This window comes from Streptomyces sp. NPDC055025 (genome assembly GCF_053608565.1).
In genome coordinates this window covers 1-56,242 of record NZ_JBSGVS010000048.1, presented here as the reverse complement: position 1 = coordinate 56,242, position 56,242 = coordinate 1, and the positions used below count along the sequence as shown (strand labels likewise).

Annotated in this window: 50 protein-coding genes, 1 tRNA gene and 2 pseudogenes; 33 read left to right on the top strand and 20 right to left on the bottom strand. The window is 71.0% G+C overall.

The window, feature by feature from the left end:
• Positions 1 to 146: 146 nt before the first annotated feature.
• Positions 147 to 842: pseudogene (locus tag ACWGDX_RS27000) on the bottom strand (M24 family metallopeptidase).
• Positions 843 to 1,204: 362 nt separating this feature from the next.
• Between ACWGDX_RS27000 and ACWGDX_RS26995 the strand changes: the two are divergent.
• From ACWGDX_RS26995 to ACWGDX_RS26985, 3 genes are all read left to right on the top strand, one after another.
• A complete protein-coding gene (locus ACWGDX_RS26995) occupies positions 1,205 to 2,029 on the top strand; it encodes an FAD binding domain-containing protein (protein WP_453629602.1) in 825 nt (274 codons plus the stop codon).
• Positions 2,026 to 4,800, top strand: a complete 2,775-nt coding sequence (locus ACWGDX_RS26990; protein ID WP_453629600.1) for a molybdopterin-dependent oxidoreductase — start codon at positions 2,026 to 2,028, stop codon at positions 4,798 to 4,800. The genes ACWGDX_RS26995 and ACWGDX_RS26990 overlap by 4 nt, the downstream gene beginning before the upstream one ends.
• A 316-nt stretch (positions 4,801 to 5,116) precedes the next feature.
• On the top strand, positions 5,117 to 5,896 hold the full coding sequence (locus ACWGDX_RS26985; protein WP_453629599.1) for an SDR family oxidoreductase: 780 nt from the start codon (positions 5,117 to 5,119) through the stop codon (positions 5,894 to 5,896).
• A gap of 225 nt (positions 5,897 to 6,121) precedes the next feature.
• Here the strand turns inward: ACWGDX_RS26985 and ACWGDX_RS26980 are convergent, their stop codons facing one another.
• Positions 6,122 to 6,628 (bottom strand): DUF6624 domain-containing protein, encoded by a 507-nt coding sequence (locus tag ACWGDX_RS26980; RefSeq protein WP_453629597.1) that lies wholly within the window; start codon positions 6,626 to 6,628, stop codon positions 6,122 to 6,124.
• A 123-nt stretch (positions 6,629 to 6,751) separates the two neighbouring features.
• Positions 6,752 to 7,100, bottom strand: a pseudogene (locus tag ACWGDX_RS26975) (IS5/IS1182 family transposase); the annotation flags it as partial.
• 98 nt (positions 7,101 to 7,198) lie between these two features.
• On the opposite strand from ACWGDX_RS26975, the gene ACWGDX_RS26970 reads away from it, so the two are divergent.
• Positions 7,199 to 7,432: a hypothetical protein gene (locus ACWGDX_RS26970; protein WP_453629595.1), complete on the top strand. Its 234-nt coding sequence runs from the start codon at positions 7,199 to 7,201 to the stop codon at positions 7,430 to 7,432.
• A gap of 60 nt (positions 7,433 to 7,492) precedes the next feature.
• Here ACWGDX_RS26970 and ACWGDX_RS26965 read toward each other — a convergent pair whose 3' ends face one another.
• On the bottom strand, positions 7,493 to 7,894 hold the full coding sequence (locus ACWGDX_RS26965) for a hypothetical protein (protein WP_453629593.1): 402 nt from the start codon (positions 7,892 to 7,894) through the stop codon (positions 7,493 to 7,495).
• A gap of 604 nt (positions 7,895 to 8,498) precedes the next feature.
• Between ACWGDX_RS26965 and ACWGDX_RS26960 the strand changes: the two genes are divergently transcribed.
• Both ACWGDX_RS26960 and ACWGDX_RS26955 read left to right on the top strand, forming a co-directional pair.
• A complete protein-coding gene (locus tag ACWGDX_RS26960) occupies positions 8,499 to 9,107 on the top strand; it encodes a CDP-diacylglycerol diphosphatase (protein WP_453629591.1) in 609 nt (202 codons plus the stop codon).
• A gap of 94 nt (positions 9,108 to 9,201) precedes the next feature.
• Entirely contained in the window at positions 9,202 to 9,651 is a 450-nt protein-coding gene (locus tag ACWGDX_RS26955; protein WP_453629589.1) for a hypothetical protein, read from the top strand.
• A 127-nt stretch (positions 9,652 to 9,778) separates the two neighbouring features.
• On the opposite strand, the gene ACWGDX_RS26950 is transcribed toward ACWGDX_RS26955, so the two are convergent.
• Positions 9,779 to 10,981, bottom strand: coding sequence for a hypothetical protein (locus tag ACWGDX_RS26950; protein ID WP_453629587.1), 1,203 nt, complete (start codon positions 10,979 to 10,981; stop codon positions 9,779 to 9,781).
• 164 nt (positions 10,982 to 11,145) lie between these two features.
• Here ACWGDX_RS26950 and ACWGDX_RS26945 point away from each other — a divergent pair, with 164 nt between their 5' ends.
• From ACWGDX_RS26945 to ACWGDX_RS26925, 5 genes are all read left to right on the top strand, one after another.
• A complete protein-coding gene (locus ACWGDX_RS26945) occupies positions 11,146 to 11,667 on the top strand; it encodes a hypothetical protein (protein ID WP_453629586.1) in 522 nt (173 codons plus the stop codon).
• Between the two features lie 333 nt (positions 11,668 to 12,000).
• The gene (locus ACWGDX_RS26940; protein WP_453629584.1) at positions 12,001 to 12,456 is read left to right on the top strand and encodes an HPP family protein; all 456 of its coding nucleotides are present in this window, start codon (positions 12,001 to 12,003) and stop codon (positions 12,454 to 12,456) included.
• 119 nt (positions 12,457 to 12,575) lie between these two features.
• Positions 12,576 to 13,139, top strand: a complete 564-nt coding sequence (locus ACWGDX_RS26935) for a YceI family protein (protein WP_453629582.1) — start codon at positions 12,576 to 12,578, stop codon at positions 13,137 to 13,139.
• Positions 13,140 to 13,174: 35 nt separating this feature from the next.
• The gene (locus ACWGDX_RS26930; protein WP_453629581.1) at positions 13,175 to 13,513 is read left to right on the top strand and encodes a hypothetical protein; all 339 of its coding nucleotides are present in this window, start codon (positions 13,175 to 13,177) and stop codon (positions 13,511 to 13,513) included.
• A gap of 687 nt (positions 13,514 to 14,200) precedes the next feature.
• A tRNA-Leu gene (locus ACWGDX_RS26925) sits at positions 14,201 to 14,273 on the top strand.
• A gap of 166 nt (positions 14,274 to 14,439) precedes the next feature.
• Here the strand turns inward: ACWGDX_RS26925 and ACWGDX_RS26920 are convergent.
• From ACWGDX_RS26920 to ACWGDX_RS26910, 3 genes are all read right to left on the bottom strand, one after another.
• Positions 14,440 to 15,360, bottom strand: a complete 921-nt coding sequence (locus ACWGDX_RS26920) for an NAD(P)H-binding protein (RefSeq protein ID WP_453629580.1) — start codon at positions 15,358 to 15,360, stop codon at positions 14,440 to 14,442.
• Positions 15,361 to 15,595: 235 nt separating this feature from the next.
• A complete protein-coding gene (locus ACWGDX_RS26915; protein WP_453629578.1) occupies positions 15,596 to 16,468 on the bottom strand; it encodes an NAD-dependent epimerase/dehydratase family protein in 873 nt (290 codons plus the stop codon).
• A 136-nt stretch (positions 16,469 to 16,604) separates the two neighbouring features.
• Positions 16,605 to 17,498 (bottom strand): LysR family transcriptional regulator, encoded by an 894-nt coding sequence (locus tag ACWGDX_RS26910; RefSeq protein ID WP_453629576.1) that lies wholly within the window; start codon positions 17,496 to 17,498, stop codon positions 16,605 to 16,607.
• Positions 17,499 to 17,715: 217 nt separating this feature from the next.
• Between ACWGDX_RS26910 and ACWGDX_RS26905 the strand changes: the two genes are divergently transcribed.
• The gene (locus tag ACWGDX_RS26905) at positions 17,716 to 18,561 is read left to right on the top strand and encodes an oxidoreductase (protein WP_453629634.1); all 846 of its coding nucleotides are present in this window, start codon (positions 17,716 to 17,718) and stop codon (positions 18,559 to 18,561) included.
• Between the two features lie 54 nt (positions 18,562 to 18,615).
• Here the strand turns inward: ACWGDX_RS26905 and ACWGDX_RS26900 are convergent, their stop codons facing one another.
• The 5 genes from ACWGDX_RS26900 to ACWGDX_RS26880 all read right to left on the bottom strand — a co-directional run bounded on the left by ACWGDX_RS26900 (position 18,616) and on the right by ACWGDX_RS26880 (position 22,934).
• Positions 18,616 to 19,134: a DUF4396 domain-containing protein gene (locus tag ACWGDX_RS26900; RefSeq protein ID WP_453629574.1), complete on the bottom strand. Its 519-nt coding sequence runs from the start codon at positions 19,132 to 19,134 to the stop codon at positions 18,616 to 18,618.
• 169 nt (positions 19,135 to 19,303) lie between these two features.
• Entirely contained in the window at positions 19,304 to 19,963 is a 660-nt protein-coding gene (locus tag ACWGDX_RS26895; RefSeq protein WP_453629572.1) for a DUF305 domain-containing protein, read from the bottom strand.
• Positions 19,964 to 20,052: 89 nt separating this feature from the next.
• A complete protein-coding gene (locus tag ACWGDX_RS26890) occupies positions 20,053 to 20,454 on the bottom strand; it encodes a DUF6153 family protein (RefSeq protein ID WP_453629570.1) in 402 nt (133 codons plus the stop codon).
• Between the two features lie 90 nt (positions 20,455 to 20,544).
• On the bottom strand, positions 20,545 to 21,729 hold the full coding sequence (locus ACWGDX_RS26885; protein WP_453629568.1) for a FecCD family ABC transporter permease: 1,185 nt from the start codon (positions 21,727 to 21,729) through the stop codon (positions 20,545 to 20,547).
• 5 nt (positions 21,730 to 21,734) lie between these two features.
• On the bottom strand, positions 21,735 to 22,934 hold the full coding sequence (locus tag ACWGDX_RS26880) for a FecCD family ABC transporter permease (protein WP_453629632.1): 1,200 nt from the start codon (positions 22,932 to 22,934) through the stop codon (positions 21,735 to 21,737).
• A 31-nt stretch (positions 22,935 to 22,965) separates the two neighbouring features.
• Here ACWGDX_RS26880 and ACWGDX_RS26875 point away from each other — a divergent pair, with 31 nt between their 5' ends.
• Positions 22,966 to 24,045 (top strand): iron-siderophore ABC transporter substrate-binding protein, encoded by a 1,080-nt coding sequence (locus ACWGDX_RS26875; protein ID WP_453629567.1) that lies wholly within the window; start codon positions 22,966 to 22,968, stop codon positions 24,043 to 24,045.
• Positions 24,046 to 24,206: 161 nt separating this feature from the next.
• Here the strand turns inward: ACWGDX_RS26875 and ACWGDX_RS26870 are convergent, their stop codons facing one another.
• Positions 24,207 to 24,791 (bottom strand): TMEM165/GDT1 family protein, encoded by a 585-nt coding sequence (locus ACWGDX_RS26870; RefSeq protein WP_453629565.1) that lies wholly within the window; start codon positions 24,789 to 24,791, stop codon positions 24,207 to 24,209.
• Positions 24,792 to 25,244: 453 nt separating this feature from the next.
• On the opposite strand from ACWGDX_RS26870, the gene ACWGDX_RS26865 reads away from it, so the two are divergent.
• Entirely contained in the window at positions 25,245 to 25,874 is a 630-nt protein-coding gene (locus ACWGDX_RS26865) for a COG4315 family predicted lipoprotein (protein WP_453629563.1), read from the top strand.
• 526 nt (positions 25,875 to 26,400) lie between these two features.
• On the opposite strand, the gene ACWGDX_RS26860 is transcribed toward ACWGDX_RS26865, so the two are convergent.
• A complete protein-coding gene (locus ACWGDX_RS26860) occupies positions 26,401 to 27,384 on the bottom strand; it encodes a DUF2382 domain-containing protein (RefSeq protein WP_453629562.1) in 984 nt (327 codons plus the stop codon).
• A gap of 420 nt (positions 27,385 to 27,804) precedes the next feature.
• On the opposite strand from ACWGDX_RS26860, the gene ACWGDX_RS26855 reads away from it, so the two are divergent.
• From ACWGDX_RS26855 to ACWGDX_RS26840, 4 genes are all read left to right on the top strand, one after another.
• A complete protein-coding gene (locus ACWGDX_RS26855) occupies positions 27,805 to 28,869 on the top strand; it encodes an NAD(+)/NADH kinase (RefSeq protein WP_453629560.1) in 1,065 nt (354 codons plus the stop codon).
• 98 nt (positions 28,870 to 28,967) lie between these two features.
• On the top strand, positions 28,968 to 29,645 hold the full coding sequence (locus ACWGDX_RS26850; protein ID WP_453629558.1) for an ArsR/SmtB family transcription factor: 678 nt from the start codon (positions 28,968 to 28,970) through the stop codon (positions 29,643 to 29,645).
• A 98-nt stretch (positions 29,646 to 29,743) separates the two neighbouring features.
• Entirely contained in the window at positions 29,744 to 30,484 is a 741-nt protein-coding gene (locus ACWGDX_RS26845) for an SRPBCC family protein (RefSeq protein ID WP_453629556.1), read from the top strand.
• Positions 30,485 to 30,608: 124 nt separating this feature from the next.
• A complete protein-coding gene (locus ACWGDX_RS26840; RefSeq protein WP_453629555.1) occupies positions 30,609 to 31,283 on the top strand; it encodes an HAD family hydrolase in 675 nt (224 codons plus the stop codon).
• Between the two features lie 125 nt (positions 31,284 to 31,408).
• On the opposite strand, the gene ACWGDX_RS26835 is transcribed toward ACWGDX_RS26840, so the two are convergent.
• The 3 genes from ACWGDX_RS26835 to ACWGDX_RS26825 form a co-directional block, all read right to left on the bottom strand.
• On the bottom strand, positions 31,409 to 32,503 hold the full coding sequence (locus ACWGDX_RS26835; protein ID WP_453629553.1) for a PHP domain-containing protein: 1,095 nt from the start codon (positions 32,501 to 32,503) through the stop codon (positions 31,409 to 31,411).
• A 319-nt stretch (positions 32,504 to 32,822) separates the two neighbouring features.
• A complete protein-coding gene (locus tag ACWGDX_RS26830; RefSeq protein ID WP_453629551.1) occupies positions 32,823 to 33,470 on the bottom strand; it encodes an LAETG motif-containing sortase-dependent surface protein in 648 nt (215 codons plus the stop codon).
• Positions 33,471 to 33,953: 483 nt separating this feature from the next.
• Positions 33,954 to 35,186: an aromatic acid exporter family protein gene (locus tag ACWGDX_RS26825; RefSeq protein WP_453629549.1), complete on the bottom strand. Its 1,233-nt coding sequence runs from the start codon at positions 35,184 to 35,186 to the stop codon at positions 33,954 to 33,956.
• A gap of 191 nt (positions 35,187 to 35,377) precedes the next feature.
• Here ACWGDX_RS26825 and fdh point away from each other — a divergent pair, with 191 nt between their 5' ends.
• From fdh to ACWGDX_RS26805, 4 genes are all read left to right on the top strand, one after another.
• On the top strand, positions 35,378 to 38,653 hold the full coding sequence (fdh, locus tag ACWGDX_RS26820) for a formate dehydrogenase (protein ID WP_453629547.1): 3,276 nt from the start codon (positions 35,378 to 35,380) through the stop codon (positions 38,651 to 38,653).
• Positions 38,650 to 39,753: a 4Fe-4S dicluster domain-containing protein gene (locus tag ACWGDX_RS26815; protein WP_453629545.1), complete on the top strand. Its 1,104-nt coding sequence runs from the start codon at positions 38,650 to 38,652 to the stop codon at positions 39,751 to 39,753. Before fdh ends, ACWGDX_RS26815 begins: the two co-directional genes overlap by 4 nt.
• 74 nt (positions 39,754 to 39,827) lie before the next feature.
• Positions 39,828 to 40,760 carry an NrfD/PsrC family molybdoenzyme membrane anchor subunit gene (gene nrfD, locus ACWGDX_RS26810; protein ID WP_453629630.1) on the top strand — a complete coding sequence of 311 codons (933 nt, stop codon included), beginning with the start codon at positions 39,828 to 39,830 and terminating at the stop codon, positions 40,758 to 40,760.
• A gap of 100 nt (positions 40,761 to 40,860) precedes the next feature.
• A complete protein-coding gene (locus tag ACWGDX_RS26805) occupies positions 40,861 to 41,133 on the top strand; it encodes a hypothetical protein (protein ID WP_453629543.1) in 273 nt (90 codons plus the stop codon).
• Positions 41,134 to 41,157: 24 nt separating this feature from the next.
• Here ACWGDX_RS26805 and ACWGDX_RS26800 read toward each other — a convergent pair whose 3' ends face one another.
• Positions 41,158 to 41,667, bottom strand: a complete 510-nt coding sequence (locus tag ACWGDX_RS26800; RefSeq protein WP_453629541.1) for a GNAT family N-acetyltransferase — start codon at positions 41,665 to 41,667, stop codon at positions 41,158 to 41,160.
• A 340-nt stretch (positions 41,668 to 42,007) separates the two neighbouring features.
• Here ACWGDX_RS26800 and ACWGDX_RS26795 point away from each other — a divergent pair, with 340 nt between their 5' ends.
• Positions 42,008 to 42,754 (top strand): DUF4118 domain-containing protein, encoded by a 747-nt coding sequence (locus ACWGDX_RS26795; protein ID WP_453629539.1) that lies wholly within the window; start codon positions 42,008 to 42,010, stop codon positions 42,752 to 42,754.
• A 193-nt stretch (positions 42,755 to 42,947) separates the two neighbouring features.
• Positions 42,948 to 43,436, top strand: coding sequence for a hypothetical protein (locus ACWGDX_RS26790; RefSeq protein ID WP_453629537.1), 489 nt, complete (start codon positions 42,948 to 42,950; stop codon positions 43,434 to 43,436).
• Between the two features lie 61 nt (positions 43,437 to 43,497).
• Here the strand turns inward: ACWGDX_RS26790 and ACWGDX_RS26785 are convergent, their stop codons facing one another.
• Positions 43,498 to 44,850 carry a DUF2252 domain-containing protein gene (locus ACWGDX_RS26785; RefSeq protein ID WP_453629536.1) on the bottom strand — a complete coding sequence of 451 codons (1,353 nt, stop codon included), beginning with the start codon at positions 44,848 to 44,850 and terminating at the stop codon, positions 43,498 to 43,500.
• 261 nt (positions 44,851 to 45,111) lie between these two features.
• On the opposite strand from ACWGDX_RS26785, the gene ACWGDX_RS26780 reads away from it, so the two are divergent.
• The 9 genes from ACWGDX_RS26780 to ACWGDX_RS26740 all read left to right on the top strand — a co-directional run bounded on the left by ACWGDX_RS26780 (position 45,112) and on the right by ACWGDX_RS26740 (position 56,045).
• Positions 45,112 to 45,945 (top strand): TetR/AcrR family transcriptional regulator, encoded by an 834-nt coding sequence (locus ACWGDX_RS26780; RefSeq protein WP_453629534.1) that lies wholly within the window; start codon positions 45,112 to 45,114, stop codon positions 45,943 to 45,945.
• Positions 45,946 to 46,247: 302 nt separating this feature from the next.
• Entirely contained in the window at positions 46,248 to 47,432 is a 1,185-nt protein-coding gene (locus tag ACWGDX_RS26775; protein WP_453629532.1) for a methyltransferase, read from the top strand.
• 71 nt (positions 47,433 to 47,503) lie between these two features.
• Positions 47,504 to 47,899 carry a TOBE domain-containing protein gene (locus ACWGDX_RS26770; protein WP_453629530.1) on the top strand — a complete coding sequence of 132 codons (396 nt, stop codon included), beginning with the start codon at positions 47,504 to 47,506 and terminating at the stop codon, positions 47,897 to 47,899.
• Positions 47,900 to 48,132: 233 nt separating this feature from the next.
• A complete protein-coding gene (modA, locus tag ACWGDX_RS26765) occupies positions 48,133 to 48,951 on the top strand; it encodes a molybdate ABC transporter substrate-binding protein (RefSeq protein WP_453629529.1) in 819 nt (272 codons plus the stop codon).
• A 151-nt stretch (positions 48,952 to 49,102) separates the two neighbouring features.
• Entirely contained in the window at positions 49,103 to 51,091 is a 1,989-nt protein-coding gene (locus tag ACWGDX_RS26760; protein ID WP_453629527.1) for an ABC transporter permease, read from the top strand.
• A gap of 55 nt (positions 51,092 to 51,146) precedes the next feature.
• The gene (locus tag ACWGDX_RS26755; RefSeq protein ID WP_383040492.1) at positions 51,147 to 52,091 is read left to right on the top strand and encodes a LysR family transcriptional regulator; all 945 of its coding nucleotides are present in this window, start codon (positions 51,147 to 51,149) and stop codon (positions 52,089 to 52,091) included.
• Positions 52,092 to 52,192: 101 nt separating this feature from the next.
• Positions 52,193 to 53,356: an NAD-dependent formate dehydrogenase gene (locus ACWGDX_RS26750; protein WP_405987191.1), complete on the top strand. Its 1,164-nt coding sequence runs from the start codon at positions 52,193 to 52,195 to the stop codon at positions 53,354 to 53,356.
• A 461-nt stretch (positions 53,357 to 53,817) separates the two neighbouring features.
• Positions 53,818 to 55,746 (top strand): NAD-binding protein, encoded by a 1,929-nt coding sequence (locus tag ACWGDX_RS26745; RefSeq protein ID WP_453629628.1) that lies wholly within the window; start codon positions 53,818 to 53,820, stop codon positions 55,744 to 55,746.
• A gap of 98 nt (positions 55,747 to 55,844) precedes the next feature.
• A complete protein-coding gene (locus tag ACWGDX_RS26740) occupies positions 55,845 to 56,045 on the top strand; it encodes a hypothetical protein (protein WP_453629524.1) in 201 nt (66 codons plus the stop codon).
• The last annotated feature ends 197 nt before the right edge of the window (positions 56,046 to 56,242 follow it).

The window sequence follows — 56,242 nt, the reverse complement described above, 5'->3', positions numbered from 1 at the left end:
GCTTCAGTGTGCGACGGCCTCTTCGCGGACCGTGACGACCTTGTCCCGCCGTACCGTCGGCGGCAATGCGGGAGGGCCGTTCCGGCACCGGTGAGGGGGCTCTCCGACAGCTCCGGGGATACGGCGCGGTTCGCCCTCGGCGGGCGTCAGAGGTCGAGCAGTTCCTCGTAGAAGCCGCCGAAGCCCCGCTCAGGGTCGATGAGATGGATCTCCAGGATCCAGTGAAGGAGCTGTCCCGCCTCGTCCGTGCGCCGCAGCGGTCTGCCGTTGGCGGGCACGATGTGGGAGTCGACGTCCTCCCAGTCGTTGTACTCGGGCGGGAACTCGCCCACCAGATGGCCGGCGTGCCAGCCGCCGAGCTGCCAGCCCGCCTCGGCCGCCAGCCGCTCGACCTCGGCGTAGAGCTGCTTGCCGGTGATGTCCGGGTCCGCTTCGAAGGCGCGGCGTCCCGCCGCGAAAACGGTCGACAGATCGTCGCGCAGGCGGTGCTTGACGGGGTCGTCGCCGAGCACGAAGGTCCGCCCGAAGTCGGCCTCGAACTCCTAGAATATCGGCCCGAAATCGGCGAATACGATGTCGTCCGCGCCGATGACCCGGTCCGGCGGGTTCTCGCGGTACGGCAGGAGGGTGTTCGGTCCGGACCGCACGATCCGCTTGTGCCAGTAGTGCGTGGTCCCGAACATCTCGTTCGCCAGGTCACGGATCCGGTCGCTGACCGCGCGTTCGCCCTGGCCCGCGGCGACCAGGCGCCGTGTCCCGATCTCGGCGAACAGCGACGCCGCTTTGGCCTGGGCGTCCAGGAGCCGTGCCGCGCGTGTGGATTCGTCCGTCACATCGCTCACCGTAGGAGTACCGGCTTCGTTTCGGCAACCGTACTGATCCTGGGCGGATGTGACCGGCGGCGAGCGCCGCCGCGAGCCGCCGCGCCTCTTCCCCCGCGCTTGAGCCGCGTCCGGCCGGCTCCGTGGAAGGCGGGCCGGGAGGCGCGGAACAGCCGGTTCTCCAGGGTGCGGCCGACGGCCTTGTCCTGGAGAAACCGTCCCGCACGCATGTATCTCGCATATGTGATGCCGGTGCGGGAGATCACACCGCAAATGCCAGCAGGGGCAGGCGAGATGCCTCTCGTTTGATCCTCCAGTCTCCGGCTCCCGTTTCCGTGCCCTGACCCAGTGGTACGGCCGGGTCCCGCTTGTTTGACTGAGCCATGGACCTGAATACGGTGGTGGAGATACGAGATGCGCGACACCCCGCTCCATGGCTCCCGGGTGACGCCTGGCTGGGTGGCGGGACCTATCTCTTCTCCGAGCCGCAGCCCCATCTGCGGCGCCTGGTCGATCTGAGCCGGACAGGCTGGGTGCCGGCACAGGTCCTCGACGACGGTTCGCTGGAGATCGCGGCGACCTGCACGATCGCGCGACTGTCGCGCTTCGGCAGGGCGTCGGGCGCCCGGTCGGCGCCGCTGTTCGAGCAGTGCTGCCGGGCGTTCCTCGCCTCGTTCAAGATCTGGAACATGGCCACGGTCGGCGGGAATCTCTGCAACGCGCTCCCCGCCGGCCCGATGATCTCCCTCACCGCCGCCCTCGACGGGATATGCCTGCTGCGCTCCCAGGACGGCGCGCTGCGCCGGGTCCCTGTCGTGGACTTCGTCACCGGCGCGGGTCGCAAGGACCTCGCCGAGGGGGAGTTACTGCGCTCGGTGACCCTGCCCGCGCGTGCGCTGAACAGCAGGACCGCGTTCCGGCAGGCTTCCCTCCACGGGCTCGGACGCTCGGGCGTACTGGTCATCGGAACGCTGGACCCGCTGGACCATTCGCTGTCGGTCACCGTCACGGCCTCTACGGTACGGCCGGTACGGCTGTGGTTCGCGCTGCCGCCGTCCGCGGCGGAACTCGGGGCTGCCATCGCGTCCGCCGTCGCCGACGACGAGTGGTTCGACGACATCCATGGACTGCCCAGGTGGCGGAGGCACATGACCGCGCGGCTGGCCGAGGAGATCCGCGCCGAGCTGAGCGGGGACGACGAGCGATGAGCTTCTCGGTCCGGGTGAACGGGCAGCCCTCCGACGCCGAGCCGCGCGCCGGCCAGTGCCTGCGCACATATCTGCGCGACCGCGGCTGGTTCGGGGTGAAGAAGGGCTGCGACGCGGGCGACTGCGGCGCCTGCACGGTCCATGTGGACGGCGAACCCGTGCACAGCTGTCTGTATCCGGCCTTCCGCGCCGATGGCCGATCGGTCACCACGGTCGAGGGCCTGGCCCCGGGAATCGGCGAACTCCACCCCGTACAGCGGAAGTTCCTGGACGCGCAGGGCTTCCAGTGCGGATTCTGCACGGCGGGCTTCCTGATGACCACGGCGGCACTCGACGACGAGCGACTGGAGGATCTGCCAAACGCGTTGAAGGGCAACCTGTGCCGCTGCACCGGCTACCGGGCCATCGAGGACGCGATCCGCGGCGTCAGGCACGCCGAGGAGTCCGGAGCAGGCGATGCCGTGGGCCGCAGCCTGCCCGCGCCCGCCGGGCCGCAGGTTGTCACGGGAACCGCCCGCTTCACCTTCGACATCGATGTGCCGGGGCTGCTGCACATGAAGCTGCTGCGCTCCCCGCACGCGCACGCCCGCATCATCGCGATCGACACCTCCGCCGCCCTGCGCGTGCCCGGCGTGCACACCGTCCTCACCCACCACGACGCGCCCGAACGGCACTTCTCCACCGCCCGTCACGAACACCCGGAGGAGGACCCGGACGACACTCGCGTGCTGGACGACACCGTCCGCTACGTGGGCCAGCGCGTCGCGGCCGTCGTCGCGGACAGCGAGGCCGCCGCCGAGGAGGGCTGCCGGCGTATCGAGGTGACGTACGACGTGCTGCCCGCCGTCCTCGACCCGGAAGAGGCGATGCGGCCGGGCGCCCCCGTCGTGCACGCCAAGGACGCCGCGCGGGCCCGGATCTCCCGCCCCCGCGACAACGTGGTGGGCGAGACGCACGGCGAGGTCGGCGACGTAGAGGCGGGCTTCGCCGAGGCCGACGAGATCTACGAGGAGACCTTCCGCACCCAGCGCGTCCAGCACGCCAGCCTGGAAACGCACGGCGCCGTCGCCTGGATCGAGGACGGCCGGCTGACCGTACGCAGCAGCACCCAGACTCCCTTCCTGACCCGGCGCGCGCTGTGCGCCCTGTACGACCTGCCGCCGGAGCGGGTGCGAGTGCTCGCGGGCCGGGTCGGCGGCGGCTTCGGCGGCAAGCAGGAGATGCTGGTCGAGGACATCGTCGCGCTCGCGGTGCTGCGCCTGCGCAGGCCGGTGAAGCTGGAGTACACGCGCGCCGAGCAGTTCTACGGGGCCACCACCCGGCATCCCTTCACCGTCCGGGTCAAGGCGGGCGCGCGCGGGGACGGCACGCTGACCGCCCTTGAGCTGCGGGTGGTGTCCAACACGGGCGCGTACGGCAATCACGGCCCGGCGGTGATGTTCCACGCCTGCGCCGAGTCTCTGGCGGTGTACCGCTGTCCCAACAAGAAGGCCGACGGCTTCGCGGTCTACACCCACACCGTCCCGGCGGGGGCCTTCCGCGGCTACGGCCTCGGACAGGTCATGTTCGCCACGGAGTCGGCGCTGGACGAACTGGCCCGTCGTATCGGCATGGACCCGCTGGAGCTGAAGGCGAAGAACATCATCGGCCCCGGCGAGCCCATGATCACCGCGAGCGGCGAGGAGGAGGACCTGTACATCGCCAGCTACGGGCTCGACCAGTGCCTGGCCGTCGTACGCCGCGCCCAGGCCGAGCCCGCCGCCCCGGCCCCCGAGGGCTGGCTCGTCGGCGAGGGTACGGCCCTGGCCATGATCGCCACCGGCCCGCCGGGCGGCCACTTCGCCGATGCCCGCGCCACCCTGCTGCCCGACGGGACCTTCGGCCTGGCCGTCGGCACCGCCGAGTTCGGCAACGGCACCACCACCGTGCACCGGCAGATCGCGGCGGGCGAACTCGCCACCACCGTCGACCGGATCACCGTCCGCCAGTCCGACACCGATGCCGTCCGGCACGACACCGGCGCCTTCGCCTCCACCGGCGTGGTCGTCGCGGGCAAGGCCACCCTGCGGGCGTCACGCGCCCTCGCCGACCTGGTGCTGGACTTCGCCGCCGCCCATCTGGGCGTGGCCCGCTCGGACTGCCGGCTGACCGTGGAAGCCGTGGAAGCCGTGGAAGCCGAAGCCGTGGCGTACGGCGGCGAGGGCCGGCGGATCCTCCTCAAGGACCTGCACGCGACCGCCCGTACGGCCGGTGTCGAGCTTGCCGCGGACGGTCACTTCGGCGGCACTCCGCGCTCCGTCGCCTTCAACGCGCAGTGGTTCCGTGTCGCCGTGGACCCCGGCACCGGAGAGGTCCGGATCCTGCGCAGCGTGCACGCCGCCGACGCGGGCAAGGTCATGAACCCCATGCAGTGCCGTGGCCAGGTCGAGGGCGGTGTCGCCCAGGCACTGGGGGCCACCCTCTTCGAGAACGTACGCCTCGACGAGCGCGGCGAGGTCAGCACCGCGGCCTTCCGCCGCTACCGCCTGCCCGCCTTCGCGGACGTCCCCCGCACCGAGGTCCACTTCATGGAGACCTCCGACGCGATCGGCCCCCTGGGCGCGAAATCCATGAGCGAAAGCCCCTTCAACCCGGTCGCCCCGGCCTACGCGAACGCCCTGCGCGACGCGACCGGCGTACGGTTCACGGAACTCCCGCTGACCCGCGACCGCGTCTGGCTCGGCCTCGAAACCGACGTAGGTCCGGAACCGGCGACACCTCCGCCGGCCTGACGGGGTTCGTACGTCGCGGCCGAGACGGCGGGGGACCGTGAGCCGCCTGGATGCCGGTCTCCGGCTGGGCTCCGGCGCTTCCCCACGACATCGATCGCGCCGGCGACGGAACAGCCGCGGGAGTCACAGGCGTGTCGATTCGCTTTTCTGACTCACTCTGGCTACTGTGACACTGGTAGTAGATTCGAAAATCGAACCAACCTGGCGGGCGTGTCCGCGGCAGCGGCTCTCATCGCCCCGCCCTTCACGGGAGCCGGGCAAGAGGCCGACGAGGTGCGCCGCCGCTTTCGCCGCACCGCCCAGACAGGAGACCGACATGACGTCCGTGCTCATCACCGGCGCCTCCAGAGGCATCGGCCGGGCCATCGCGATCGAACTCGCCGCCCGCGGCCACCGGGTCGTCGCGACTGCCCGCCGGCCAGAAGACCTCGACGATCTCCCCGTCGACCAGCGTCTGCGCCTCGACGTCACCGATCAGAAGAGTGTCGACGAGGCACTCCGTGACGCCGGAGAGATCGACGTGCTCGTCAGCAACGCGGGTGCGACGGTCCGCGCGCCGCTGGAGAACGTACCCGTCTCCGAGGTCGAAGCCCTCTTCCGGCTCAACACCTTCGGCCCCCTGCGGGTGGTGCAGGGTGTGCTGCCCGCCATGCGCGAACGAGGCGCGGGCCGGCTGGTTTTCGTCTCCAGCGTCCAGGGCCGGCTCGTCGTACCGATCATCGGCCCCTACGCCGCCAGCAAGTGGGCGTTGGAGGCGCTCGCCGAGACGCTGGCCGTCGAGGCGGGCCACTTCGGCGTCAAGGTGAGCATCCTCCAGCCGGGCTCCGTCTCCTCCGGCGGAGCCGAGCGCGCCAAGTCCTTCTTCACGGAGAACGACCCCTACACCCCCCTGTTCGAACAATTCGGCCTGCTGCGCGGCAAGTCCATCTTCGGGACCGTCACCCCCGAAGAAGTGGCCGCCGCGGTCGCCGACACGGTCGAACACCCCGATCCGCCCCTGCGCGTCCCGGTCGGCACGCCCGCCAGAACCGCCCTGGAGGCCCGCAAAGCAGCACCGGAGGACGTACCCTTCCTGCCGGTCACACTCGACTGGTAACACGATCGCCACCCGTGTCCCGCACGGCCCGCAGCACATCCCGTACGGGCCACACACGCTCGTACCGACGTGCGCCGGTACGAGCGGATGCCGCCCGCGACTCGTCACCGACATTCGATGGACTGGGCCGAGCCACCCCGCCTCCAGGGCCTGCCCGACGGACCGTTGCCCCACGGCAGGTGAGCTCTGGGCAGTGATCTGCGGGACGTGACTGGGGGACAGGCCTCAGGTCATCGCGAACTTGGCGACATACCCGCCGAAAGGCTCGATACCGACTTCCGCGCGGAGTTCGTCCATGCGCTCGGGCTCTTCGCAAGGCCACGGAATCGGTGCCCCGTCCTTCACGCCGGCGATCTGGGTGCCGTAGACCTGCTTGCGGCCCTCGTTGACCAGCGTGCGGTCGCGCAGGAAGGCCAGCTCGCGCGGGCCGGCGGAGCCGGCCGACACCGCCTGCTGCATCAAATGGAGGGCACGCCGCTGAACATCGAGCTGCCGGTCGGCGTGCTGGGCGATCAGCCATGCTGCGCGTGCGGCCTCCTCGCCGACCAGGTCTGCCGTCGGCCAGCCGTATTCGTCCATGATCTCGCCCAGCCGGTCGCCGTGCCGGGCGGTGAGCCGCCGCCAGGCCAGCTGTTCGGCAGGGTCATCGCTGTTCGCGCGGGCTGTGGACTGGTGATCGGCCGCAGCCATCTCCGCAAGCTCCACGGCCAGCGCGGCAACGTCGTAGGTCACTCTCAACTCCCAGGCTGGATCGGTGTGTTGTGCCGGTTGACCGCAAGCCTAAAGGTGCGAATCGGATATAAAGATCATTCTGAAGGACGGTGACAGGCACCTCCCCGCATGGGGAGAATGGATCTACCCCTGAAGCCAGAGCCTGATCGCCGCGACAGTCACGGTGCCCTGGAAGACATGGGCACGCTTGTCGAAGCCGACGGGTCGGCTGCCGCGACTGCTGCGGCGCGACGAGTACGCCTTGTCGCCGCCGAGATGCGGGGACGCCCGCCGCTGAGACGGCCAACGCGGATACGTTCCACGACGGGGATGAACCGCGGGGTATCGCCCCACTGGCCCGGAGTGATCGGCAGGGCCGGCGGACGGCGCCCGCCCTCTCCGGCTCTCCGGCGAGATGAACCTTGCGGGGGAGATCGCCCTGGGATCGTCCGTGCCCCTCGTCGGGACGGTGCTGCCGGGGCATGCGTCTTTTTTGCCTGGCGGGCGACGCGTGACGCGCTGATGGTCGGCCGCAACCCGCTCGGACGGGTCCTCCCCGTGCTGGGCGATACAGGGACACCTCCGGAGGCCGTGGATATGGTGGTCGAGGCGCTGAGAGCCTCGGGCGCCCCGGAGGGGTGCGAGCCGCTGGCCAGGCGCCTGCTCGCAGGCCACCCGATGTGGGGTGCCGAGGAGTGGTCATTCGACGCCGACGAGCAGAGCTGGATCTGCGACGGCGAACACAGCCCCCGGAAGACACCTTTGGGCGAGGGCCTGCCCCAGAAAGGCAGAGCCGCTATGCAGACCTGCCTCACCCCCCGTTGAGCAGGCCAGAACACACTCGGACGCCGTTGCTGATGGTCGTGGGGCCGCCGAGACGAGTGCTCATACCTGAACGCAGGACATGCGCAACTGTGCCAAGGCGTCCCACGCCGAGTCGGGAGCGAACAGGCCCGTTGATGTGCTGCGCCCGGGGGAGAACAGCACATAGTGCCTTGCGAGATAGGACAGGCCACCCCACGGCTCCTGGTTGTGCGCACGTGCGAGCACCTGGCCGCAACGCGTGCAGGTGATCCACGGGACAACCAGCAGATCAGCCGGCATCGGGTCCTTCCCGGCGGAGGATCCGGGCAACGGGACGGTGTCGGCGTGCTCGATCAACCTCAGCCCGGTGTCCTCCTGGTGGCCACTGAGGCATTGGCCGAGGCCCGGAGCGAGCGCGGTCCGCGTGCCCCAGACCTCGGCCGCCACAGCGATCTCAGCCCGTACGGTCTTGCTGATCGGCACCTGATGCCACGGGCGGTCCTCCGCCTTGCGATGCTCCCTCGTAGCCTCAACGGCACGGGCGGTACCCCTCCATCAGCCGCCGGGGGAAGCGGCACCCATACCGCAAACGGAATGCCTCTCAATGGCGGAACCGACACACCAATCCGTGCAGTTGACGGGTAATCCGATCCCACATCCCTATTCTGTGAACGGATCGGCGAGGGCGAAGGACCGGGTCGAAAACGCCCTCTCGCTCATGGCCGCCAAATTCAGACAACGGTCATCACTATCGGAGATCACACGCATGAACGACCAGAAGAACGCGAACGAATTTCCCCGGCGTCAATTCGTTACGCTCTCGGGCACCCTTGGTGCCGCGGCGCTGCTGACCGGTGTGGGAGTCATGGCGGGAACGACCGCCACGGCGAGTGCGGCGCACGCAGGACCGTCCCCCGACCCGTCGTGCCCCCCACCCCCTCCTCCCGGTGGGCCCGCGAGTCCCTGTCCGCCTTCTCAGATGCAGTCCCTCTGCGGCCGGCCCACCGACAACGACCCGCTCTGGCACGACGTTCAGTACTGCACGCAGGGCATCGTCCCGCCGGCACCGCAGCCCAGGCCCGACTGCTTGAAGACGACCCAGAATTACGTCGTGCTGCACGGAAAACCTGAGAATACGCACAACTATCTCCTCCTCCCCTCGTGCCGGATCACGGGCATTGAATGCCCGTTCATCCACATGGACTCGGCGGCGAACTACTGGCAGGAAGCATGGGAGAACGCGAGAAGCGGAGGAAGCGTCCCCGTGCAGTATCCGAATATCGGACTGGGGATCAACTCGCAGGGCGCCCGCCAGTTCAATCAGCTGCACATTCACATGGCCGGAATCAGGGCGAGCACACAGAGGCGACTCCAGGAACTCGAATCCCAGGGCCGCATGGCCACCCAGCCCTCCCAATGGGCCGCCCCGGGCAACCAGGCGCCCATTTCGGGGCCCGCGGGTTCAGGCGACCGCGTCTACCGCATCCTCAAGCTCCACGACCTCCAGCAGAACCTCTTCACGCTGCTGTACCGGAACGTGGTGGTCCCGAACTCGCTGAGCATGGCGAACCAGACCATGATCGTGGTCCCGAAGATGACGACCGCCGGATTCGCAGGTTCCTTCTACGTCCTCAACAGCGACACGTCCCTTCACGACGGCACAAGCACGTGCGACTACCTGCTGGTGTATAGATGACGGGCTCGCGGTCAGGGCGGTCGGCGAGGTGCAATGGGCTCTGATCGGTCCGCAGGCCGGAGACCGGAGGTCGGCAGCGGGACAGGGGGCTGGGGTGGGGACGATTCTCAAGGGCATGCGTCGCGTTCGGTGGGACGAGTTGGAGCATGCCTATGGCTCTGCGGCGGATGTTCCCGGCGTGCTGTCGCGGATCGCGTGGGGCGATGTCCGGACGAGTGAGGCGGCGCTGGGCGATCTCGCTCTGTGGATCGGTGAGCTCGCTGTCTTTGACGCGACTGTGGCCGCTGTGCCGTTCCTCTGGGACCTCGCGGTGAGTGACTCCGTGACGTGCAGGGCCGGGGTGATCGAGTTGCTGCGGTCGGTCCTCGAACACGGCAACCCTCCGCAGGCGAAGGTACAACTGGAAGCCCACCAGGCCGTGCTGAGTTGCAGGCAAACGGCGGACCGGCTCGCCCACGACGATGATCCGGTGGTGAGGGGAGCGGCCCAGGACCTGCTGGCCGCGATCGACGACCACAGGTGTGAGCCGTGCCGTCCGGTGTGATGGAAGGGCACGACCGTAAACCGGCTCGCCCACCGCTCGGGACCGCGGGGCAGAAACCGCTCGGTAGGGGACGGGAACCGCTCGGTGGCGGACGGGAACCGCTACGGCACCCACCACACACCCCGGCTCAAAACATCATGGTCTCGATCTGGATCCATCCCTCGACGGGACGGCTCACCCCCAGGGCACACATCGAGAACTGCAGCCGTATATCCGGGATCATGCCCATGTACGCCGCCATGAGCTGCCAGGGAGGGGTGCCCTGGCCCGAGACGTCCCGTAGGAGCGCCACCGCGTCCGCCGGGGAGAGCGGCGGGAGCACTTGTCGCACCGCCGTCCGGTCGGCCCGCGGTGTCAGCGCGCTCATGAAGGAACGGGCGACGTCGAGTGCGAAGGGGTTCGCGCCCCAGGGCGGGCCAACGGCCCAGCTCTCGCGCAGTCGCAGTGTCGCGCGGGCGACGTGGTCACGTTCGTCGCACTTCAGCTCCAGCGTGATCTCGTCCTGGAAGCCGCCGGTGGACAGACGCACGGTGCGGCCGGAGTCGTCCTCGTCCTCGTGGTCCGCACCGGTGACTTCATGGACGCCGAAGAAGGACCAGAACTCGGAATCCCTCAACTCGCCGTAGCGCGGCGGGCCCGGCTCTCCGCCCGCCTCGGCCCAGAGGCCCGGCCAGATGTTGACACCGACCAGGACCAGTGCGAGTTCGTCCTCGGTGACGGACCAGCCGTGCTCGCCGTGCTCCTGGGCGTCGACGCCCGCCGCGTTCTGGTGCCGGCACAGCAGCGAGTCGCCCGGCCAAGGGTCGTGGTAGACGAACCGGTTGCCCTCGTGGCCGGTGAGTGTGACGACGTGACCGGAGCGTCCGTCGTGCACGAACGCGACGACGCCGCTGCCGCCGATCTCGAAGAAGCGGCGCAGCCGGCGCAGCAACCGAGGCCAGGGAAGCGTGGCGACGGTGGGAATGGATTCCGTTCCCTGACGCGGGCGTCCTTCGACGAGTACGCACACCATCGGGATGCCGAACATCGTGTTCGTCAGATGCCAGCTCTGGCCGATCGTACCGCCCCGGTCGCCCGAGCCGTACAACGCCGGGTTTTCCTCGCGCAGTTGGTTTGCGGCCTGTTCCAGCACACGTACCCAGCCGACCCGGTCATCATGACTCTCAGGATCCAGCCGGACGGTCATGGACCGCTGGGACGTGACCGCCGGCCCGGTCCGGTGGTTGAACAGGTCCGGTATTCCGGTGTCCCCGTAGACCTCAGGTGTATCGGTGTCCCCGTCGCGCCGGGAAGCACCCTTGCGATCGCGCCATCGCCGCCATACTCCCATGGTGAGGAACGTACCGGCGTAGCATCGGTCCCACCATGGCCGATCAGGGACAGAGACTCCTGGCTCACCAAGTGCCCGGGTGTCCACACTGCGCGCGCCGCCACCGCTATGCCTTGCTCATAGGCCGACGCGAAGAGCCGTTGCTCTTCGCGGGCACACAGGAGATGACGGTAGAACTCCTCTGCCCCGAGACCCGCCGGAGCTTCGAGAGCCGGATCACCATCGGGTCCAACGAGCGATTCCTGCGGATCGCGGACCCTCACGCCGCCGACCACGTCACGGGAGCCACCCCCGCCGACACGGCGGACACGGAGCCGGCCGAGTGGATGCGCTCCTCGCGCCAGACCGCCACCGAGTACTGCAGGACGATGCTGACCGCTTCCTCCGGCGCCGTTCCGGTGCACTTCGCCCTGCTGCAATATCTCAACGTCCCGGCCCTCAACGGTGGTTGGACAGCACGTTGGGCCGCCGTACCCGCTCTCTTCTTCGTCCTCGCGGCAGCCGCCTTCGCTCTCGCTCAGCGTCCGCGCCTCGTCCAACTCGCCGACAGCTCGGCGGCGGCCTTCGACGTACTGCGCCGCACCACACTGCGCCGTATCGACCGGCTGGCACGGTGGGGCACCACACTCTTTCTCATGGGCACCGCCGGCGCGCTCGTGGCCTTCGTCGCTCTGCTCGGCGAGTAGCCGACGGCATCGCAACTCCCGCCCGCTTTGATCGACGGCGTCGATCGAGCGATCGAAAGGCGGACTTGGACAGTCGGCGGTCGGGGACATCAGGCTGCCCAGTGTGTTCCCCGTCTTCATGGACGACGAGCCGCCGTGGGCCGGAAACGGGGACGGTTCTGGAGTTCCCGTGCTGATTCCGTGTGCCCTGCGGGCGCTTTGCCGCCGCAGGCCCTCCCCCCGGGCAGGAGTACCGCACTCATGACATATGTCCAGGATGCCGGAGGTGAAGACCTTCCAGCCCGCCCGGCGAATCAGCCTCCGGCACGGAGGGAGAAACCCGCTGAGCCGCGTGTGCCCGGTCGTACGGCCGCGTGGGCGGCCGGCACCACGTCGGTCGGGCTGGCCGTCCTGGTGGGCGTCGGAGCGCTCACACACCAGACGGTGCTGATACCGCCGCTCGCGGCCACGACGGCGATCGTCACCGCGACTCCCGACTCGCCACTCGCGCAGCCCCGCCACGTCATCGGCGGCCACATGCTGGCCTGCCTCGTCTGTTTCGGGGTTCTCGCCCTCGGCTGGCACGGTCCCTGGGCCGCCGCCGCGGCCTGCGGTGCGGCCTGCGGACTCACGCTCGTGCTCAAGGCGGCCCATCCTCCGGCCATGGCGACCGCGGTCACGGTGATGCTCACCGACCCGCCTGCCCACCGCTTCGTCCCCCTGCTGGCCGCCGGCACGGTGCTGCTCGTCCTGGTGCAGATGGTCTCCTCCCGTCTGCGGCGAGCGGTCTATCCCACATCCTGGTGGTGAGCGGAGGCCACCCGCGACCCTCCCTGCGCTCCCTCGACGTGTCGCCTCATCAACGTATGGCTGTGACCGTCGGCGGCATCCGCGCCGCCGACCCGGAAAGTCGGATCTAAGCTGAGGGGGTGGCTGTAGCGGCAGGCGAGTACGAGATCGGCCCGGAGACCGGCCGGCTGTTCCTGCGGGTCTTTCGCGAGGGCGTGGCCGCGCGGATCGGGCATGATCTGCTCATCGAGGCCACCCGGTGGGAAGGCCACGTCAGCCTGCCTGCGGACACGGACACGGACACCGCCGCCCAGCCCACGGTCACCGTACGGATAGACCTGGGTACGCTGGAGGTCCGGGAGGGGACCGGCGGCGTGAAACCGCTCAGTGACGGTGACAGGCAACAGATCCGGCGCAACATACGCAAGGTGCTGCGAACAGACCGTCACCCTCACGCGGCCTTCACCTCGACCCGTGTGGAACTCCACGACGGCGGGGCGACCGTCGAGGGTGATCTGACCTTGACCGGGCAGACCCACCCGCAGCGACTGGACATCCAGCAGCGGGACGAGAACACCCTCACCGGCGCCACGACCCTGGTCCAGTCCCGGTGGGGCATCAAGCCCTACTCCGGCTTCTTCGGCGCGCTCAGACTCCGCGACGCGGTCGATATCGAATTCACCGTCGCCCTGTCGGCGGGCTGATCCGGCGGACACCGTGGCGTGTACGGTCGGCCACCGTGACAGTGGATCTGGGGATCATCGGGCAGGCGGCCGGGCATCGGGGTTCGACGCGGCGCATCGTGGCCGGGCAGTACCGCGGCTTCGCCGCGATCCTCGCCTTCGCCGTCGCGGTGGCGTTCGGCGCGACGTTCCTGCCCGGGTCCGCCATCCCTTATCTCGGTCTGCTGCCACTGGTCCTGGGCCTGAAGGCCGCCTGGCAGGCGTGGCCGAGCCACAGGAACGATGGGGACGAAGAGAAGGGCGGCGCCGGGGACGGGGGACCCGGCCCGTGGGAGGTGGCGGCTGTCACCTTCGGACTGCTCATCCTGATCGAGGGCGGCGCATTCGGCCTCTGATCCGCCGGCGTCGCTGAGGTCGATCAATCAGGGCTGTATGAGGGCGCGTTGAGCATTTGAGGTAGACAACCGGGCGTCTCCTGGCCGACGTTACGGCGCATGCCACCCGCCTGTTCGGACACTGAGACGGCGTCTCGTTCAGTCGCAACAACGCCCGGCGATCGACGCGTTGACCATAAGGACGGGGAACCGCTCGGCGGGAATGTAGCGTTCCTTAATTCTGTCTTCAAATCTTTTCGCTTGTCTTAACTCTGGCTTCGGGGCATCGTGCGATCGGGAACACCGAGACGGGGTCCGCGACTTCGCGGGCGGGACCGTGGTGCTCATGGGCGTCGCACCGGAACACAGGCCGGCGCCCGGCGCCGCGGACCCGGCTCCCCGCCCCGGCCGTTCCCGTCAACGGCCCATTGGAGCGCGCGCCCGACCGACAACACGGAGCATCCGCATGATGACCGAAGAAGCTTCCTGTACCTGCCGGACAGAGATCGCCGCCCGTCTGGTCCCGGCAGGGTGACCGCTACGACGAGATCGCCCCCGGTGAGCGGCCGTCGACCGGTCCCGCGGACCCGGACGTGATGGCCGACGGTGTACCTCGTCCGCCCTCGCGTCAACTCGCCAACGCGGTACGGCCGCTGACGTCGGGGCCAGGCCCTGGCTGATGTTCGGTGGTACGGACTCCACCCCCCCGCCCGGGTGGCGCAGCGGCAGACGCAGCCGCCTTAAAAGCGGAATCCCGCGGGTTCGAATCCCGCCCCGGGCACGCACCTCGTGAACCACGCACCTCCCGAACTACGCACTCCCAGAACCACGCACCTCGTGAACCGCGCCCCCACGCGATCGCAAGATGACCCGCGTGGGGGACGCCAACAGCCCGGAACCGACGGGCACATCGCGACACCGACGGACGCCGCCGACCTACCGGCCGGTCACTCGGCCGTCGAGAGGCGGCTGTTGCTGAGCACGGCGTCCTGCCAGCTCAGCGGCGGATGGCCGGTGATCTCCTCCACATCGCGGCTGACCCGGTCGTATCTGTTCGCCGCGTGCAGTCGCGCCATCGTGGCAACGTGATCGTGGAGATGCTCCGGGAGACGCAGGGCTCGCAGCTCGTTGTCCTCCCATTCGTCGAACGGCACATTCGTGTAGGTGATGGTCCGTCCCAGGGCGACGGACCATTCCCCGGCGATCTCTGTCATGTCCCGGGATGTGCCACCGGTGAGTTCGTACACATGCCGTGTCCGGTCCGCGGGCCGGCAGAGGAGCGTGGCCACCGTCTCCGCCACATCCTGGGCGGCCACGGGTGAGGTCCGGCCGTCGCCGAAGGGGAGACGGATGCTGTCGTACTTCGCCACGGAGGCGGCCGCCACGATGCGGAAGAGGGGATTCTCCATCATCACGGTCGGCCTCACATGTGTCACAGGAAGACCCGACCAGTCGAAGACCTGCTCGGTGAGCCAGTGCTGACGTTGCTGGTCGGATTCGCCGGTGCTCGCCGGACCCATCTGAGAGACGGTCATCTGGGACATGTCGAGGAGGAGATCCAGACCGCCGTACGCGCGCGCTGCCGCTGCCGTCGTCGCCGCCGCCTCCAGATATTCCGGCGAGACGCTCAGCGAGAAGAACGCCCGCCCGCAGCCGTCGAGAGCGGCGAGCACATCAGGGGCGCGCGTCAGATCCCCCACGACGACCTCGGCTCCCGTGGTCCGCAACGCGTCGGCCCGCTCATCCTCCCGATGGACCAGCGCGCGAACGGATCTCCCCTGTTCACGGAGGAGCTCCACCACCCGGCGCCCTACCGCGCCCACGGCACCGGCCGCGCCGGTCACCAGGAACTTCGGTTCGCTGTGCATGAGTACCGCCTCTTCGAGGTGTGCGTCGTCCTGACCAGCACATCACGGTGGGGCGGGGCACGCGCGGACGTCATGGCCCGGATGGCACCCCTGGATACCACGGTCCGGGGCGCCTCCCGTGGCACAGCGCCGCAATCCGGATCGGCGTACCCGCGCGAGGTCAGCGCGTCCGCGCAGGGTCAGCGCGTCCGCGCGTTTTCAGTGCGCCGCGCGTCATGAGCGTGCCCGCGCGAGGTCAGTGCGTCCGCGCGAGGTCCGCGAGAGCGTCCAGCCGGGTCGGTGTCCAGCCGAGTTCCTTACGCGCACGGGCGCCCGTGAACTGCTGGTCGAGGGCGAACGCCTCGGCGATCGGGCCCAACCGGGCCTCCGCCTCCTCCAGCGAGAGGGAGGTGATCCGTCCGGCGCGGCCGACACCCCGCGCCACGGCCTGCACGATCCGGGACAGCGGGATGTTCTGGTCGCTCACCCCGGCGTAGACGGATCCGGCGGGCGCGTTCAGGGCCAGGACATACAGTTCCGCGACGTCGTCGACATGGACGAGTGCCCAGTGGTTCCGTCCGTCCCCGATGGACAGGACCGTGTTCCCGTCGTTCCCGGGGTCGACGAGGAACTGCTTGATGAGACCTTCTCCGTGGCCGTAGACCAGTCCCGGCATCACCACCACCGGCCGGTTTCCCTCCGAGGCCCTGGCCAGGACCTGTTCTTCGTTCTTGAGCCGCCAGGAAGTGAGCAGGGGCGGATTCAGCGGCGCGTTCTCGTCCGCGACACCATTCGTATTTCCGTAGACCCATACGCCACCGGTGTGTACGTACGTTCCGCGCGCTCCCAGACCGTCCAGCAGCGCCTGCGACGCCGCGGCGTCGACGGTCGCGGTGTCGTCGCCGTAGTGCTGTCCGAGATGGATGACGCCGTCCGCTCGGCTCGCCGCCGCGCGCAGCGTCCCGGTGTCGGTGAGCCCGCCCATGACCGGGGTGGCACCCAGGGTTTCGACGAAACGCGCGGCCTGATCACTGCGCGCCAGGGCCGTTACCCCGATGCCCTGGCGGATCAGCGCTTTGACGGTGGCTTTGCCCACATAACCGGAGCCGCCCGTGATGAATACCTTCATGGGGATCGGAATCCTTTGCCGGTCGAGTATCGCTCGATTCGAATCTCTTACGTATTCGACTGTGCGGGGATACCGGCGGCGCTGTCCAAGACCTGATCCGACGCCTGTGATACCCCCAGGGCATCGTCGGCTGCTGTCAGCGTCCGTCGGCGTCCGCTCGCCCCGACTCGTCGGCCGGGCCGACGGCGATCCGGACGTACTCCTCGACCAGTCCGTGGTGACGCCCGTTCGCCCAGGCCAGACAGACATGGCTGGGAGGGATGTCGTTCACCGGGACATGGCTGATGTCCGGGCGGGTGTAGAACATCGCGGCGGACAGAGGCAGTACGACGACGCCGCGCCGAGCGGCGACATGTTCGAGTTTCTCCTCGGTCGTGTGGATCAGGGGCTGACTCCACCGCTCCCGGGCGCCCCGGGCCGCGACGATGTCACGCCACTCCGGGACCGCGTCGGGATTCTGGAGCAGACGCTCGTCCGCGAGGTCCGCGATGCCGACACTCTCCTTGCCGGCCAGCCGATGGTTGCCCGGCAGCACGACGACCCGCGGTTCGGTCAGCAGCGGTACGGTCTCCAGCCCGGTCGGATCGACCGGCATCCGGACATGACTGACGTCCACACGCCCGTCGCGTACGACATCGGTCTGGTCCTCCCAGCTGGTGCGCACCACCTCGATGTCGAGGTCGGGATGGCGGGCGGCCAGCGTCCGCACGGCATCGGTCACGATCAAGCCGGGCATGAACCCCACGGTGAACGTATCGGCGACACGCGCGGCCCTGACGGCTCTGCGCCGCATCGCCGCGGCACTCGCCAGCAGCGGGCGGGCATCGGCGAGGAGCTGCTCACCGGCGGGGGTCAGTTCCGTACTCCGCCGGTCGCGACGGAACAACCGGACCTTGAGCTCGCCTTCGAGCGCCTTGATCTGACGCGACAGCACGGGCTGGGCGATATGCAGTTCCTCGGCCGCGCGGCCGAAGTGCAACCGCTCCGCGACGGCGACGAAATAGCGGATCTTCCGCAGGTCGACGTCCATGGGCGCCTCCACTCACCGTGATACCCCCAAGGTATCACCGGGACCTCTCGGCGGCGCGTCCTCACCGGGCTCGACGGCTCCGACGAGCAGCGCGCCGTCCCGCCCGCCATGCTGAAAGTCCCGGCCGCGGAGCGGTCACGGCCACGGTCACGGCGGTGGCCACGGCGGCAGCGGTGGCGGCGGCGGTGCCCAGGACAGACAGGAGGTCGTCATGACCATGAAGGTGTGGTTCATCACCGGTGCTTCCCGAGGATTCGGACTGGAGATCGCACGGAAGGTCCTCGACGGCGGGGACGCGGTCGTCGCGGCCGCCCGCGATCCACGGACCGTCCATCACGCACTGCCGGAAGGCGGGGACCGGTTGCTGGCCGTGCCGCTCGATGTCACGGTCGAGGAGCAGGCGCGGCAGGCCGTCGATACCGCCATGGAGCGTTTCGGCCGGATCGACGTCCTCGTCAACAACGCGGGTCGCGGGCTGCTGGGGGCCGTCGAGGAGGCGTCGGCGGACGAGGTGCGGGCGGTCTTCGAGACCAATGTCTTCGGTCTGCTGGCCGTCACCCGCGCCGTACTGCCGGTGATGCGCCGGCAGCGCGCCGGGCGGGTCATCAACATCAGCTCGGTGGGCGGCTTTTCCGCGGGGACCGGCTGGGGCGTGTACGCCGGGACGAAGTTCGCGGTCGAGGGCCTGAGCGAGTCCCTGCGCGCCGAACTGCTGCCGCTGGGGATCCTCACGACGGTCGTCGAGCCGGGGGTCTTCAGTACAGATTTCCTCGACGCCAGCTCACTGCACCGTGCGGGACAGGCCATCGCCGACTACGCGGAGACCGCGGGCCGTACCCGCCGGTGGGCGGAGGAGAGCAACCACGCCCAGGAGGGCGACCCGGTCAAGGCCGCCGAGGCCATCGTGACCCTCGCCGCCATGGCCGACCCGCCCAGCCGCCTCCAGTTGGGAGCCGACTCCGTGGAGCGGGTCCAGGCCAAACTCGACCTGGTCGCCGAGGAACTCACCCAGTGGCGCGAACTGGCCCTGTCGACGGCCCACGACGGAGGTACGGGATTTTAGTGCCGGGAGAGGCGCCGGGCCCTGTCCGGTCGATCTCCACCGGACGGGATCTGGTTAGTGGTATGCGTGGACGACGGCGTGGCCCTTGCCGCGGGAGATCAGCCATCGGTTGACCGGTACGGTGAGGACGAAGGCGACGGCGAGTGAGAAGCCCAGGGCGCCCCAGAAGAGAGCGCCGCTCAGACCCGCGTGCAGGGCGCCGGGGACGGTGAGCATCACGGTGTTGTCGATGATCTCCATGACGGCGATGGAGACGGTGTCCGCGGCCAGAGCCACCTTGAGAGCCTGACGCACGGGCAGTCCGGCGGCGAGAACTCCCCGTATGGTCAGCGCGTAACCGAAGACGAACGCCAGGGTGATGGCCAGCGCGATGGTCGCGCCGTTGGTCAGACCGGCCGCTGTGCCGATGACCATGCCCAGGACCTCGCCGATGGCGCAGCCGGTGAGGCAGTGGAGCGTGGCCCTGGCGGCGACGCTCCAACTGCCGCCTCCGTGTGTGAGGTGCTCGCCATGTCCGGGACGCTCGCTGGAGTCGGAGTGTGTTCGCGGCTGGCGCGTGTGGTGGTGGTCCATGGCGAAACCCTCCGTCGGATGTGATTTGCCCGTTCTCGTTCTCCCATCCCAACCATATACCCCCAGGGGGTATTCCGAGAGGCTGCCTGTGTCCGAGAACCGGGGGCCGCGCCTCGGGCGCGACCCCCGGCCGGGATGTCGTGTCACCGGTCCCGGGACGGTCTCCCGGCTACCTGTCGAGGAGTCCGTTCATACGGGTGATCTCGGCGCTCTGGGAGGTGACGATACGGCCGGCCATGTCCTTGGCGGCCTGGTTGGCGCCCTGGGACTGCTCGGTCCTGGCCATGGTGACGGCGCCTTCGTGGTGCTTGACCATCAGCTTCAGGAAGGCGGTGTCGAAGGCCGCGCCGGACGCGTCCTCCAGCGTGGACATGTCGTCCTCACCCATCATTCCGGACATGGTGTGCTCGGAGTGGTCCGCGCCGTCGGCCGGCACCTGCTCGCCCCAGCCCTTCAGCCAGCCGGACAGGGTCTGGATCTCCGGGTCCTGCGCCTTCTTGATCTCGGCGGCGAGCGTCATGACCTCTGCTGCGGAGGCTCGGGTGGTGGCCAGCTCGGCCATCTCGATCGCCTGCCGGTGGTGCGGGATCATGCCTTGCGCGAACGCCACGTCCGCGGCGTTGTGCGCCGCGTCCGGAGCCGGAGCCGGTGCCGATGGTGAGACCGACGAGGAGGACGAGCCGTTGCCGTGGCCCGAGTGCCCGGAGCGTGCCGTGGAGCTTTCGTCGTTGCCGCCGCACGCGGCGAGTGCCAGCGCGGTGCCGGCCACAGCCACGGCGGTCGCGGTCCTGCGGGCGAGATGACGGGTGGGACGACGGAATGAGGTCATGGTGGAGCGACTCCTGTGCGAAGAGGGGGGATGAGGGCATGCCAGGGGCGGCCGACGGCCCGAGGAACGGGGTCGGCCGCGGGGCAGGCCTATATGCGCAGGAGTTGCAGTTCGCTCAGGGACGGTGGAGCGCGGTCGTCCGGCGCCGCTCCCGGCGCCTGCCGCGGCGCGGTCGCCGGACCGACGGGCACGGCGGACAGGGATGAGCCGGCCAGGGCGGACAGTGCGGGCCCGGTGCTCGTACCGGCCGCCGCGCAGGTGCCGTCCGCGTGATCGAGGTGGCCCCCGCCGTCATGACCCGGCAGCGCGCAGTCCCGCGCCCCCGCCGGCATGACATGGGCGGACGACGGCGTGGTGTGCGAGGCCGTCGTCGTCATGGCGACCGGTGCCAGACCGTGCATCGCCAGCACTCCGGCCACCATCGCCAGCACCAGCAGCGGAAGACCCCGTACCCGCCGGGGCCGGTTCACACCGCTTGCTGGCCATCTCATGCGCTCATCGTAAACACCGCACGGCTCACCACCTGATCCGGGGAAACCCCGGCGCGTCCCAGGGCGCTCGTGAGGTGAGGTGACGCCCGGTCACCGCGGGCGCGCCTCGCTTCTCTCCCTCGACAGCAGCCACAGCAGATAGACCCCGCCGAGGGCGCCGGTGACCAGTCCCACCGGGATCTGGAACGGGGAGAGAAGACGCTGGGCCAGCAGATCGGCCGTGGCGAGGAGGAGCGCTCCGGTGACCATGGCCGGTCCGATCGGGGCACCGGGCGACCGGGTGAGCCGACGGGCGAGTTGAGGGGCCGCCAGCGCGAGAAAGCCGATGGGGCCCGCGACGGCGATGGCCGTGCCGGCCAGGGCGACCCCGAGCAGCAGGCCGGCCGCGCGGACCCGCGCGACGTTCACCCCGAGCGCGCTGGCGGTGTCGTCCCCCATCTCCATCAGTCGCAGCGGCCTGCCGACGGCCAGGGCCGACGCGGCGAGGACCGGCAGGGCGAGGGCCAGCGGGGTGACCTGCGGCCAGGAGACGGCGTTGAGACTGCCGAACGTCCAGGCCTTGGCACTCTCGGCCGACTCCAGATCGGCACGGGTGATGAGGTAGTCGTTGACCGACGCGAGCATGGCGCCGACGGCGATACCGGCGAGCACCAGCCGGTTGCCGGAGACTCCGCGCGAGGCGGTGAAACCGTACACGGCCGCCGCCGTGACCAGTCCGCCGAGCACCGAGCCCGCGCCGACCCCCACCCCCGCCGTGCCGCCGCCCACCAGGATGACGACGAGCGCGCCGCTGGTGGAGCCGGTGGTGAACCCGATGACGTCCGGGCTGCCGAGCGGATTGCGCGACAGACTCTGGAACAGCGCGCCGGACAGCCCGAGCGCGGCCCCGACCAGGAGCGCGGCACAGACACGCGGCAGCCGCTGGCCGACGACGATGAACCGGTCGGTGCCGGAGCCGCCTCCCGTGAGTACGTCGATGATCTGGCCCGTACCGATCCGGTAGGTACCGGTGAACATGGTGAGTGCCCACACCGCCGCGCAGGCCAGCAGCAGTACGGTCATGACGGCGGCGGCCCGTCCCGAGTAACGGAGCGCGAGCCCGCCCGGGAGCCGTAGCACCCGGGCCGACGCGGAGGCGTGACGCGTGGCGCCGCGGCGAGCGGTGGTGCGGCGAGGGGCGCCGCGGCGGGGAGTCGGACCGTTCTGGCTATCCACGTCCGCGGTTTTCGTGTCCGGGGCGTTCGTGTCCGGGGTGTTCATGTCTGGGGTGTTCATGGCGTTCACGAGGAGACCGCCCTCCGACGGACGACGAGCCACAGCAGCGCGGGCGCACCGATGAACGCGGTGACGATACCGACCTCGATCTCGCCCGGGGGAGCGATCACCCGTCCCGCGATGTCACCGACCAGGAGCAGGATGGCGCCGCCCGGCAGGGAGAAGGCCAGCAGCCGGCGCAGATCGGGTCCCAGGACCAGCCGCAGGACATGGGGAACGACCAGTCCGACGAAGGCGATCGGCCCCGCGGCGGCCGTCGAGGCACCGCACAGCAGCATGATCGAGAGAAATCCGGCCGCGCGGACCCAGGACACCCGGAGCCCGAGTGCCGCGCCGGTCTCGTCGCCCAGCGCGAGGGCGTTCAGGGAGGGGCCGAGCGCGAGCGCGATCAGCGTTCCGACGACGACAAAGGGGACGGCGGCGGTCAGTGCCTCCGTACCGCGGTTCTCCAGCGAGCCCACCACCCAGAACCGGTACGAGTCGAACGCGTCCGTGTCGAACATGGTGAGGATTCCCGTACAGGCGCCCAGACTCGCCGACAGCGCCGCCCCCGCCAGTACCAGCCGGGTGTGATGGTGGCTCCGGGCGGCGCCGGAGGTGAGCGTGTAGACGAGCAGGGCGGCCAGAACTGCCCCGGCGAAGGCGAACCATACATAGCCGGACACGCTGGTGACCTGGAACCCGGCGATCGCGACCACCACCGCGAAGGAGGCGCCGGAGTTGACCCCCACGATCCCCGGCTCGGCGAGCGGGTTACGGGTGATGGCCTGCATGACGACTCCGGCCAGGGCGAGCGCCGCGCCGACCGTGACGGCCAGAACGGTACGGGGCATCCGCAGCCGCCGGACGATGATGGCCTCCGGGCTCCCGTCGTCACGCAGCAGGACGCGCCACACGGTCTCCAGAGGGATGCTCCGGGCGCCGACTCCCAGACTGACCAGGACGAGCAGCAGCACGACACCGAGACAGACCACGAGCGCGACGAACAGCCGCCCGCGCCGGAGCCCGCGTTCGCGCGGACCGATGGCCCCAAGAGAAGTACCAGTGGTCGAGGTGCCAGTGGTCGAGGCATCGGCGGTCGGGGCACCGGCGGTCGGGGCATCGGCCGGAGGCGGGACCGTCGGCTCGCCGTCCGGCGGCTCCCGGTCCGCGGAGCGCGTACCTCCGGATGTGTGATCTATCGCATCACCGTCATACCTACTCATCGACACTTAGGGAAGCCTAAGCTAATCACTCGTGTACCGCTTCCGTGATCTTCATCTCACTGCCCATCTCACCCGCGCGGTCAGCGGGTTCGCCGTGGCCGGCGCCCTGCTGCTCAGCGGCTGCTCCGCCGACTCGGCGGACCCGGCCGCCACCGCCGCGCCGGCCGGCCAGGGCGCCGCCGCGCCCTCGGCCGCCGCCGTCCACACCGCGCCCCGTACCGTGCCCAAGGGCATGGGAAGCGGCGAACCGGACGGCGAATTCCCGCGTACGGTCGGCCACTTCGAGGGCAGGACCACCATCGGGGCCGAGCCGCGCAAGGTCGTGGTCATCTCCACGGGCCAGGCCGACGCGCTGCTCACGCTCGGCACCGTGCCGGTCGGCTCGACCCGGGGCGACGGCGCGGATCTCGTGCCCCGCTATCTGACCGAGGACTTCCCGCAGGACGCCGCCGCGTTGGCGAAGGTCGTCGATGTGGGCTCCCGGGTGGACCCCGATCTGGAGACCATCGCCAATATCAAGCCCGATCTGATCCTGATGAACACCGCGGGCAAGAACGCCAAGGGTCTCTACACCGCGCTGAGCGAGCTGGCGCCCACCATCGCCACCCAGGGCACCGGGCTCTACTGGAAGCAGGACTTCCTGCTCGTCGCCGACGGGCTGGGGAAGACCGAGCGGGCGCGGTCGATCCTCGACGAGTTCCACGCCGACGCCGTCGCACTGGGCAAGGCGCTCGACAAGCCGGTCACGGTGTCCTTCCTGCGGCTCAACGGAGACCGTCTGCGGGTCTTCGGTGTGCCCTCGTTCACGGGCGGCATCGCCGAGGACGCCGGGATCGGACGGCCCGAGAGCCAGCGCTTCGACGAGACGTCGGAGGACATCAGCAACGAGCAGCTCGACCGGGCCGACGCCGACTGGCTGTTCTACGGGGTCCAGGGAGCCGGGTCCAAGTCCTCGGCGCTCACCGGGGCACCGCTGTGGCCGACCCTGTCCGCCGTTGCAGGGAAGACCGCGATACCGGTCGATGACGACGCCTTCTATCTCAACACCGGCCCCACGGCGGCCCGTGACGTGCTCACCGTGCTGAAGGAGCACCTGGCCCCGAAGGGCTGACCCGCCCGGGACAGGCCATGGACCACGGGGCAGGCCGTGGACCAGGATCGGCCCCCGCCCGGGACAGGGCGGGGGCCGACGTGTTCCGGTGCCACGGTGGTACGGGCCGTCAGCCCACCGCGGTGGTACGGGCCGTCGGCCCACCGTGGCGGTACGGGCCGTCAGCCCACGAAGATCTCCACGACGGACCAGACGGCGAGGCCGAGCATGCACAGCCCGCCGATGCGCTGGACGGTCTTGAGGGGGACCCGCGTGGCGATGAAACGGCCCGCGAGCAGCGCCAGCGCGGAGACGGACATCAGCGCCGCGGCCGAACCGATCGCGGTCGACCAGGTGCCGTTGCTCGCGGCGAGATTGGCGGTGGTGATCTGGGTGAGGTCGCCCCACTCGCTGATGAACACGGCCATGAAGGCGGTCGAGTAGATCGGCCAGAACCCGGTGACCGTCTTCGTCCGGGTCTCCTCGTCCTCGTCGTCGCCCCCGCCGCGCAGCAGCATGAAGGCGCCGAAGGCGAACAGCAGCGCGGAGACGAGCTTGACGATCCAGCCGGGGAGCAGTCCGATCAGACTGCCCGCCCCGACGGCGATGGCGACATGGACGATGAACGCCGTCGACGTACCGAACCAGACATAGAGCGGACGCATACGCGTACCCATGGCCAGGGACGCGAACATGGTTTTGTCGGGGAGCTCCGCAAGGAAGATCAGCCCGAAGGCGGTGATGATCGCCAGGGGGTCGAGAGACATTCCGGGTGGCTTTCTCTGAGGGCCGGACCCGGGTCTTCGTGAAGCGCCGTGAGGAGCAGGAGGACCACTCGGCCCGGCACGACGGTGCACCCGTGGGACACGGGTACGTCAATGCCTGACCGAAGGTCTCGCCCGCCCGCCGGATCGACGGGCCCGGCCACCGGGAACCCTGGGGCTCCAGTGTGTCGACGACCGGTTCGCGGGGCTACTCCCCTTCGCGGTCACCCACAGTACCCCACCCCCGGAAGAGTGACGGAAGCCGGTACGGCGGTGGGCCGTCCCGCCCGCCCCGCGCCGCCCGCACCACGGATGTACGGCCGCCTCCACCGCGGCCGTACGCCGGACGGCCCTGTCCGGTGGCCCGTGATCCGGGTCTGTCGTGTAGTGGGTTCAGTGGCCGCGATCTGGCGGTTGGAACGCTGCCCCCTGGGCGGCCGGATCTGAGGAGCCTGGATGAGGACCAACATCAGGACAGCCACCGCGGTGGCAGCCGCCGTGCTCTGTGCCACGGCGCTCGCCGGATGCTCGGACAGCGGCGACAGCGGCTCCGAGTCCCGGGCCGAGGCACCCGCCGATTTCGCGGCCGCCTCGCCCACCCCCTCCGGGTCGGTGAGCCCCTCGGTGAACGCGTCGGACGACGTGGGCACGATCTCCGCCAAGAGCGGGCCACTCGGGACGATCCTGGTGGATGACAAGGGGCGCACGCTCTACCTCTTCGAAGCCGACAAGACCAAGGAGTCCACCTGCAAGGGAGGCTGCGCCAAGGCCTGGCCGCCCGGACTGGAGAGCACCGGCACGCCCAAGGCGGGTACGGGCGGTGTGAAGCAGAACCTGCTCTCCACCACGACCCGCAGCGACGGCACCAAGCAGGTCACGTACAACAACCACCCGCTGTACCGGTTCGAGGGCGACAAGAAGCCCGGCGAGACCAACGGCCAGGGTCTGACGGCCTTCGGCGCCAAGTGGTACGTCCTCGACGCCGCGGGCAAGGCCATCACCACGCCGGTCTCCAGCACGAGTCCGAGCGCGAGCGCGAGTGAGAGCGCCGGCGAGAGCGCCAGCCCCAGCTCCAGCGACTACTGACCGCCGTCGATGGGTCCGACAGCCCGGAGAAGTCATGCCGCGCTCGCACGGCACCGGCCGGGCACCACTGGCCGCGATACTTGCCGCCGTCCGCGTGACCGCCCTGGTCGGCTGTTCGAACAACAGCAGCAGCGGCGGCGGCAAGTCGGCCCGCTCCACCAGGGCCTCCCCAAGCCCGGCCCCCAGGTCCGGCGGTGGACAGGATCAGGTCACCATCGACAGCTCCGCCCTCCTGCCCGACGCCCCCACCGTCGCACCGGGCGCGAGGATCACCGGGACCAGCCGTGACCGGCGAGGACGACACCGCGTGCGCCGACGGGGCTTCAGCCCTTCCGCCGAAGGCCGCCCGCCACCGATGTCCTTCCCAAGCCGCCCGCCACCGATGTCCTTCCTCACCCGACGACCCCCGCCAAGACTCCGAACCCGACGCCTCCGACGACCTCGTCACCGCCCGGACGTACCTGGCCCCCGCCGGCCACACACGTCGTGGGGGCGGGGGCACGCAGGTCCTACGTCTCAGTGCGTCTCAGTGCCGGGATCCGCGCTTGCCGCCGAAGTCCTGGCCGGTCTGGTCGGTGTCGTACTCGATCTGCTCCTTGCGGACGTCGGCCGAGACCTCCTTCTGCTCGGTGACCTTCTCCGTCTCCATGCGCACACGCTCGACGGGAACGGTCTCCTTGCTGATGACCGGCTGCTCGGCGTGGAGAACCACCTCGGTCTGGGCCTCGCTGATGGGGGAGCGGCCCATACGGGGACGGTCCTCCGGCGCGATCGCCTCATGGATGACCCGGACCTCCTCATGGCTGAGCGGCACGGAGGCGGTCACGCTCTCGGTCACGACCACCTTCCGCAGCCGCGCGTGCCCGACCTCGCGCTCCTCGGTGCTGATGTGGAGCTGCTCCTCGGACCGGATGAGTTCCTCGCCCATCTCCTTGGCCTCACCCGACTCGGCTCCGCGCATCCCCGCCATGGGCCGTCCCTGGCCTCCCGCGGCGGCCGAAGCGGGCTCCGTGGGCATCGCGGCGCCGGCGGACATGCCACCGCGCGCTCCCGTGCCCGTACCCGTCCCCGGTCCGGTGCCCATCCCCGTTCCGGTACCCATGCCCGCCGCTGTGCCGGTCCCCGTCCGTGTCCCCGCCGTCGCGGCGGCGGTACCGGTACCCTCGGCCATGCCCAGCCCCGCCCCCGTGGTCGCCAGGCCGTAGTGCTCGTAGAGCTGCTTCTCCTGACCGGGGTCGAGATGCTCGTCGGCCGCCAGCCGCGGTGCGTCCTTGACGGTCTCCTTGGCGTAAGGGACATGGATGTCCTCGCCGGCGCGACGGGCGCCGGTGAGCGGGACGAGGCTCTCGTTCATACCGAACAGACCGGTCTTCACGGTGACCCACTCCGGGCGGCCCGTGCGGTCACCCACATAGACCTGGCCGACGTTGCCGATCTTGTCGCCTTCCTTGTCGTACACGGGCAGCCCCGTGAGCCTGCTGGGGTCGTTGAACACGCCATCGGCTGACATCAGCGATCACTCCTCGCGTGGGGGAAGCGCGTCTGCGGGATTGGCCCCTCACGGTCAGGCGCGCACGACTCCATCGCGCCTCCGTCCTGGTCCGGTGGCAACCGGGGGAGACCCGGGGGCTCACGCGGTTTGGCCCCCGTTTGGCGTACGGGCAGCGTTCACAGGGGGTGGCGTCCTGTTTCGGATATCCGCCATTCGGGTGAATATTAGGTAGTTGATCCGGATTCTTCCGCCGCCGTCCCTGGTAGTCCTTCACCGGCAGCCCTTCACCGCGGGGACGGCCCGGATTACGGACGGACGCGCACAGGACGTGTGCGGGACGAGCGCAGGGCGAGGCCCCGGCGTGGACCGGACGAGGACCCGGCGAGCGTCGGACGAGCGGTACGGATCCGTGAGGTACGGAGTACGGAGAGCGCGAGCATGGCTGTGAAACGTATCGGTCTCGTCGTCCACCACGGCCGCGAAGAGGCCGTCGAGGCGGCCCGTGCCGTCTACACCTGGTGCGGCGCGCACGACATCCCCTACAAGGAGATTGACGTCTGGAAGGCGCACGAACCGCGCCACGACAGCCAGGAGGAGGCGTTCTCGGCGGGCAATCCCGATCTCGTCGTGACCCTCGGCGGCGACGGGACCTTTCTGCGCGGTGCGCGCATCGCGGCGGAGAACGGCGCCGCCGTGCTCGGGGTCGATCTGGGCCGCGTCGGCTTTCTGACGGAGGTCCCCGCCGGCCAGGTCACCCGCGCGCTGGACGCCGTCCACGAGGGGCGGGCCACGATCGAGGAACGGATGACCCTCACCATGCGGGCCTCGCGCGCGCTGGAGATGCCGTCGGGGGTCGAGGCGCTGCTCCGCTACGGACGCGGTCCCGCGCTGCCGCCGCCGCATGTCCGTCCCGACACCACGGAGGGCGGGGGCTGGGGGGTGGCCCTGGACATCATCGCCGTCAACGATGTCGTACTGGAGAAGCTCGCCCGTGACCGGCAGGTCAATCTGGGGATCTATGTCGCGGGCCGGCTCCTGGCCTCGTACTCCGCGGACGGGATCATCGTGGCCACCCCCACCGGCTCGACCGCGTACAGCTTCGCGGCCGGCGGTCCGGTGCTCTCCCCGCACATGGACGCCGTGGTCTTCACACCGGTGGCACCGCACATGACCTTCGACCGCACGGTCGTGGCCGCTCCCGACGAGCCGGTGGCCGTGCGGGTCCTGCCTCATTCGGGGGAGGCGGCGCTCAGCATCGACGGCCAGCTCCGGGGGGTACTGGATCCGGGGGACTGGGTCGGTGTGTACGGGGCCCAGTACCGGCTGCGGCTGGTCCGGCTGGGGCCCACCGACTTCTACACGAGGCTGCGCGAGCGCTTCCGGCTCGCCGACGCGCCCGCGACCGCCGCCGACGGGGAGTCCTCCCCGCTCTTCCGGCCCGACAGCCCTGTCCCCGCCGATCTGGCGCATCTGCGGCTGCCACCCGCTCCGTCGCACTCCTGACCGATCGTCCCTCCTGGTCCATCGTCCCACCGGCAGTCCTCTCGCCGACAGGTGAATCAGTCTGGACAAAAATAGTTGTCGGTGAATAGGGTGAAGCCATGTTGGACGTGACCGTGATCGAGGACGCGGCGGCGGCAGCCGTCTCGCTGGACCCCATGAGGGCCCGGCTGCTCGCCGAGCTGGCCGCCGGACCCGCCTCGGCGACGATGCTCGCCGGACGGGTCGGGCTGCCCCGGCAGAAGGTCAACTACCACCTGAGGGCGCTGGAGCGGCACGGACTGGTCGAGCTGGCCGGTGAGCGCAGGAAGGGCAATGTCACCGAGCGGCTGATGCGGGCCACGGCGGCCTCGTACGTCATCTCGCCGCTCGCCCTGGCCGCGGTGCAGCCCGACCCGGGCCGCTTCCGTGACCAGCTGTCCGCGCGCTGGCTGCTCGCGGTCGCGGCACGGCTCGTCCGGGACGTGGGCGCCCTGATCACCGGGGCGACGAAGGCACGCAAGGGACTGGCGACCTACGCGCTCGACGGCGAGGTGCGCTTCGGCTCGGCGGCCGACCGCGCCGCGTTCGTCGAGGAGCTGACCCGCGGCGTCGGCGCGCTGATCGCCAAGTACCACGACGAGCGGGCGGAGTCCGGCCGTGACCACCGGATCGTCGTCGCGCTCCACCCCACCGTCAAACCCGTCGGCGCCATGACAACGGGCGGCGCAGCGCCGCCGGACGGCGCCGCGCCGACCGCCATCGGCACGGGCCCCGCCCCTGTCGAAGAGGCGTCATGAGCAAGACAAACGTTACGAGTAAGACACGCGTTATGAGTAAGGCACGTAAGGCAAGTACGTCGTCCATGCGCCCCGGCGCGTCTGAGGAGTCACCCATCATGTCCGAGGAATCCCCCAAGGAATTCGAGATCGTCCGTGAGTTCGAGGTCGACGCGAGCCCCGAGCAGGTCTGGGAAGCGGTCACCGCGGGTACCGGGGGCTGGCTGTGGCCCATGGAGTACGAACCCCGCGAGGGCGGCGCGGCCCCGTACGGCGGCACCATCACCGCATGGGACCCGCAGAGGCGGCTGACCGCCCGTACCGAGAGCGCGGAGGGCATCGAGCAGCAGACGCTGAACCAGGTCGACTACCTCATCGAGCCCCGCGAGGGCGGCGGTTCCTGGGTGCGCTACGTACACAGCGGCATCTTCGTCGAGGACTGGGACAACCAGTACGACGGTGCGAGCAAGCACACCGACTTCTACATGCACACCCTGCGCGAGTATCTGCGCTACTTCGCCGGGCGGTCCGTCGTGTTCGCGACGACCGACGGTCCCGCGGCCTCCGTCGCGCCGGGCGCGTTCGAGGTGGCGGGCCGGGGACTCGGACTGCCGGACGACGCGGCCGAGGGAGCCACCGTACGGGTCGAGGTGCCCGCCGAGGGGACCGTGGACGCGGTCGTCGACTACCGCGATCCGTACTTCGTCGGGCTGCGCACGGATGCGGCGATGTACCGGCTCTTCGGCAGGAACCACTTCGGCGCGCCCGTCGGGATCAGCGTGCACGACTTCGCCCCGGGCGCCGACGCCAAGCGGATCGAGGGCGCGTGGCGGAACTGGCTCGACGGGCTCTACGCGTAGCCCGTGGGCCCGGGGACGCGCCGAAGCGGTACGGGAGAGGCCGTCGCGGCCGGGGGAGACGGCATGATCGAGGCGCTGCTCCAGGCCCGGGGCCCTGGGGCCCGACCGGACGGGAGCGACACCCATGGCCACGCGCGCGGCACTGTTCGATGTCGACGGAACGCTTGTCGACACCAATCACCTCCATGTGACGTCCTGGTGGGAGGCGTTCCGCCAGGCCGGGCACAAGGTGCCGATGTCCGGGATCCACCACTCGATCGGGCTGGGCGCCGGTGAACTGATCGCGCGTCTCCTCGGTGATCAGCGCGACCGCGATCAGGACGCCGTGATCAGCGCCGCGCACACCACCCTGTACGCGACCTACTTCGACCGGCTGCCCGCCCTGGAGGGGGCCGCCGATCTGCTGCGGTCACTGGACGACCGCGGCTGGCGGATCGTCCTCGCCTCCTCCGCCGGAGAGGCCGAACTGGCCGCGCTGCGCCGTGCGCTCGACGCCGACGAGGTCATCACGGCCGCGGTCGGCTCGAACGGCGCGGTCGTGGGCAAGCCCGCGCCCGACCCGGTGTACCGGGCGCTGGAACTGGCCGGGGCGTCCGCCGAGCGGGCGGTGTTCGTCGGAGACACCGTCTGGGACGTGGAGGCGGCGACGAGAGCCGGTGTGCGTGCCGTCGCCCTGCTGTCGGGCGGCATTCCGCGTACCGCGCTGGAATCGGCGGGCGCCACGGCGGTCTACGAGGACCCGACCGCGCTGCTGGCCCGTCTCGACACGAGTGTGTTCGCGGAGCTCGACGGCCGCTGATCACCGCCGCTGATCACCGCCGCTGGGCGCCGCCGCGCGGGCCCCGGAAGCCCCGGAAGCGGTCCCGTCGGACGGCCCGGACGGTTCACACCCGACACGGTGCCGGCGTCCGGACCCGCGCCCGCTCACTTCCGGGACCCGGTCCCGGGGGACCCGGTCTTCCCGGGGGACGGGGTCTCGCGGGTCCGGGTCCACTCCCGTAGCCCCTCCGCCGTCCAGGTGTTGACGACCCGGTCCGCCGGTACAGCGCACTCCTCCGCCCGCGCACAGCCGAGGAGCTGCCAGTCGAGCTGCCCCGGCGCGTGGGCGTCCGTGTCGACCGCGAAGAAGACCCCGGCCGCGACCGCCTCGCGCAGCAGCCGGCGGGGCGGGTCGAGCCGTTCCGGGCGGCTGTTGATCTCCACCGCCGTACCGGATTCGGCGCAGGCGGCGAACACCGCCTCCGCGTCGAACTCCGACTCGGGCCTGCCGCCCTCGCGCCGGTCCCGGCGGCCCGTTCCCCGGCGCGCCGTCAGCAGCCGGCCGGTGCAGTGCCCCAGGACGTCGGTGAGCGGATCGCGTACGGCGGTGATCATCCGGGCGGTCATCGGAGCGGCGTCCATCCGCAGCTTCGAGTGCACCGACGCGACCACCAGATCGAGCCGGTCGAGCAGTTCCCGTTCCTGATCGAGCGAACCGTCCGGCAGGATGTCGCACTCGATCCCGGTGAGCAGCCGGAACGGCGCCCACCGCTCGTTCAGCTCCGCGATCACATCGAGCTGTTCGCGCAGCCGCTCGGCCGTCAGACCCCGTGCGACGGTGAGCCTCGGGGAGTGGTCCGTGAGCACGGCCCACTCATGACCGAGCGCCGCGGCCGTCCGCCCCATCGCCTCGATGGAACCGCCGCCGTCCGACCAGTCCGAGTGCAGATGGCAGTCGCCGCGCAGCGCGGCGCGCAGGGTGTGCCCGTGGTCGGCGAGCGGCGCTCCGGCCTCCCGCTCCAGCCGTGCCAGATAGCCGGGGACGGAACCCGCGACCGCCTCCTCGACGACCTCCGCCGTTCTGGGGCCGATGCCCCGGACCCCGCTCAGCGTGCCGGCCGCGGTGCGGCGCGCGATCTCGTCGGGGGACATGCCCGCCACCACCTCGGCGGCGGTACGGAACGCCCGGACCCGGTAGGTCCCGGCCAGTGAGCGTTCCAGCAGAAAGGCGATCCTGTCGAGAGCCTCCACCGGATCCATGGGCGCCCCCAGGGTGTCGGTCGCGTCCCGGCCATTCTCGGCGCGGGTCCGGCGCCGCGCATGGCGAGGCCCCGCAGACGGGGGATGTGCCGCGGGGCCTGCCTGGACCGTTGCTCGTCGTTCACCGTGGCCCGGTGCGACGACGCGCACGCCTCCCGCCGTTACGGAGTCCGGGCGACGCGCCCCAGGCGGGGCCTGGTGGGCTGTCGGCCGGTCCATGCCTCTCGGCCGGATGAGCGCCGTCCAGGCCGCCGAGTGTTGGCGGTGAAGGTGTGGACGGCTGCCGGCGTGGCGACGGGGTGGTGCGTGGAGCGTGAGGTCAGTTCTGTACGGTACGACGCTTGCGCGCGGCCCACATGATGCCCGCTCCGGCGACCACCACGACAGCGGCGGCTCCGGCGATCATCGGCGTGGCGCTCGAAGAACCCGTCTCGGCGAGGTTGTCCCCGGCGGGGCTCGGCTGCGACGAGGGAAGCGCGGCCTCGGAGCTGGTGGGCTCCTCGGTCGGCGTGGCCGGAGCGGTCTCCGCCGGAGCCTCCTCGGAAGGAGTCTCCGCGGGGGTCTCCGACGGCGCGGGAGGCGTCGACTCCGCCGGCGGCGGGGTGGTCCCCTCGCAGACCGGAGCCGTCTTGGTCTCGTCCCGGTTGAACTGGTCGCCGTCGGCCGCCTTCACGATCAGACGGACGGACAGCTCGTTCGTGTGCTCCGGAAGCGTGAGCTTCTTGTGGAAACTGTCCTTGAAGTTCTCCGTGGGCAGCAGGTCCTTGCCGTCCACGGTGACCGTCACGGTGTTCTTGTCGCTGTTGCCGTAGGCGGTCAGGTCGAGGCTGACCTCCGAGCACGTCACCGACCACGTCGGCGTGTGCGCGAACGCCGGAGCGGCCGACAGGCCGACAGCGAGCGCACCTGCCGTCGCGGCTGTTATGAGGGCGCCTCTGCGCCGCCATGATCCGCTGAATAGAGTCACAGATTCCTCCGAATTACCCGCGCCGCCCACGATGACGGCGCGGGCGCACAGTATCGCCATCGGCCATGACCTCATCAACCGCCCCACCCAACTCAGCCTCTCCACGGGCCTCATGTCCCTGGTGGGAGGGGTGATGGCGGGTCGCGCACCGGGCGAAAGGGGCAGGCCGGGAGAGCGTGATCACATCGCGGCCGGCCGATCGGATCGGGGTGTCATCGCTGATGACGCCCATTTCCGCCGGGTTTTGGACGGTGAGCCCGAGCGCCCTTCCCCGAATGTGACCGGGACCATTGCACATTGAGCAAAGTTTGCGTCAATTAATGCGCCAGAGTTTCTCGTTGCGGCGTCGGCGAGTGATTCGCGCCAGTGCGGCGGCCGGATTCCGGAATGCGCGCGCGGGAAATGACGCCGTCCCCGCACCGGTGTCCCGCCCGCTCCCGGGCCTGTTCCCGCACCCGTGTCCCCACCCGTGTCCCCGCCCGTTCACCGACGGCCGCCGCGCCGCGGCCGTCGCCGTACCCACTGCCGTGCCGCGGCCAGCCGCGGATGGCGTTCGCGCTGTTCCCGCGAGGCGCGGTCCAGTTCCTCCATCAGGCGCTGGGAGCGGTTCTCCATGTTCAGCTCGTCCAGCATCCGGTCGATCTCCGCCAGCAGCGCGCCATGGAGCTGCCACTGACGAGGATGCCGCTGGACGCCCACCAGCAGGAGCCGCGCCACCCGCTCCCGGCTCCTCGTCGCCGCGGCGAGATCCGCGGACAACCGTGCCTCCGCCCGCTCCGCGCTCTCGCTCACCTCCGTGGTGACCAGGACGGCGAAGCTCACGACGGCGTCGGCGACCCGCGCGAGCAGATCCTCCAGCGCGTTCCCCACCTCCGGCGGGAACAGCGCCTCCTCCGTACGCTCCTTGGCGAGATCCGCGAGGGTTCTGGCCAGCACACGCAGCACGACCGTACAGATCTCCAGGGTGTCGAGACCGGTACGGAGCACCACCCGGTGCAGCAGCCCCTCCCTCACCCTGGGGTTGAGCCGGAGACTGTCCTCCGCCTGCCGCAGCGCCGCGTCCACCTCGCTGATGTCGTGGTCGAGCCGCCGCGCCTCGTGCAGCCGGGCCACCGCCCGTTCCACCGGGATCGACCCGGTCAGCCCCTCACCGATACGCAGCAGCAGCCGGCGCATCCGGCGGGAGAGGTCCTCGATGGACTCGCCCGCGGTGTCGACCCACACCGGCGGCACGAACAGGAAGTTGAACAGCAGCCCCACCACCGCGCCGATCAGTGTCTCCAGCACCCGGTCCCACGCCGTGGTCGCCACCCGGGTCACCCCGAGGACGAGCATGGCGCTGATCGCGACCTCGGGCACGAACTCACTCACCCGGACGAGCCGGCCGACGACGAGCGAGGCCAGGATGATCAGCCCCAGACTCCACCACGACAGCCCGACCAGCGCGCTGAAGGCGATGGCGACCAGCACCCCGGCCACCACGGAGTTCACCCTGCGGACACTGGTGGTGAGGGTCGAGTAGAGGGTCACCTGCACGACGAGCAGGGCGGTCAGCGGAGCGGTGAGCGGGGCCGTCTCGTCGCTCAGCTGGAGGGCGACCACATAGGCGATGGTCGCGGCGGCGGTGGAGCGCAGCGTCTGGGCGACGGCCGGCTCCCGGAGCCGCTTCAGGGACTCCGCCACCGGCGCGCTCACTGAGGTTCGGACATCGCCCACGACGTCTCCCTTCCCGTGCCGGGACCGGCGGGACCCGCCGGGGTTCCCGATAGGGCCGTGTGGCTGAGTCGGACCCGGCGAAGGGCCATTGGGCGTCCCGACCGGTCGCACACCCCGGCGCGCCGGGTGAGTCTGGAGAGGCGCCTCCCCCGCGAAGCCGGGGTCCGGGGACGCAGACGCTGGAGGAAGCGATGGGTGTCCGCAGACTGATCCACGACTGGCCCGTCCGCCGCCAGCTCACCGGTTCCGACCCGCTCGGGCGCGGCCGGGCCGCGATGTCCGCCCGTACCGAGGCGCTCAGTCCCCGTACCGCGACCGCCGACCGGGTCGTCGGGTCCATCTGCCCGTACTGCGCCGTCGGCTGCGGTCAGCAGGTGTACGTCAAGGACGACCGGGTCGTACAGATCGAGGGGGACCCCGGCTCCCCGGTCAGCCGGGGCCGGCTCTGTCCCAAGGGATCGGCCACGCTCCAGCTCACCACCGGCCCGGCCCGCCGCCACCAGGTCCTCCACCGGCGTCCGTACGCCACGGAGTGGGAGCCGCTCGATCTGGAGACGGCCATGGACATGGTCGCGGAGCGGATGGTCGAGACCCGTCGCCGTACCTGGGAGTGGGAGCACGAGGGGCTGCGCACCGCGCGCACGCTGGGGATCGCCAGCCTCGGCGGGGCCACCCTCGACAACGAGGAGAACTACCTCATCAAGAAGCTGTTCACCGGTCTGGGGGTGGTCCAGGTCGAGAACCAGGCCCGGGTCTGCCACAGCTCCACCGTGGCCGGTCTCGGTGCCTCGTTCGGACGCGGCGGCTCCACCACCTTCATGCAGGACCTCCAGCACGCGGACTGCATCGTCATCCAGGGCTCCAACTACGCGGAAGCGCACCCGGTCGGCTTCCAGTGGGTCATGGAGGCGAAGGCACGCGGCGCCACGATCATTCACGTGGATCCGCGGTTCACCCGTACGAGCGCGGTCGCCGACCTGTTCGTACCGATCCGCGCGGGCAGTGACATCGCCTTCCTCGGGGCGCTCATCAACCATGTGCTCACCGAGGAGAAGGACTTCCGGGAGTACGTGCTCGCGTACACCAACGCGGCCACGCTCGTCAGCGAGGACTTCCGGGACACCGAGGATCTCGGCGGGGTCTTCTCCGGGTTCGACGAGGAGCTGCGCAACTACGACCACACGAGCTGGCAGTACGAGAGCGCGGAGCGGTCCGGACGGCCCGGACGGCAGGACGGGGACAGGCACGGACGGCAGGGCAGGGACAGGCACGCCGAGGCCTGTATCCATGAGGCCGGCCACGCGGAGTCGCACGGCTCCGGCGGCCCCAAGGCCGAAGCCCGGCCCGCGCGCGACGAGACGCTGCGGCATCCGCGCTGTGTCTACCAGATCCTCAAGAGGCACTACGCGCGCTACACCCCCGAACTGGTCGAGGAGACCTGCGGCATCCCCCGTGAGACCTTCCGGCGGGTGTGCGACGCCCTGACCGCCAACTCCGGCCGCGAGCGCACCAGCGCCTTCGTCTACGCCGTCGGCTGGACTCAGCACTCGGTCGGTTCCCAGTACATCCGCGCGGCCAGTGTGCTCCAGCTCCTGCTCGGCAACATCGGCCGCACCGGAGGCGGCATCCAGGCGCTACGCGGCCACGCCTCGATCCAGGGCTCCAGCGACATCCCCACGCTCTTCAATCTCCTTCCGGGCTATCTGCCGATGCCCCACGCGCACGCCCACCCGGACCTGGAGTCCTACATCGACGCGAGCCGTACGGAGAAGGGCTTCTGGGGCAACGCGCGGGCGTACTTCGTCAGTCTGCTGAAGGCGTACTACGGCGACGCGGCCACTGCCGGCAACGACTTCTGCTACGACCACCTGCCCCGGCTGACCGGCTCGCACTCCACCTACGAGACGGTCGTCGCGCAGCTCGACGGCGTCTGCAAGGGCTACTTCCTGATGGGGGAGAACCCGGCCGTGGGCTCGGCCAACACCCGTCTCCAGCGCCTCGCCATGGCCAATCTGGACTGGCTGGTCGTACGGGACTTCTCCCTGATCGAGTCCGCGACCTGGTGGCAGGACGGCCCCGAGATCGAGACCGGCGAGCTGCGTACGGAGTCCATCGGCACGGAGGTCTTCTTCTTCCCGGCCGCCGCGCACACCGAGAAGTCCGGCTCGTTCACCAACACCAACCGCTGGCTCCAGTGGCACCACGCCGCCGTGGAACCCGCGGGCGACGCCCGCAGCGATCTGTGGTTCATGTACCACCTCGGCAGGCGCGTCAAGGCGAAGCTGGCCGCCTCCACCGATCCGATGGACCGGCCCGTACAGGATCTGGCGTGGGACTACCCGGTGGAGGGACCCTACGACGACCCGGTCGCCGAGGCCGTGCTCGCCGAGATCAACGGATACGCCGCCGACGGTTCACCGCTGAGCGCCTACACCGAGCTGAAGGGCGACGGCTCGACCCGGTGCGGCTGCTGGATCTACTGCGGGGTGTACGCGGACGGCGTCAACCGGGCCGCCCGCCGCAAGCCGCACACCGAGCAGGACTGGGTCGCCGCGGAGTGGGCCTGGGCCTGGCCCGCCAACCGCCGCATTCTCTACAACCGGGCGTCCGCCGCCCCCGACGGCACCCCCTGGAGCGAACGCAAGGCGTACGTCTGGTGGGACGGCGCGCACGGACGGTGGACCGGCCGCGACGTCCCGGACTTCATCCTCGACCGCGCTCCGGACCACGTACCGCCGGACGGCGCCACCGGACCCGACGCGCTGCGCGGCGACGATCCCTTCATCATGCAGGCGGACGGCAAGGGCTGGCTGTTCGCGCCCGCCGGGCTGGAGGACGGCCCGCTGCCCACGCACTACGAGCCGCAGGACTCGCCGTTCACCAACGCGCTGTACCCGGCCGTCTCGCGCTCCCCCGTACGGCGGCTGCTCACCCGTGAGGGCAACCGCTTCCACCCCGGCGGCGATGAGCCGGGCGCCGGTGTCTATCCGTACATCGTCACCACCCACCGGCTCACCGAGCACTTCACGGCGGGCGGGATGAGCCGCTGGTCGCCCTATCTCGCCGAACTCCAGCCGGAGTTCTTCTGCGAGATCTCCCCGGGGCTCGCCGCCGAGCGCGGACTCAGACACGGTGGCTGGGCCACGATCGTGACGGCGCGCAACGCCATCGAGGCCCGGGTGATGGTGACCGAGCGGATCAGACCGCTGACGGTGCACGGCCGTACGGTCCACCAGATCGGGCTGCCGTTCCACTGGGGCCCCAACGGGGTCTCCACCGGCGACGCCGCCAACGAACTGGTCGCCATCGCCCTCGACCCCAACGCGCACATCCAGGAGGACAAGGCCCTCACGGCGGACATCATCGAGGGCCGCCGCCCCCGGGGGCCCGATCTGCCCCGGTTCGTCGACGAGTACCGCCGGCGGGCCGGCATCACCGCACAGACCGGAACGGAGACGCGGACGTGACGCACCATCTGCTCAGCGGACCGGAACACGACCCCGCGCGTGACGCGGGCCATGAGGACGCGCCGCCCCGCGTCGGGTTCTTCACCGACACCTCGGTCTGCATCGGCTGCAAGGCGTGCGAGGTGGCCTGCAAGGAGTGGAACACGATCCCCGAGGACGGACTGACCCTCACCGGGATGTCGTACGACAACACCCAGAGCCTCGGCGCCTCCACCTGGCGGCATGTGGCCTTCATCGAGCAGTCCGTGCGGTCCGCGCCGTCCGCGCCGTCCTTGCCGGCCGCCGCGCCGACGAGCGACGGGCGCACGGAACTTCCGCTCGTCTCCGGCGGTGGCGGTGGCGGTGGCGGCGGTGTGAGCGGTGTGAGCGGCGGGGAGGTGCGCTGGCTCATGTCGTCGGACGTCTGCAAACACTGCACACACGCCGCCTGTCTGGACGTCTGTCCCACCGGCTCCCTCTTCCGCACGGAGTTCGGCACGGTCGTCGTGCAGGACGACATCTGCAACGGCTGCGGCTACTGCGTCCCCGCCTGCCCGTACGGGGTCATCGAGCAGCGGCCCTCGGACGGCAGGGCCTTCAAGTGCACGATGTGCTACGACCGGCTCGGCGCCGGGATGGAACCCGCCTGCGCCAAGGCCTGCCCGACCGAGTCCATCCAGTTCGGCGTGCTCGACGAACTGCGCGAGCGGGCCGCGCTGCGGGTCGACCTCCTGCACAAGGAGGGCGTCACCGAGGCACGGCTGTACGGGCACGACCCGGACGACGGGGTCGGCGGTGACGGGGCGTTCTTCCTGCTCCTCGACGAACCCGAGGTCTACGGGCTGCCCCCGGCCCCCGTGGTCACCACCCGCGATCTGCCCGTGATGTGGAAGCACGCGGCCACGGCCGCGCTCTCGCTGATGGGCGGCTTCGCGCTGTCGTTCGGACTCGCGGCGCTTCCCGCGCTCGGCGGAAGGACCGCCATCGGCAGCACGCTCATCGGCAGGACCTCCATCGGCAGGACCTCCATCGGCAGGACTTCCATCGGCAGGACCTCCACCGGCGGAGTGCTCACCGCGCTCACCGCGAGGACGCTCACCGCACGGAAGGGACGGACATGAGGAGAGGGAGGGGCATGACCGCCGCCGAGAGGCCCCCGGACACCCGCCGGCGCAAGCGGAACGGCGAGGAGCCGATGGTGCCCCGGGCCACGTTCGACTCGTACTACGGACGGCCCGTCATCAAGGCGCCCGGCTGGTCGGCCCGCGACATCGCGGGCTACTTCTTCCTCGGCGGACTCGCGGGCGCCGGCTCCGTGCTCGCCGCCGGCGCGCATCTGACGGGCCGCGGGACCACCGCGACGGCGATGAAGGTCTCCTCGCTCGCGGCGATCACCCTCTCGGCCGCCGCGCTCGTCAACGACCTCGGGCGGCCCGAGCGGTTCCTGAACATGCTGCGGGTCGTCAAACCGACCTCGCCGATGAGCATGGGGTCCTGGCTGATCTCCGCGTACGCGCCCTGCGCGGGCGCCGCCGCGCTCTGCGCCACCACCGGCCGGCTGCCCCGGGCGGGGGCGGCGGCCACCGGCGCGGCGGCCGTGCTCGGGCCCCCGCTGGCCGCGTACACGGCGGTGCTCGCGGCGGACACCGCCGTACCCGCCTGGCACGGAGCCCACCGCGAACTCCCCTATGTCTTCGTCGCGTCGGCGACGGCCGCCGCGTCCGGGATGGCACTCGTCCTCGCGCCCGCGCACGAGACCGGTCCCGCCCGGTGCGCCGCCGTGCTGGCGGCGGCGGGGGAGATCGCCGCCATGGCGGCGGCCGAGCGGCGGCTCGGGATGGTCGCCGAGACCTATCGCGAGGGCCGCGCGGGACGGCTCATGCGCGCCTCCCGTGTGCTCATGACGGCCGGCGCGGCGGGCGCGGCCCTCTACGGGCGGCGGAGCCGTACGGTGGCCGTGGGCAGCGGTGCCATGCTGCTCGCGGGCTCGGCCTGTACCCGATTCGGTATCTTCGCGGCGGGTATCGCCTCCGCCGAGGACCCCGCCTACACCGTGCGCCCGCAGCGGGCGGCGAAGGACCGCGAGGCCCTCCGGGGAGCGGCGGTTGTGCATGACGGGGAAGGATGAGGTAGACACCTCTCCAGCGGGTCGTCGGCATTCGGGCCGCGCGGCCGCTCCACTCTCCGAACGGTTGTGCATGCCTTCTTCACCGTCCCGCCAGGAACCGATGCGGGGACCGTCCGCCGCGTCCGCGCCGAACGCGCGTCCGCAGCACCACGGCATCTTCCTGGAGCCGCGCTACACCGTTGAACTGCCGCCCCTGAACGAGGGCGAGGGGGAGGACGACGGCGGCGGCATGGACAGCGTCCCCGACAGGTCCATGGACAGGACCCCGGAGAGGTCCTCGGACCGTTCCTCCGACAGGTGGTCCTCCGACAGGTCCTCTTCCGACAGGTCCTCCTCCGCACGCCGCCGTACGAACGCCCAGCGTCGCGGATGAGCGCCGACCGGACGGGCCAGGTGATCACCCGGCCCGTCGGTCGTCGGCCCAGTCGATCCGGTAGTACCTCAGCCGCTCGTCCTGCGAGACGAGCCGCATCCCGACCGCGGCCATGACACGCTGGGACGCGGTGTTGTCATGGTCGGTGTCGCCCTTCACGGAGGTGATGCCGCGGGAGCGCGCGAAGCGCAGCAGCGCGCGCACGGCCTCGGAGGCGTATCCCCTGCCGTGCGCCGACGGGATCAGCCCGTAGCCGATCGTGACGCGGAGATCCTCGTCGGGGGCGCCGTGGAAGCCGAGACCGCCGATCGCCCGGCCGTCCTCGCGCAGACGGATCTCGTACGCGCCGAAGGGCTGGGGGTCACCGGTGATCGCGCAGGTCGTCAGATAGCGCCTGGCGCCCACCATGTCGTCGTCCGCGGGATAGCCGGTCGCCCACCGGTCGCCGTCCTCCGGCTCGCCCGCCGCGACCCGCTCGGCCTCCACGACACTCAGCGGATGGAGCACGAGCCGCTCTGTCACAAGATCATCCATGACATGGAGACGTATCACGTGCCGTGTCCCGGCCACAGCCGGTTCACCGGACCTCGTGGTCCCGTACGCCCGGAGGCCACCGCGGCGTCGCCCGGAAGTCCTCAGGGCCCGCCGGAGCGCCGTGCGGCGAGGCGGCAGGGCCACCGGACCGCCGGGCCGTCAAGGGCGCGTCAAGAGGCCCTCGGACGGCGGCAGGGGCGCGTCAAGACCTCCGCCCGCGCGGTGCCGCGGGGGCCGCGAGGACGGAGCCTGGAGAACGCAGCCTGGAGTGACCGGCGGGCCACGCCACGGCCCGGGAGCCCGGGACACGGCCCGGGGACGACGTACGGCGAGGTGGACGATGACATACCCGCTCCGTGACCGTGTCGCCCTGATCGCGGCGCTCGCGGCGCCTTTGCTGGTGGCGCTGGTGCTGGTGCCGTTCCGTACGGGTCTGCCGGGGACCAATCTCGCGCTGATCCTGGTCGTGGTGATCGTGGCGGTGTCGGCCCTGGGCAACCGTGCCGCGGGCCTGCTCGCCGCGCTCTCCTCGGCGGTGTGGTTCGACTTCTTCCTCACCCGGCCCTACGAGCGTTTCACCGTCACCGACCCGAACGACATCACGACGGCCGTCCTGCTGCTGGCCGTGGGACTGGCCGTGTCACTGCTGGCCGTACGGGCACGCCGACTGCGTGTACTGACGGTGGTGGACTCGGGCCTGCTCGCCCGGATCCACGACACCGCCGCGCTCGCCCGTTCCACCGGCTCACCCGACGCCGTGGTGGACCAGGTCAGCCGCCATCTCGTCGAGATCCTGCGGCTGCGCGGCTGCCGCTTCGAGTACGGCACCCTGCTCGGTCATCCGGCCCGGCTGCTTCAGGACGGCACGGTCGTCGTGGACGGCCGGCCCTGGGAGCTGGAACGGCTCGGCTGGCCGGACGGTGAGACCGAGATCAGGGTCTCCGGGCACGGCCGCTATCTGGGCCGCTTCATGCTCCGCCCCAGCCCCGGTCTCATCCCCACCCGCCAGGTCCGCCAGGTCGCGGTGACCCTGGCCGACGACGCGGGCACCGCGCTCGACACCGTGGGCCCGGTCCTGGACCGGTGAGTTACGTTGGTCCCCGCCGGCGTGCGCGAGCGCCGGCGGACGTGCGCGAGGATCAGCGGCGTGCGCGAAGGACCGGGGGCGTGTGCGGGGATCTGGGGAGGGGGCCGGGGTGACGCGTGGAGCGGCTGCTCGGGGTCGGGCCGCGTCCGTCGGACGGACGCGTCCGCGTCCTCGTCCCGTACGCCGCCGTGTGGTGGCGGTCGTCCTGGCCGCCCTCGTGGTGAGCGGTTGCGCCGGCGCCCCGGACAGCGCGGTGGACGGCTCACGGGGGCGGGAGCGGGCGGAGGGGAGCGGGCCGAGCGCCGTCCGGCATGACCGCAAGCCCATCCGGGACCGTTTTCCGGAGTTCGGTGAGATCAGCGGCACCTCCTGGGTGTCCGACGTCCTCAACGACGGCGGCCGCTCCGATGTGCCGGGTCCCTCGGACGTCCGGCTCACGGGTGTGGCGTCCCTGTCCGGCGCCGCTGCCGCCGCGATCTCCGAGCGCTACTCCTGGCGGGGTTCAGGACCGCCGTCCTCGGTTCCGAAGACCCTTCTGCCCGAGCTGCCGACGGAGCGCGACTGGCTGACCAGCGCCGACTTCGACGCCGCCGTGACCAGGGGCGAGTACACCGGAACGTTCTATCTGAGCGTCGACCGCGGTGTGGTCCTGTTCGACGCCGTCAATCCGTCGATCCGGTGAGCCGTACCGCCTGAGACGTACCGGCCGGCGGTCCCCGTGACCGGCGTCGGGACCGGCGCCCTCAGCGGCGTCCGGCCGGTGCCGGGCGCCCGGCCGGGATACGGCCCGCCACGACCGCCGAGGCGAGCGCCGCGTGATCGGCCGCGTTCCGGTCCGCGTAGCGCAGCGAGAAATCGGCCATGGCACGGTCGAAGACATCGGAGGCGCCGAGGTAGTGGGCGATGGCGATGCGGTCGCCCGACCGCGCGTGGGTACGCGCCAGAGCCCGGCCGCACAGCCACGCCTGGTCGTACAGCAGCGAGGGCGACAGATCGTCGATGGCGAGGGAGGCCTTGGTGTCACGCAACTGACGCCAGTAGAAATGACGCCCCTCGGGCCCGGTCACCCAGCCGAGGAAGAGATCGCCTCCGGTCTGGAGCAGCCGCTGCCCCGCGACGATGCGATGTCCCTGATGGGCGTAGCCGCTCGGCTGGAGATGGGGTTCCAGTACGGACCTCTCGGCCTCCTTGATCTGGAGGAGGAGCAGATCGTCGGTGTCACGCCCCGCCAGCAGCACGATGTGGCAGCGCAGACCGACACCCGCCACCCCCACCACCTTCCGGGCCGCGTCCACGAAGCGGTAGCGGTCGAGCAGGGTCCGCCGTTCCTCCGGGAGCGTGGACCGGTAACCGATGAAGATGCGCCGCAGCATGGCCATGTCGAGCCGCCCCACCGGTTCGAGCAGCGGTGGGTCGGGAGCGATCCCGCGCTGCCCGTCCGGCATGGCGGTCAGCTCCTCCAGCGCCCGCAGGGTGGTGCGCGGCCGGGCGAGCGACGGGTCCGCCTCGATGTGTTCCTGCCGGCCCGGTCGCACGAGCGGCAATATGTCGGCGGTGTCGATGTGCTCGTACCAGACGTCGAGTTCACCGAGACCGGCCAGCCGGTGCATCGACGTGCGGTACGCCTCGGCCGCGGCCTGGACGGCCCTGCGGGTGTCGGTGCCGGACTGCCCGTTGTCGCGGGCGGCCACCGCGATGCTCGCCGCGAGCCGCTTCACATCCCATTCGAACGGTCCCGGATGGGTCTCGTCGAAGTCGTCCACATCGAAGAGCAGGGCGCGGTCGGACGAGGCGAACGCGCCGAAGTTCAGCAGATGGGCGTCCCCGCAGAGCTGCACCGTCAGCCCCGAGCGCGGCTGGGTGGCCAGATCGGCGGCCATCACGGCGGCGGCGCCGCGCAGAAAGGCGTAGGGGGAGACGGCCATCCGCTCGAACCGCAGGGGCAGCAGTTCGGGCACCCGGGTGGCGGTCTGCCGGGCCAGTGAGGTGAGCGGATCGAGCCGGTCGGCCGCCGGTATCCACAGTCCGTGCGAGGAGCGCGACGCCTCTTTGCGCGCGGCCCTGCCGTGTGCCGCCCGGTCGGCGGGGGTGAACATGAAAGGCCCCTCTCGCTCCGGTGGTGGGTGCCGCGGCACGGTTGCTGAGCACGAGCATTCCCTCCCCGCGGGCGGGCGGCCCGGCGGGACGGGCATTCGGGTGGTCCTGACAAATGCGGAACCGTACCTGTCGGTGTGCTCCGCGTGGCATGCTCGATAAGAGCCCTTACCGGCGACAACACCGCGCGTTCGCAGGGTGATTCGGGAGGTCGGATGGACACGGGCCGGGAATCCGCAGACACACCGTCAGCTCGTACGGGCATGTCCCGCGCGGGCGCCCCTGCCGAGGGGGCGACCCGTACGGGCATATCCCGGGCGGGTACGTCTCGCACCGGAGCCGCTCCCGCGGACCCCTCCGCCACCGGCGCCCCGCCGGCCCGCGGGGACCGGAGCGCGCGGACACGGCGGGCCGACCGCGCCGACGGGACCGGGCAGCAGCCTCCCGGCGGCGACCACCCGGCCGGCGGGGGACAGGACCGGCGGGCGCAGCGCCGTCAGCGGCTGCTCGCCACCGCGCTCGGTCTGTTCACCACCCGCGGCTACACCGGCACCTCCATCGAGCGGATCTGCGCCGGCGCCCATGTCTCCATCCGCGCGTTCTACGAGGAGTTCGAGAGCCGCGAGGCGGTGCTCATCGCCCTCCACAACGATGTCGCCCGAGCCGGTATGGAGGCCGCGCTGACGGTGCTCAGCGATCCCGCGGCGGAGAGCGCGAGCACCCGCGAGCGGATCACGGCGCTGACACACGCCTATGTGGACGCCGTGACCGCCGATCCCGCGGCCACCCGGATCGCGTTCATCGAGGTCGTCGGGGCCGGGCAGGCGCTGGACGATCACCGGCTCCTGTGGCGCGGTCTGTGGGCCGGCTTTCTCACCGGGGAGGCGGAACGCGCCGTCGGGCGCGGCGAGGCCGTACCACGCGACTACACACTCGCCATGGTCGCCCTCATCGGGGCCGTCAACGAGCTGATGGCGCACTGGGCGCGCGACAGCGGCTCGCTCAGCCGCCGGCGGCTGGCCGGCGAACTGGTCCACCACGCTCTCGCCACCCTCGGTATCCCGCCGGGCGGCCCCGCCGCGGACGAAGGGGAATGACACGACGGCCGGGCTACGGCACGAGGTCCTGACCCATGGCCGGGCGCGGACGGCCCTGGGCCGCGTATGGCACCGCGTGAGCCCGTCCCGTACGACCGGTGGCGTATGACCGGCCCCGGCCCGTCGGCGCCTCCGGGATCCACCGGCCCGGTCCCACCGGCTCCCCCGGCCTCGGCTCCCGGTTCCGCCGGACATATGGCCCCACCAGGGCGTCCTCGCGGCGCCCGGTGCCGACCGCGTGATCGGCGGCGCGTGATCCTGGTGTCGTGACCGCTCCGCCGAGGCCCTAGCCTGAGAGCACGATGAACCGTTTGACAACACCCTGGGGCGAGTTCGGCCTCACCCGCTTCCCCGAGCTTCCTCGCGACACGCTACGCGCGTGGGACACCGCCGACGAGTATCTGCTGCGGCATCTCGCGGGGACCGACACCGGCACCGGGCCGACGGACCTCTCGGGCACCGTCGTCGTCCTGGGGGACCGGTGGGGCGCCCTGACCACCGTGCTCGCCGTCCGCCGGCTCGACCAGCTGTGCGCGGAGCCGCTCGTACAGATCACCGACTCGTATCTCACCCAGCGGGCGACCCGGGCCAATCTGCGGCGCGGCGGCGCCGACACGGAGGGGGTGCGGCTGCGGTCGGTCAGGGACACCCCGCCGGAGCGCATCGATGTGCTGCTCATCCGTGTCCCCAAGAGCCTGGCGCTGCTGGAGGACCAACTGCACCGGCTCGCACCGGCCGTGCACCCGGGGACCGTGGTCATCGGTACGGGACGGGTCACCGAGATCCACACCTCCACCCTGAAGCTGTTCGAGCAGATCCTCGGTCCGACCAGGACCTCGCTCGCCGAGCGCAAGGCGCGGCTGATCTTCTGCGCGCCCGCGGCGGGCCGGACCAGGACCCCCAGTCCCTGGCCGCACAGCTACACGCTGCCCGAGGGGCTCGGCGCGGTGTCGGGCCGTACCGTCGTCAATCACGCGGGGATCTTCTGTGCGGAACGGCTCGACATCGGCACCCGCTTCCTGCTGCGCAATCTCCCGCGCCGCCACGGTCCCGAGCATGTGGTCGACCTCGGCTGCGGCAACGGTGTGATCGGCACCGCCGCGGCGCTGGCGAATCCGGCGGCCAGGGTGACCTTCGTCGACGAGTCGTTCTCGGCGGTGGCCTCGGCCGAGGCCACCTTCCGCGCGAACGCCGACGCCGCGGCCCCGGCGGACTTCCTGCTCGGTGACGGTCTCTCGGACATGCCCGCGGGGACGGCCGACCTGGTGCTGAACAACCCGCCGTTCCACTCCCACCAGGCGACGACCGACGCGACGGCCTGGCGGATGTTCACCGGGTCGCGCGCCGCGCTGCGGCCCGGGGGAGAGCTGTGGGTCATCGGCAACCGGCATCTCGGCTACCACATCAAGCTGCGGCGGCTCTTCGGCAACTGCGAGACCGTGACGAGCGATCCCAAGTTCGTCATCCTACGGGCCGTCAAACGCTGAACCTCGCATCTGCGAGACGGTATCGCCTCAAGGGTTGTAGATGCGAGGACGAACGGCCTATCTTGTCGCACATGCAGTCCTACACGATCGGTCAGGCCGCCCGGCTTCTCGGGGTGAGTCCCGACACCGCGCGCCGCTGGGCCGACGCGGGCCGGGTCACGACCCATCGTGACGAGGGCGGTCGCCGGGTCATCGACGGCCGCGCGCTCGCGGCGTTCTCCGTCGAGGTCGCACAGGGCGGCAACGGCGAGGACGACGTCTCGTACACCTCGGCCCGCAACGCGTTCCCGGGCATCGTCACCGCCGTCACCCTCGGCGATGTCGCGGCACAGGTGGAGGTCCAGGCGGGACCGCACCGGCTGGTCTCCCTGCTCACGCGGGAGGCCGTCGAGGAACTGGGGCTGGAGGTCGGCATGGAGGCCACCGCCCGGGTGAAGTCCACGAGCGTGCACATCGACCGCACCTGACCGGCATGGTCCGTCGAGCCGCTGTCGCTCGCAGGCCACGGTCCGCTCCGGCGTGCCCCGCCGGTTCCACCGCTCCCGGGGCCGCGCCGTTCCGGGTTCCAGCGACTCGGCGAGCCATTGCGCCACCCGGGCCGCCGTACTTCCAGCGCCATCGCATCGCACGGGCCGCCGCCGTCGTCGGCCCGTCCGCTCGCGTGCCCTTACGGGCCCGTACCGCAAAGGAGTCCACCCCCATGTCCTTCGCTCTCACCCGGCGCCGCGCGGCCACCGCGCTCGTGTCCGCCGTCCTTCTCCTGCCGCTGGCCGCGTGCGGCGGCAATGACGACGGCACGGAGGAGTCCGCCCCCTCGGCCTCCCCGGCCGACCCGTCGTCGAGCGCGGCCCCGGAGGCGGATCTGACCGTGCTCGCCGCCTCGTCGCTGACCGACGTCTTCAAGACGGCGGGCGCCGCGTACGAGAAGGAGAACCCCGGTACGAAGGTGACGTTCTCCTTCGCCGGCTCGCAGGAACTCGCCGCCCAGGTCGAGCAGGGCGCCCCGGCCGACGCGCTGGTCACCGCCGACACGAAGACCATGGACGGGCTCAAGGACGACACGGGCACCCCGGCGATCATCGCCAAGAACCGGCTGGTGATCGCCACCACCGAGGGGAACCCCGAGAAGATCGAGAACCTCAAGGACCTCGCCGATCCGAAGCTGAAGGTCGTCCTGGCCGCGTCCGAGGTCCCCGTGGGCCGGTACAGCCGGCAGGTCCTCGAAGCGCAGAGCGTCACGGTGAAGCCGGTCTCCGAGGAGCCGAACGTCCGCGCCGTACTGAGCAAGGTGGAGCTGGGCGAGGCCGACGCCGGCATCGTCTACAAGACGGACGCCGACTCCGCGCCCGACAAGGTCGACGCCGTGGAGATCCCCGACGCGCAGAACGCCATCGCCGAGTACCCGGCCGCCACCCTCAAGACGTCCGAGCACAGCGCCGCCGCGGCGGCGTTCGTCACCTGGCTCAGTGGCCCCGAGGCGCAGAAGATCCTTCAGGACGCCGGATTCCAGCAGCCGTAGCACCCACCGCGCGCAAGCCATCACCGACGGCCCGGACACCCGTCGGATGACATCCGCTGTGTGACAGGGCTTGTCCGGGGCGCAGGACCGGACAAGCCTGTCATCACACCACAGCCCCCGCTGTCCGCCGACCCCTCAGCCCAGGAACCGGATGAGCCGCCCCCGTACCCGCCGTCCCGGCGCCCCTGTCGCACTCGCGGTGCCCGCGCTGCTCGCGATCGCCTTTCTGCTGCTGCCGCTGATCGGGATTCTCGCGCGTACCTCCTGGGGCGAACTCGGTACGCATCTCACCAGCCCCGAGGTGGTCCAGGCACTGCGGCTGTCGCTGCTGGTCTCCTTCTGGTCGCTCGGGCTCTCCCTGGTGCTCGGGGTGCCGCTGGCCTGGCTGCTGGCCCGGGTGCGGTTCCCCGGCAAGACGCTGGTGCGCACGCTGGTGCTGCTGCCGATGGTGCTGCCCCCCACGGTCGGCGGGGTCGCCCTGCTGCTGGGCTTCGGCCGGCGCGGGCTGCTCGGCCCCTGGCTGGAGGAGAGCTTCGGGCTCACCCTGCCCTTCCACACCTCGGGCGCCGTGGTCGCCGCGACCTTTGTGGCGATGCCGTTCCTCGTCATCAGTCTCGAAGGCGCCCTCGCCGGGCTGCGGCCCGCCTACGAGGAGACCGCCGCCTCGCTGGGAGCCTCGCCGGTACGGGTGTTCCTCACCGTCACCCTGCCCATGGTGGCCCCCGGTCTCGCCGCGGGCGCCGCGCTGACCTGGGCCCGAGCGCTCGGTGAGTTCGGTGCCACGATCACCTTCGCGGGCAATCTGCCGGGCACCACCCAGACCCTGCCGCTCCAGGTCTATCTGCTGCTCCAGGACTCACCGGAGGCCGCGACCTCCGTCTCGCTGCTGCTGCTCGCCATCGCCATGGGCGTGCTGATCGCCCTGCGCGGACGGTGGACCACCGGAGCCGTCGACCGCGTACCCCGTCCCGGCCCGGTCTCCGACGAACAGGCGGCGCCACCGGCCGACCGGGGCATGGGCGCCCTCACGACCGCGGGGCCCGCGGACCACGAGCCGTTTCCCGTCCCCGGGCCGCCCGCCGCCGGACCGCCCGCCTCTCATGAGCGGTGGCGGCTGCACGCCGAGGTCACCGGGTTCAACCGGCTCACCCTCGACGCCGAGCCCGGTACCACCATCGCCGTCGTCGGACCCAACGGAGCCGGCAAGACCACGCTGCTGCGCGCCCTTCTCGGACTCACGCCGCGCGCCCATGCCCGGCTCCGCCTCGGCGACCTGGACGTCACCTCGCTCCCGCCGCACCGGCGAGGTGTCGCCTGGGTCCCGCAGAACGGCGCGCTCTTCCCGCATCTCAGCGCGCTCGCCAACACCGCGTACGGGCTGCGCGCCCACGGCGTGCGGCGGGCCGAGGCCCGCCGCACCGCCCAGCAGTGGCTCGACCGGCTCGGTGTCGGCCATCTCGCCCAGCGCAAGCCGCACCAGGTCTCCGGCGGCCAGGCGCAGCGGATCGCGCTGGCCCGCGCGCTCGCCGCCAGCCCCCGGCTGCTGCTCCTGGACGAGCCGCTGGCCGCGCTCGACCAGACCACCCGGGCGCGGGTACGGCACACCCTGCGCGGCCATCTCGACGGCTTCGGCGGGGTCTGTCTGATCGTCACCCACGATCCGGTCGAGGCCATCTCGCTGGCCGACCGGGTGCTCGTACTCGACGAGGGGCTGGCCCTCCAGGACGCCCCTCCCGGCGAGGTGACGCGCCACCCGCGCTCGCCCTGGGTGGCCAGGATGCTCGGCCGCAACGCCTGGCCGGGCACCTTCGGTCCCGGCGGGCTCGAACTGACCGCGGGCGGGCGGCTGATCGTCGCCGAGCCGTCGGCCGACGGTACGGCCGCCCTGGCCGTCATCGCGCCCGAGGCCGTCTCCGTACACCGGACCCGGCCCGCCGGCAGTCCCCGCAACGTCTGGCCGGGAACGGTCAGGGAGATCACCGCCCTCGGCAGCCGGCTCCGTGTTCTGATCACTTCGGACGAGGCACCGGACCTGATCGCCGAGATCACGCCGGAGGCCGCCGCCGAACTCGGCCTGGCCGACGGCGCGTCCGTATGGACCAGTGTCAAGGCCACCGAGGTGACTCTCGTCGCCATATGAGAACCGTCCCGGGGAGCAGTCCCGGTGAGCGGTCCAGGAGAGCAGGGAGCAAGCGATGTTGCTGCGTCAGTTGGAGTACCTGGTGGCCCTCGCCAGGGAACGGCACTTCGCTCGCGCCGCCGCGGCCTGCTACGTGTCCCAGCCCTCGCTGTCCGCCGCGATCAGAAAGCTCGAACACGAGCTGGACGTACCGATCGTGCGCCGTGGCCGCCGCTTCGAGGGGCTGACGCCCGAGGGCGAGCGGGTACTGCTCTGGGCGCAGCGGATCCTCGCCGAACGCGACGCACTGCGCCATGAGCTGTCGGCGATGCGCGGCGGGCTCGCCGGCACCCTGCGGATGGGCGCCATCCCCACGGCTCTCACCGCGGCCTCGCTGCTCACCACACCGTTCGTGGAACGGCACCCCCGGGCGCGCGTCTCGCTCGACTCGCTCTCCTCACGTGACATCACCCAGCGTCTGGCCGAGTTCGAGCTGGACATCGCGCTCACCTATCTGGACGACGAGAGCCTCGGCCAGGTGCGCAGGACCCCGCTCTACGAGGAGCGTTATCTGCTGCTCACCCCGCGGAACGGCCCGATGAAGGGACAACCGGCGGCCGGCTGGGCGGAGATAGCCGAACTGCCGCTCTGCCTGCTCTCCCCGCAGATGCGCAACCGTCTGATCATGGACGAGTACTTCGCCGCGGACGGGGTGACCGCCGTGGTCCCGGCGATCGAGACCGACTCCGTCGCCGGTCTGTACGCGCATCTCACGGCGGGGCGGTGGTCCAGCGTGATCTCACACGCCTGGCTCCATATGTTCGGCGTTCCCGACGGCATGGTCGTCATCCCGGTGGCGCACCCGGCGCACGGCCCCCGGGTCGGTCTGGTCATCGCCGACCGCAGCCCCGAACCGGTACTGGCCAGAGCCCTCTTGGAGATCGCCAGGGAAGCGGGCGTACGGGAGGCCCTCGACCAGCTCCTCGACACCTATCTGCACCCCGCCGGGCCACTGGGATAGCCGGTCCCTATCCCGACATAGAAAGGTTCATTTTGACCATGGGCACCGTCCGGAGCAGGGTGGAAGAACCTTCCCGCAACAACGGACGAGGAGCCGCAGTCATGGCAAAGGTGCTGTGTGTGCTGTACGACGACCCGGTCGACGGATACCCGAAGACCTACGCCCGGGACGACCTCCCCAAGATCGACCACTACCCCGGCGGCCAGACCACCCCCACCCCGCGGGGCATCGACTTCACCCCCGGGCACCTGCTCGGAAGCGTCTCCGGTGAACTGGGTCTGCGCAGCTATCTGGAGTCCCAGGGACACACCCTGGTCGTCACATCCGACAAGGACCGGGAGGGATCGGTCTTCGACCGGGAACTGGTCGACGCCGACATCGTCATCTCCCAGCCCTTCTGGCCGGCCTATCTGACGCCCGAGCGGATCGCGAAGGCCGAGAACCTCAAGCTGGCCATCACCGCCGGCATCGGCTCGGACCATGTCGACCTCGACGCCGCCATCGCCAAGGGCGTCACCGTCGCCGAGGTCACGTACTGCAACAGCATCAGCGTCGCCGAGCACGTGGTGATGATGACGCTGTCGCTCGTACGGAACTATCTGCCCTCCTACAAGTGGGTCCTGGACGGCGGCTGGAACATCGCCGACTGTGTCGCCCGCTCGTACGACCTGGAGGGCATGCAGGTCGGCACCGTGGCCGCGGGCCGTATCGGGCTCGCCGTGCTGCGCCGTCTCGCGCCCTTCGACGTCGGCCTGCACTACACCGACCGGCACCGGCTGCCCGAGTCCGTGGAGCAGGAGCTGGGGCTCACCTGGCACGAGAGCGCCGCCGCGATGGTCCCGCACTGCGACGTCGTCACCATCAACGCGCCCCTCCACCCCGAGACGGAGGGACTCTTCGGCGATGAGCTGATCGCCACGATGAAGCGCGGCGCGTATCTCATCAACACCGCGCGCGCGAAGATCGCCGACCGTGACGCGATCGACCGCGCGCTGCGGAGCGGACAGCTCGCCGGGTACGCGGGCGATGTGTGGTACCCGCAGCCCGCGCCGGCCGACCACCCCTGGCGGACCATGCCGCACCACGGCATGACCCCGCACATCTCGGGCTCCTCGCTCTCGGCGCAGGCGCGGTACGCGGCGGGCACGCGGGAGATCCTGGAGAACTGGTTCGCGGGCACCCCGCTGCGTGACGAGTACCTGATCGTCGACAAGGGTGCGCTGGCCGGGGTGGGGGCGCACTCCTACTCCGTGGCGAAGAGCTGACGGCTTCGGTACCGGTTCACCGCGGCGGGACCCCCGGCCCGCCGCGGTTCGCCGTCCGGCGGGGGGCCGGGGTGCTTGGTGCGTTTCGGCTCGGGCCGGTGGGTGGGTGCGGGTTGTCGGTCGCTTCCGTGCGGTGCGCGCCCGGCGGCGCGGGGGCCGGTCCTGGGTGCGGGAGCCGGGACACTCCGGAGGCGCGTGTCCGGACGGCATGATCTGCGCCGCGTGCGGGTCCCGTTCCCGGGTGCGGCTCGGTGTGCGGCACCCATCGCGCTCCCGTGTCCGGACACGCGGCTCCCGCGACCCCGTCCCCCTCCCGCCCGTCACCCTCAGCGGGCCGGCGGGGGAGACGGGTCGCCTCAGGGCGGGTTACCTCGGCCACCCGATCTCCAAGGACAACCGTCACACTGGTGTCCGTGTCCTCACTTCCTCACCAGGTTCAACTCGGTTCCCCGGCGGGCCATATGGTCGTCTGCGGCGACGACACGCTCGCCCAGCGGCTCGCCGGCGAGTTGCGGGACGTCTACGGCGAGCAGGTCACGCTGGTCGTTCCTCCCGTACGCGTTCACCTTCCGACCGCGCCGCTCGTGGCGCGGGGCAGGGCGTCCGCGTTCATCGGGAGGATGTCCGCGGCGGTGACCCGTACGGCCCCGGACCCGCCCGGACCGGTGGGCGGCGGCGCCGGGAGGGCCGAAGGGCCGCGTGTCGTCGAGGCGTTGGACCTCGACGAGGAGGTTCTCGTGGACGCGGGCGTACGGGAGGCGGCGGCGCTCGCGCTCGTCCATGGGGACGACGAGATCAATATCCGGGCCGCGCTCGCCGCCCGCCGGCTCAACCCCCAGCTGCGCCTCGTCATCAGGCTCTACAACCGCAAGCTCGGCCAGCATCTGGAGGCGCTGCTCGACCAGGCCGCCGCCGTCGCCGTGCCCGGTCTCGACACGGCCGCGCTGGACGCGTCCACCACGGTCCTCTCGGACGCGGACACCGCGGCGCCCGCGCTGGCCGCCACCGCCGTCGCGGGCACCAGCAAGGTCGTCAGGGCCGACGGGCTGATGCTCAGGGCCGTGGAGCGCACCCCGCCGGGGCCCGGCGAGGTGGCCGACCCGGGGTTGTGCACCCTCGCCCTGCTCTCCGCCACCACCAACGACCCGGCGGGCGCGGAGGGTTCGGACAACAGCGGTCAGGAGGGCCCGCGGCTGCTGCCCGACGAGGCCAGTGCCGCCGCCGCCACCGGACGCGGCACGGTGGTCCTGGAGGCGGTGTCCCATGTGGGCCCCGATCTGCCGACGGGCCGGCTCGCCGGCCGTGGCGCGCCGCTGGGCTCGCTGTTCTCCCGCCGGGTGCGCTGGTCCTTCGCCGGGATCGCGCTGGCCGTACTCACCCTGGCCGTGGCCTCCTGGGTCCTCACCGGGGTCCATCCGCTGCGCGCGACCTATCTCACGCTGCTCGATCTCTTCGCCATAGGGGATCCGGCGGTCGGCGAACCGGCCCCACGTCAGATCCTGCAACTCCTCTCCGGGGCCACGGGACTTCTGCTGCTGCCCGTGGTGATCGCGGCGGTGCTGGAGGCCCTGGGAACGTTCCGTACGGCGTCCGCCCTGCGCCGTCCGCCGCGCGGTATCTCCGGCCATGTGGTGCTGCTCGGGCTCGGCAAGATCGGCAGCCGGGTGCTGGTGCGGCTGCGTGAGCTGGGTATCCCGGTGGTCTGTGTGGAGGAGGACCCCGACGCGCGGGGCATCGCGCTCGCCCGCAGTCTGCGGGTGCCGGTCGTCCTCGGTGATGTGACCCAGGAAGGGGTGCTGGAGGCGGCCAAGATCCAGCGGGCGCACGCGCTGCTGGCCCTGACCAGCGCCGACACCACCAATCTCGAAGCCGCGCTGTACGCGCGCTCGGTCGTTCCCGGTCTGCGCGTGGCGCTGCGGGTGTACGACGACGACTTCGCGACCGCCGTCTACCGCACCCTGCGCGCCGCCCACCCCGGCGCCCTCACCCGCAGCCGCAGTGTCTCCACCCTGGCGGCCCCCGCCTTCGCCATCGCCATGATGGGGCGTCAGATCCTGGGCGCCATCCCGGTGGAGCGCAAGGTGCTGCTCGTGGCGGCGATCGATGTGGCGGGCCATCCACGGCTCGAAGGACGCACGGTCGAGGAGGTGTTCCGGCCCGGTGCCTGGCGGATCATCGCGCTGGACACCGCGGAGCCGGGGGACCGGGTGCCCGATCTGGCGGACACCCGTCTCGACCGCGAGGGACGCCGCCCGCAGGGGCTCGTCTGGGATCTGCACCCCGGCTATGTGCTGCATCCACGGGACCGGGTGGTACTGGCGGCCACCCGGCGCGGCCTCGCGGAGCTGCTCGGCCGCCGCCCCGCCCGCCGGACCCCGGATCCCGGCTAGGGCGGGTCCGGGGATCCCGGCTAGGACGGGTCCGGCCGGGGATGCGGGCGGGGCGGGCGGGAACGAGAATGGCCACACCGGATGAACGAGGAGGCGGCATGAACGCGGAGTCCGCTGCGGGGCCGGAGGAGTACGAGGGCATCACCCCGGACCGGCTGCTGCACACCGCCGGTGCCGAGGTGACGGCGGAAGACCTGGCACTGGCCTCGGGTCGCGATCTCACCCCGGAGAACATCGAGTGGGCCAGGCGCCGGCTGGCCGAGAAGGGCCGCGCGGCCATCGAGGAGCAGCTCCCGTAGCCCCCCGGTCACCGTCCGCGGTCACGGATCGCCCTAGGGCCGGATCTTGCCGGGTTCGCGTGCCCCGGCACCGCGCCTCGCCGCGTTGTCCAGCCTGATCCAAACGAAAGCCTCTGGCCGCCACCCCTGACAAGGGCCGCGTCGAGTCGTCGGCCCCCAGGTCCGTCCCAGCGCGTCCCCGCCGCACACCCGCGGCG

Excerpts from the sequence above, each read along its gene's own strand:
- ACWGDX_RS26835 (WP_453629553.1), bottom strand. The coding sequence starts at position 32,503 with ATGGATCCGGTGGAGGCTCTCGACAGGATCGCCTTTCTGCTGGAACGC.
- ACWGDX_RS26985 (WP_453629599.1), top strand. The coding sequence starts at position 5,117 with ATGACGTCCGTGCTCATCACCGGCGCCTCCAGAGGCATCGGCCGGGCC.
- fdh (WP_453629547.1), top strand. The coding sequence starts at position 35,378 with ATGGGTGTCCGCAGACTGATCCACGACTGGCCCGTCCGCCGCCAGCTC.
- ACWGDX_RS26755 (WP_383040492.1), top strand. The coding sequence starts at position 51,147 with ATGTTGCTGCGTCAGTTGGAGTACCTGGTGGCCCTCGCCAGGGAACGG.
- ACWGDX_RS26855 (WP_453629560.1), top strand. The coding sequence starts at position 27,805 with ATGGCTGTGAAACGTATCGGTCTCGTCGTCCACCACGGCCGCGAAGAG.
- ACWGDX_RS26995 (WP_453629602.1), top strand. The coding sequence starts at position 1,205 with ATGGACCTGAATACGGTGGTGGAGATACGAGATGCGCGACACCCCGCT.
- ACWGDX_RS26845 (WP_453629556.1), top strand. The coding sequence starts at position 29,744 with ATGTCCGAGGAATCCCCCAAGGAATTCGAGATCGTCCGTGAGTTCGAG.
- ACWGDX_RS26865 (WP_453629563.1), top strand. The coding sequence starts at position 25,245 with ATGAGGACCAACATCAGGACAGCCACCGCGGTGGCAGCCGCCGTGCTC.
- modA (WP_453629529.1), top strand. The coding sequence starts at position 48,133 with ATGTCCTTCGCTCTCACCCGGCGCCGCGCGGCCACCGCGCTCGTGTCC.
- ACWGDX_RS26900 (WP_453629574.1), bottom strand. The coding sequence starts at position 19,134 with ATGGACCACCACCACACGCGCCAGCCGCGAACACACTCCGACTCCAGC.
- ACWGDX_RS26990 (WP_453629600.1), top strand. The coding sequence starts at position 2,026 with ATGAGCTTCTCGGTCCGGGTGAACGGGCAGCCCTCCGACGCCGAGCCG.
- ACWGDX_RS26885 (WP_453629568.1), bottom strand. The coding sequence starts at position 21,729 with ATGAACACCCCAGACATGAACACCCCGGACACGAACGCCCCGGACACG.
- ACWGDX_RS26890 (WP_453629570.1), bottom strand. The coding sequence starts at position 20,454 with ATGAGATGGCCAGCAAGCGGTGTGAACCGGCCCCGGCGGGTACGGGGT.
- ACWGDX_RS26780 (WP_453629534.1), top strand. The coding sequence starts at position 45,112 with ATGTCCCGCGCGGGCGCCCCTGCCGAGGGGGCGACCCGTACGGGCATA.
- ACWGDX_RS26950 (WP_453629587.1), bottom strand. The coding sequence starts at position 10,981 with ATGGGAGTATGGCGGCGATGGCGCGATCGCAAGGGTGCTTCCCGGCGC.
- ACWGDX_RS26945 (WP_453629586.1), top strand. The coding sequence starts at position 11,146 with ATGACGGTAGAACTCCTCTGCCCCGAGACCCGCCGGAGCTTCGAGAGC.
- ACWGDX_RS26760 (WP_453629527.1), top strand. The coding sequence starts at position 49,103 with ATGAGCCGCCCCCGTACCCGCCGTCCCGGCGCCCCTGTCGCACTCGCG.
- ACWGDX_RS26850 (WP_453629558.1), top strand. The coding sequence starts at position 28,968 with ATGTTGGACGTGACCGTGATCGAGGACGCGGCGGCGGCAGCCGTCTCG.
- ACWGDX_RS26905 (WP_453629634.1), top strand. The coding sequence starts at position 17,716 with ATGAAGGTGTGGTTCATCACCGGTGCTTCCCGAGGATTCGGACTGGAG.
- ACWGDX_RS26750 (WP_405987191.1), top strand. The coding sequence starts at position 52,193 with ATGGCAAAGGTGCTGTGTGTGCTGTACGACGACCCGGTCGACGGATAC.
- ACWGDX_RS26870 (WP_453629565.1), bottom strand. The coding sequence starts at position 24,791 with ATGTCTCTCGACCCCCTGGCGATCATCACCGCCTTCGGGCTGATCTTC.
- ACWGDX_RS26910 (WP_453629576.1), bottom strand. The coding sequence starts at position 17,498 with ATGGACGTCGACCTGCGGAAGATCCGCTATTTCGTCGCCGTCGCGGAG.
- ACWGDX_RS26920 (WP_453629580.1), bottom strand. The coding sequence starts at position 15,360 with ATGCACAGCGAACCGAAGTTCCTGGTGACCGGCGCGGCCGGTGCCGTG.
- ACWGDX_RS26800 (WP_453629541.1), bottom strand. The coding sequence starts at position 41,667 with ATGGATGATCTTGTGACAGAGCGGCTCGTGCTCCATCCGCTGAGTGTC.
- ACWGDX_RS26840 (WP_453629555.1), top strand. The coding sequence starts at position 30,609 with ATGGCCACGCGCGCGGCACTGTTCGATGTCGACGGAACGCTTGTCGAC.
- ACWGDX_RS26740 (WP_453629524.1), top strand. The coding sequence starts at position 55,845 with ATGAACGCGGAGTCCGCTGCGGGGCCGGAGGAGTACGAGGGCATCACC.
- ACWGDX_RS26860 (WP_453629562.1), bottom strand. The coding sequence starts at position 27,384 with ATGTCAGCCGATGGCGTGTTCAACGACCCCAGCAGGCTCACGGGGCTG.
- ACWGDX_RS26880 (WP_453629632.1), bottom strand. The coding sequence starts at position 22,934 with ATGAGTAGGTATGACGGTGATGCGATAGATCACACATCCGGAGGTACG.
- ACWGDX_RS26775 (WP_453629532.1), top strand. The coding sequence starts at position 46,248 with ATGAACCGTTTGACAACACCCTGGGGCGAGTTCGGCCTCACCCGCTTC.
- ACWGDX_RS26770 (WP_453629530.1), top strand. The coding sequence starts at position 47,504 with ATGCAGTCCTACACGATCGGTCAGGCCGCCCGGCTTCTCGGGGTGAGT.
- ACWGDX_RS26745 (WP_453629628.1), top strand. The coding sequence starts at position 53,818 with ATGGTCGTCTGCGGCGACGACACGCTCGCCCAGCGGCTCGCCGGCGAG.
- ACWGDX_RS26805 (WP_453629543.1), top strand. The coding sequence starts at position 40,861 with ATGCGGGGACCGTCCGCCGCGTCCGCGCCGAACGCGCGTCCGCAGCAC.
- nrfD (WP_453629630.1), top strand. The coding sequence starts at position 39,828 with ATGGTGCCCCGGGCCACGTTCGACTCGTACTACGGACGGCCCGTCATC.
- ACWGDX_RS26795 (WP_453629539.1), top strand. The coding sequence starts at position 42,008 with ATGACATACCCGCTCCGTGACCGTGTCGCCCTGATCGCGGCGCTCGCG.
- ACWGDX_RS26785 (WP_453629536.1), bottom strand. The coding sequence starts at position 44,850 with ATGTTCACCCCCGCCGACCGGGCGGCACACGGCAGGGCCGCGCGCAAA.
- ACWGDX_RS26915 (WP_453629578.1), bottom strand. The coding sequence starts at position 16,468 with ATGAAGGTATTCATCACGGGCGGCTCCGGTTATGTGGGCAAAGCCACC.
- ACWGDX_RS26895 (WP_453629572.1), bottom strand. The coding sequence starts at position 19,963 with ATGACCTCATTCCGTCGTCCCACCCGTCATCTCGCCCGCAGGACCGCG.